The 57399-nt window shown below is 42.4% G+C and carries 59 protein-coding genes (2 of these 59 running past the window's edge); 31 read left to right on the top strand and 28 right to left on the bottom strand.

Annotation, left to right across the window (positions count from 1 at the left end; genetic code table 11):
- From urtA to FTU80_RS05510, 3 genes are all read right to left on the bottom strand, one after another.
- Window positions 1–321, bottom strand: partial view of an urea ABC transporter substrate-binding protein gene (urtA, locus tag FTU80_RS05500; protein WP_180078537.1) — the start only. The gene continues 966 nt to the left of window position 1, outside the view; the window shows 321 of its 1287 coding nt (coding positions 1–321); it begins with the start codon at window positions 319–321; its stop codon lies beyond the left edge, outside the window.
- Window positions 322–694: 373 nt separating this feature from the next.
- Window positions 695–2575 (bottom strand): DNA topoisomerase IV subunit B, encoded by a 1881-nt coding sequence (gene parE / locus FTU80_RS05505; protein ID WP_180084453.1) that lies wholly within the window; start codon window positions 2573–2575, stop codon window positions 695–697.
- A gap of 188 nt (window positions 2576–2763) precedes the next feature.
- Complete coding sequence (locus FTU80_RS05510; protein WP_180084496.1) at window positions 2764–3363, bottom strand: YqiA/YcfP family alpha/beta fold hydrolase; 600 nt, start codon at window positions 3361–3363, stop codon at window positions 2764–2766.
- A gap of 243 nt (window positions 3364–3606) precedes the next feature.
- On the opposite strand from FTU80_RS05510, the gene FTU80_RS05515 reads away from it, so the two are divergent.
- Window positions 3607–4938 (top strand): alpha/beta hydrolase, encoded by a 1332-nt coding sequence (locus FTU80_RS05515; RefSeq protein ID WP_078193243.1) that lies wholly within the window; start codon window positions 3607–3609, stop codon window positions 4936–4938.
- A 63-nt stretch (window positions 4939–5001) separates the two neighbouring features.
- Here FTU80_RS05515 and FTU80_RS05520 read toward each other — a convergent pair whose 3' ends face one another.
- Window positions 5002–5529: a disulfide bond formation protein B gene (locus FTU80_RS05520; RefSeq protein WP_180073350.1), complete on the bottom strand. Its 528-nt coding sequence runs from the start codon at window positions 5527–5529 to the stop codon at window positions 5002–5004.
- Window positions 5530–5550: 21 nt separating this feature from the next.
- Window positions 5551–7128: a glutamate--cysteine ligase gene (gene gshA, locus FTU80_RS05525; RefSeq protein ID WP_180084454.1), complete on the bottom strand. Its 1578-nt coding sequence runs from the start codon at window positions 7126–7128 to the stop codon at window positions 5551–5553.
- A 210-nt stretch (window positions 7129–7338) separates the two neighbouring features.
- On the opposite strand from gshA, the gene FTU80_RS05530 reads away from it, so the two are divergent.
- From FTU80_RS05530 to FTU80_RS05545, 4 genes are all read left to right on the top strand, one after another.
- Window positions 7339–7878 (top strand): DUF924 family protein, encoded by a 540-nt coding sequence (locus FTU80_RS05530; protein WP_078190604.1) that lies wholly within the window; start codon window positions 7339–7341, stop codon window positions 7876–7878.
- A gap of 59 nt (window positions 7879–7937) precedes the next feature.
- Window positions 7938–8495 carry a hypothetical protein gene (locus tag FTU80_RS05535; RefSeq protein ID WP_078193246.1) on the top strand — a complete coding sequence of 186 codons (558 nt, stop codon included), beginning with the start codon at window positions 7938–7940 and terminating at the stop codon, window positions 8493–8495.
- Between the two features lie 26 nt (window positions 8496–8521).
- Complete coding sequence (locus FTU80_RS05540) at window positions 8522–9832, top strand: DUF445 domain-containing protein (protein WP_180084455.1); 1311 nt, start codon at window positions 8522–8524, stop codon at window positions 9830–9832.
- Window positions 9833–9938: 106 nt separating this feature from the next.
- On the top strand, window positions 9939–10532 hold the full coding sequence (locus FTU80_RS05545) for a hypothetical protein (RefSeq protein WP_180073348.1): 594 nt from the start codon (window positions 9939–9941) through the stop codon (window positions 10530–10532).
- Window positions 10533–10591: 59 nt separating this feature from the next.
- On the opposite strand, the gene FTU80_RS05550 is transcribed toward FTU80_RS05545, so the two are convergent.
- Entirely contained in the window at window positions 10592–10879 is a 288-nt protein-coding gene (locus tag FTU80_RS05550; protein WP_372491143.1) for a DUF2798 domain-containing protein, read from the bottom strand.
- 177 nt (window positions 10880–11056) lie between these two features.
- Here FTU80_RS05550 and argS point away from each other — a divergent pair, with 177 nt between their 5' ends.
- Window positions 11057–12847 carry an arginine--tRNA ligase gene (gene argS / locus FTU80_RS05555; RefSeq protein WP_180024652.1) on the top strand — a complete coding sequence of 597 codons (1791 nt, stop codon included), beginning with the start codon at window positions 11057–11059 and terminating at the stop codon, window positions 12845–12847.
- A 245-nt stretch (window positions 12848–13092) separates the two neighbouring features.
- Complete coding sequence (locus FTU80_RS05560) at window positions 13093–13692, top strand: SPOR domain-containing protein (RefSeq protein ID WP_078193250.1); 600 nt, start codon at window positions 13093–13095, stop codon at window positions 13690–13692.
- A 145-nt stretch (window positions 13693–13837) separates the two neighbouring features.
- On the opposite strand, the gene asd is transcribed toward FTU80_RS05560, so the two are convergent.
- The 5 genes from asd to FTU80_RS05585 all read right to left on the bottom strand — a co-directional run bounded on the left by asd (window position 13838) and on the right by FTU80_RS05585 (window position 19246).
- Window positions 13838–14689: an archaetidylserine decarboxylase gene (asd, locus tag FTU80_RS05565; protein WP_078193251.1), complete on the bottom strand. Its 852-nt coding sequence runs from the start codon at window positions 14687–14689 to the stop codon at window positions 13838–13840.
- Window positions 14686–15534 carry a sulfurtransferase gene (locus tag FTU80_RS05570; RefSeq protein ID WP_180036042.1) on the bottom strand — a complete coding sequence of 283 codons (849 nt, stop codon included), beginning with the start codon at window positions 15532–15534 and terminating at the stop codon, window positions 14686–14688. Before FTU80_RS05570 ends, asd begins: the two co-directional genes overlap by 4 nt.
- A gap of 153 nt (window positions 15535–15687) precedes the next feature.
- Window positions 15688–16896: a nicotinate phosphoribosyltransferase gene (pncB, locus tag FTU80_RS05575; protein ID WP_180036025.1), complete on the bottom strand. Its 1209-nt coding sequence runs from the start codon at window positions 16894–16896 to the stop codon at window positions 15688–15690.
- 146 nt (window positions 16897–17042) lie between these two features.
- Window positions 17043–17543 (bottom strand): ankyrin repeat domain-containing protein, encoded by a 501-nt coding sequence (locus FTU80_RS05580; protein WP_180084456.1) that lies wholly within the window; start codon window positions 17541–17543, stop codon window positions 17043–17045.
- 185 nt (window positions 17544–17728) lie between these two features.
- Complete coding sequence (locus FTU80_RS05585) at window positions 17729–19246, bottom strand: catalase (protein WP_180084457.1); 1518 nt, start codon at window positions 19244–19246, stop codon at window positions 17729–17731.
- A gap of 229 nt (window positions 19247–19475) precedes the next feature.
- Between FTU80_RS05585 and dtd the strand changes: the two genes are divergently transcribed.
- Window positions 19476–19916 carry a D-aminoacyl-tRNA deacylase gene (gene dtd / locus FTU80_RS05590; RefSeq protein WP_180084458.1) on the top strand — a complete coding sequence of 147 codons (441 nt, stop codon included), beginning with the start codon at window positions 19476–19478 and terminating at the stop codon, window positions 19914–19916.
- A gap of 81 nt (window positions 19917–19997) precedes the next feature.
- On the opposite strand, the gene FTU80_RS05595 is transcribed toward dtd, so the two are convergent.
- From FTU80_RS05595 to serB, 3 genes are all read right to left on the bottom strand, one after another.
- Entirely contained in the window at window positions 19998–20477 is a 480-nt protein-coding gene (locus tag FTU80_RS05595; protein ID WP_078190615.1) for an SCP2 sterol-binding domain-containing protein, read from the bottom strand.
- 155 nt (window positions 20478–20632) lie between these two features.
- Entirely contained in the window at window positions 20633–20965 is a 333-nt protein-coding gene (gene aciT, locus FTU80_RS05600) for an AciT family ciprofloxacin tolerance protein (protein ID WP_078190616.1), read from the bottom strand.
- Between the two features lie 413 nt (window positions 20966–21378).
- Complete coding sequence (serB, locus tag FTU80_RS05605) at window positions 21379–22599, bottom strand: phosphoserine phosphatase SerB (RefSeq protein WP_180084459.1); 1221 nt, start codon at window positions 22597–22599, stop codon at window positions 21379–21381.
- Between the two features lie 77 nt (window positions 22600–22676).
- On the opposite strand from serB, the gene FTU80_RS05610 reads away from it, so the two are divergent.
- Entirely contained in the window at window positions 22677–23933 is a 1257-nt protein-coding gene (locus FTU80_RS05610; protein WP_180084497.1) for a hypothetical protein, read from the top strand.
- 48 nt (window positions 23934–23981) lie between these two features.
- Here the strand turns inward: FTU80_RS05610 and ppk1 are convergent, their stop codons facing one another.
- The 5 genes from ppk1 to mhpT form a co-directional block, all read right to left on the bottom strand.
- Window positions 23982–26045 (bottom strand): polyphosphate kinase 1, encoded by a 2064-nt coding sequence (gene ppk1 / locus FTU80_RS05615; protein ID WP_180084460.1) that lies wholly within the window; start codon window positions 26043–26045, stop codon window positions 23982–23984.
- Window positions 26046–26250: 205 nt separating this feature from the next.
- On the bottom strand, window positions 26251–27219 hold the full coding sequence (locus FTU80_RS05620) for a bile acid:sodium symporter family protein (protein WP_180084461.1): 969 nt from the start codon (window positions 27217–27219) through the stop codon (window positions 26251–26253).
- Window positions 27220–27292: 73 nt separating this feature from the next.
- Complete coding sequence (gene pncA / locus FTU80_RS05625) at window positions 27293–27943, bottom strand: bifunctional nicotinamidase/pyrazinamidase (RefSeq protein ID WP_078193259.1); 651 nt, start codon at window positions 27941–27943, stop codon at window positions 27293–27295.
- A gap of 70 nt (window positions 27944–28013) precedes the next feature.
- Entirely contained in the window at window positions 28014–28403 is a 390-nt protein-coding gene (locus FTU80_RS05630; RefSeq protein ID WP_180084462.1) for a hypothetical protein, read from the bottom strand.
- A gap of 152 nt (window positions 28404–28555) precedes the next feature.
- The gene (gene mhpT / locus FTU80_RS05635; protein ID WP_078193261.1) at window positions 28556–29767 is read right to left on the bottom strand and encodes a 3-(3-hydroxy-phenyl)propionate transporter MhpT; all 1212 of its coding nucleotides are present in this window, start codon (window positions 29765–29767) and stop codon (window positions 28556–28558) included.
- A gap of 723 nt (window positions 29768–30490) precedes the next feature.
- On the opposite strand from mhpT, the gene dapA reads away from it, so the two are divergent.
- The 3 genes from dapA to purC are packed head-to-tail and all read left to right on the top strand — an operon-like array spanning window position 30491 to window position 32767.
- A complete protein-coding gene (gene dapA, locus FTU80_RS05640) occupies window positions 30491–31390 on the top strand; it encodes a 4-hydroxy-tetrahydrodipicolinate synthase (RefSeq protein WP_180084463.1) in 900 nt (299 codons plus the stop codon).
- 15 nt (window positions 31391–31405) lie between these two features.
- Window positions 31406–32011 (top strand): lipoprotein-34 precursor (NlpB), encoded by a 606-nt coding sequence (locus FTU80_RS05645; protein WP_078193263.1) that lies wholly within the window; start codon window positions 31406–31408, stop codon window positions 32009–32011.
- A gap of 36 nt (window positions 32012–32047) precedes the next feature.
- Window positions 32048–32767: a phosphoribosylaminoimidazolesuccinocarboxamide synthase gene (purC, locus tag FTU80_RS05650; RefSeq protein WP_078190626.1), complete on the top strand. Its 720-nt coding sequence runs from the start codon at window positions 32048–32050 to the stop codon at window positions 32765–32767.
- A 336-nt stretch (window positions 32768–33103) separates the two neighbouring features.
- On the opposite strand, the gene FTU80_RS05655 is transcribed toward purC, so the two are convergent.
- The gene (locus tag FTU80_RS05655; RefSeq protein WP_111885104.1) at window positions 33104–34375 is read right to left on the bottom strand and encodes a replication-associated recombination protein A; all 1272 of its coding nucleotides are present in this window, start codon (window positions 34373–34375) and stop codon (window positions 33104–33106) included.
- 252 nt (window positions 34376–34627) lie between these two features.
- Here FTU80_RS05655 and FTU80_RS05660 point away from each other — a divergent pair, with 252 nt between their 5' ends.
- On the top strand, window positions 34628–36424 hold the full coding sequence (locus tag FTU80_RS05660; RefSeq protein ID WP_180084464.1) for an EAL domain-containing protein: 1797 nt from the start codon (window positions 34628–34630) through the stop codon (window positions 36422–36424).
- A 20-nt stretch (window positions 36425–36444) separates the two neighbouring features.
- The gene (locus FTU80_RS05665) at window positions 36445–36921 is read left to right on the top strand and encodes a DUF523 domain-containing protein (protein WP_078193265.1); all 477 of its coding nucleotides are present in this window, start codon (window positions 36445–36447) and stop codon (window positions 36919–36921) included.
- Window positions 36922–36948: 27 nt separating this feature from the next.
- On the opposite strand, the gene FTU80_RS05670 is transcribed toward FTU80_RS05665, so the two are convergent.
- Window positions 36949–37401, bottom strand: coding sequence for a YcgN family cysteine cluster protein (locus FTU80_RS05670; protein WP_180024689.1), 453 nt, complete (start codon window positions 37399–37401; stop codon window positions 36949–36951).
- Window positions 37402–37568: 167 nt separating this feature from the next.
- On the opposite strand from FTU80_RS05670, the gene FTU80_RS05675 reads away from it, so the two are divergent.
- Complete coding sequence (locus FTU80_RS05675) at window positions 37569–37727, top strand: DUF1328 domain-containing protein (protein WP_005006601.1); 159 nt, start codon at window positions 37569–37571, stop codon at window positions 37725–37727.
- 163 nt (window positions 37728–37890) lie between these two features.
- Here FTU80_RS05675 and murJ read toward each other — a convergent pair whose 3' ends face one another.
- Window positions 37891–39432: a murein biosynthesis integral membrane protein MurJ gene (gene murJ, locus FTU80_RS05680; RefSeq protein ID WP_180084465.1), complete on the bottom strand. Its 1542-nt coding sequence runs from the start codon at window positions 39430–39432 to the stop codon at window positions 37891–37893.
- A gap of 86 nt (window positions 39433–39518) precedes the next feature.
- Complete coding sequence (gene ampD / locus FTU80_RS05685) at window positions 39519–40091, bottom strand: 1,6-anhydro-N-acetylmuramyl-L-alanine amidase AmpD (protein ID WP_180084466.1); 573 nt, start codon at window positions 40089–40091, stop codon at window positions 39519–39521.
- 198 nt (window positions 40092–40289) lie between these two features.
- Between ampD and nadC the strand changes: the two genes are divergently transcribed.
- Window positions 40290–41135, top strand: a complete 846-nt coding sequence (nadC, locus tag FTU80_RS05690) for a carboxylating nicotinate-nucleotide diphosphorylase (protein ID WP_180008603.1) — start codon at window positions 40290–40292, stop codon at window positions 41133–41135.
- A gap of 72 nt (window positions 41136–41207) precedes the next feature.
- Here nadC and FTU80_RS05695 read toward each other — a convergent pair whose 3' ends face one another.
- Both FTU80_RS05695 and rph read right to left on the bottom strand, forming a co-directional pair.
- Entirely contained in the window at window positions 41208–41447 is a 240-nt protein-coding gene (locus FTU80_RS05695) for a hypothetical protein (RefSeq protein ID WP_180084467.1), read from the bottom strand.
- Window positions 41448–41597: 150 nt separating this feature from the next.
- The gene (rph, locus tag FTU80_RS05700; RefSeq protein WP_111885099.1) at window positions 41598–42314 is read right to left on the bottom strand and encodes a ribonuclease PH; all 717 of its coding nucleotides are present in this window, start codon (window positions 42312–42314) and stop codon (window positions 41598–41600) included.
- A 176-nt stretch (window positions 42315–42490) separates the two neighbouring features.
- Between rph and FTU80_RS05705 the strand changes: the two genes are divergently transcribed.
- The gene (locus FTU80_RS05705; RefSeq protein ID WP_180084468.1) at window positions 42491–43168 is read left to right on the top strand and encodes a TetR family transcriptional regulator; all 678 of its coding nucleotides are present in this window, start codon (window positions 42491–42493) and stop codon (window positions 43166–43168) included.
- A 60-nt stretch (window positions 43169–43228) separates the two neighbouring features.
- Here the strand turns inward: FTU80_RS05705 and FTU80_RS05710 are convergent, their stop codons facing one another.
- Entirely contained in the window at window positions 43229–43846 is a 618-nt protein-coding gene (locus FTU80_RS05710; RefSeq protein WP_078193271.1) for a thiol:disulfide interchange protein DsbA/DsbL, read from the bottom strand.
- A gap of 182 nt (window positions 43847–44028) precedes the next feature.
- Here FTU80_RS05710 and ubiG point away from each other — a divergent pair, with 182 nt between their 5' ends.
- The 14 genes from ubiG (at window position 44029) to FTU80_RS05780 (ending at window position 56164) form a co-directional block, all read left to right on the top strand.
- A complete protein-coding gene (ubiG, locus tag FTU80_RS05715) occupies window positions 44029–44739 on the top strand; it encodes a bifunctional 2-polyprenyl-6-hydroxyphenol methylase/3-demethylubiquinol 3-O-methyltransferase UbiG (protein ID WP_078190637.1) in 711 nt (236 codons plus the stop codon).
- Entirely contained in the window at window positions 44739–45437 is a 699-nt protein-coding gene (locus FTU80_RS05720; RefSeq protein WP_180084469.1) for an HAD family hydrolase, read from the top strand. The genes ubiG and FTU80_RS05720 overlap by 1 nt, the downstream gene beginning before the upstream one ends.
- 36 nt (window positions 45438–45473) lie before the next feature.
- On the top strand, window positions 45474–46223 hold the full coding sequence (locus FTU80_RS05725) for a YciK family oxidoreductase (protein WP_078190639.1): 750 nt from the start codon (window positions 45474–45476) through the stop codon (window positions 46221–46223).
- 170 nt (window positions 46224–46393) lie between these two features.
- A complete protein-coding gene (locus FTU80_RS05730) occupies window positions 46394–46813 on the top strand; it encodes a hypothetical protein (RefSeq protein WP_180084470.1) in 420 nt (139 codons plus the stop codon).
- A gap of 213 nt (window positions 46814–47026) precedes the next feature.
- Entirely contained in the window at window positions 47027–47182 is a 156-nt protein-coding gene (locus tag FTU80_RS05735) for a hypothetical protein (RefSeq protein WP_180063058.1), read from the top strand.
- A gap of 309 nt (window positions 47183–47491) precedes the next feature.
- Complete coding sequence (locus tag FTU80_RS05740; RefSeq protein ID WP_180008591.1) at window positions 47492–47902, top strand: RcnB family protein; 411 nt, start codon at window positions 47492–47494, stop codon at window positions 47900–47902.
- 241 nt (window positions 47903–48143) lie between these two features.
- Window positions 48144–48554 carry an RcnB family protein gene (locus FTU80_RS05745; RefSeq protein WP_180084471.1) on the top strand — a complete coding sequence of 137 codons (411 nt, stop codon included), beginning with the start codon at window positions 48144–48146 and terminating at the stop codon, window positions 48552–48554.
- 131 nt (window positions 48555–48685) lie between these two features.
- On the top strand, window positions 48686–50038 hold the full coding sequence (gene argA / locus FTU80_RS05750) for an amino-acid N-acetyltransferase (protein WP_180084472.1): 1353 nt from the start codon (window positions 48686–48688) through the stop codon (window positions 50036–50038).
- 338 nt (window positions 50039–50376) lie between these two features.
- The gene (locus FTU80_RS05755; RefSeq protein WP_180084473.1) at window positions 50377–51339 is read left to right on the top strand and encodes a sulfonate ABC transporter substrate-binding protein; all 963 of its coding nucleotides are present in this window, start codon (window positions 50377–50379) and stop codon (window positions 51337–51339) included.
- Between the two features lie 26 nt (window positions 51340–51365).
- Window positions 51366–52355 (top strand): aliphatic sulfonate ABC transporter substrate-binding protein, encoded by a 990-nt coding sequence (locus tag FTU80_RS05760; RefSeq protein ID WP_180084474.1) that lies wholly within the window; start codon window positions 51366–51368, stop codon window positions 52353–52355.
- Between the two features lie 33 nt (window positions 52356–52388).
- Window positions 52389–53564 (top strand): FMNH2-dependent alkanesulfonate monooxygenase, encoded by a 1176-nt coding sequence (ssuD, locus tag FTU80_RS05765; RefSeq protein ID WP_180084475.1) that lies wholly within the window; start codon window positions 52389–52391, stop codon window positions 53562–53564.
- Window positions 53564–54379 (top strand): aliphatic sulfonate ABC transporter permease SsuC, encoded by an 816-nt coding sequence (gene ssuC / locus FTU80_RS05770; RefSeq protein WP_180084476.1) that lies wholly within the window; start codon window positions 53564–53566, stop codon window positions 54377–54379. Before ssuD ends, ssuC begins: the two co-directional genes overlap by 1 nt.
- A gap of 10 nt (window positions 54380–54389) precedes the next feature.
- Window positions 54390–55196 carry an ABC transporter ATP-binding protein gene (locus FTU80_RS05775; RefSeq protein WP_180084477.1) on the top strand — a complete coding sequence of 269 codons (807 nt, stop codon included), beginning with the start codon at window positions 54390–54392 and terminating at the stop codon, window positions 55194–55196.
- A gap of 347 nt (window positions 55197–55543) precedes the next feature.
- A complete protein-coding gene (locus FTU80_RS05780; protein ID WP_078190649.1) occupies window positions 55544–56164 on the top strand; it encodes a TetR/AcrR family transcriptional regulator in 621 nt (206 codons plus the stop codon).
- Window positions 56165–56233: 69 nt separating this feature from the next.
- Here FTU80_RS05780 and FTU80_RS05785 read toward each other — a convergent pair whose 3' ends face one another.
- Window positions 56234–56800, bottom strand: coding sequence for a 5'-nucleosidase (locus FTU80_RS05785; protein ID WP_078190650.1), 567 nt, complete (start codon window positions 56798–56800; stop codon window positions 56234–56236).
- Window positions 56801–56917: 117 nt separating this feature from the next.
- Window positions 56918–57399, bottom strand: the end of a protein-coding gene (locus FTU80_RS05790) for an aromatic ring-hydroxylating dioxygenase subunit alpha (protein ID WP_078193281.1). The gene runs 595 nt beyond the window's last position; 482 of the gene's 1077 nt are visible here — the last part of the coding sequence; the start codon falls outside the window, past its right edge — the gene reads right to left on this strand; it ends in the stop codon at window positions 56918–56920.

The following is a 57399-nucleotide window of genomic DNA, read 5'->3' on the forward strand; positions in this document are numbered from 1 at the left end:
TTCCGCAAATAATGGCCAGTCCGATGCCGGATCAACCACCACAGGTTCTAGTTTTTTACCCAATACCCCGCCATTGGCATTAATTTCATTAATCGCCATCAAGGCCGTATCTTTAAGAGAAGTTTCTGAGATCGCCATCGTGCCTGACAGCGAATGTAAGATCCCAACTTTAATGGTGTCACCACTTGCTGCAGCGGCTTTTGGTTCAGATGCAGCACTTTCTGTTTTTTCTTCTGCAGGTTTTGAACAGCCCGTTAAAGCAATCGCCCCAGTCATCGTTGCCGCTAAAATACTTTTAGCAAATACATTGCGTTGAAACATTATTCACACTCCCAACCTAAGCTTGTAAGTCACATTTTTAAAATGCATTTGTTGTCTTTCATCACAACAGAGCAATTCAATAACTGTGCCAAGCCTTATTTTCTATTTTGATTGAGTGCTTTTATTTATTTTTAAATATTATTTTTCATATAGTTATAACAAAAAACTTTGCTTGTAATTTTTTATGGTTCGATCCAAACACCGTAAAATCACCGCAAAGATGCATACAAACTTGTATCCAACATTTGACCTATAATTGAACAATTTTGCGACGTTTTTCAAAAAACACGGTGTTTTAGCACACAAATCATGCAGCTTTTCCTACATTTGAAGCAAAAAAAAACCACTTGCGTGGTTTTTTCTTATTGCACTTTTAAACCGCCAAATCGGCCAAATTACCCTTCTGCTCTAACCAATGTTTACGGTCTGAAGAGCGTTTTTTCGCCAATAATTTGTCGAGTAAACCTGAAGTAAACTGTACGTCATCCAAGTCCAGTTGCACTAAACGACGTGTATCGGGATCCATGGTGGTTTCACGCAGCTGACTCGCGTTCATCTCGCCCAATCCTTTGAATCGAGTAATTTGTGGATTTTTGGTTTTGCATTTTTTCAAAATGCTATTTAATTCTTCCTCATCCAGCGCGTAATGAACGTCTTTATTATCATCAATACGGAACAGTGGTGGCATTGCCACAAACAAATGCCCTTCTTCCACCAAAGTTGGGAAGTGTTTAACGAACAAAGCACAAAGCAACGTCGCAATATGTAGACCGTCTGAATCGGCATCGGCCAAAATACAAATTTTGCCATAACGTAGTTCTGACAAGTCGTCACTGCCCGGATCAACGCCAATGGCAATCGCAATATCGTGTACTTCTTGCGATGCCAAAACTTCGTCTGAAGACACTTCCCAAGTATTTAAAATCTTACCGCGGATCGGCATGATCGCTTGGAAGTTCTTATCACGTGCTTGCTTGGCAGAACCACCTGCAGAATCCCCTTCCACAATAAACAGTTCTGATTCTTCGAGGGTATGCCCCACACAGTCAGCCAGTTTACCCGGCAAAGCTGGACCTGAAACGATTTTCTTACGTTCAACTTTTTTCGCAGCTTTTAAACGGCGACCAGCCTTGGCAATCACCATTTCAGCCAGTTGCATAGCAATATCGGAGTTTTGATTCAGCCACAGTGCAAAGGCATCTTTGGCAATATTTAACACCACACTAGAGGCTTCACGGCTTGAAAGTCGTTCTTTAGTTTGACCCGAAAATTGTGGCTCTTGGAATTTTAAAGACAGAATAAAGTTGACGCCATCCCACACATCTTCGGCAGACAGCTTCATATTACGCGGCAACAAGTTACGTAATTCACAGAACTCACGAATCGCATCTGTCACACCCGAACGTAAACCGTTGACATGTGTACCGCCTTGCGCAGTTGGAATCAAATTGACATAACTTTCTTGAATCTGTTCGCCGCCTTCAACGTTCCAGCAAATGGCAAATTCAGCACTAGCACGTTCAGCTTCACCAGTCGCCACAAATGCAGGAACAGGAACGATGTCACGGTCTTGTAGCTCATCCATCAAATAGTCGACCAGACCATTTTCAAATTGCCATTCGATCTTTTCGTTGTTGATTTGATCGATATAAATAATCTGCAAGCCTGCCGCCAAAACAGCCTTGGCTTTTAAGTTGTGTTTTAAGGCTTTCAGCGCAAATTTAGGCGAATCAAAATATTTGGCTTCAGGCCAAAAATGCACGGTAGTACCCGTTGCACGTTTAGCGCATTTACCCTCCAACACCTCAAGCGGTGCCACAGGAACGCCATGTTCAAAGGCCATTTTATATAGATTGCCTTGACGCTGAACTTCCACTTCAACACGATCTGACAGTGCGTTCACCACCGAAATACCCACACCGTGTAAACCACCTGAAAATTGGTAGTTATCGGTACTGAACTTACCACCGGCATGTAATTTGGTCAGAATAATTTCAATCCCGCTTTGGCCATACTCAGGATGAATATCAACAGGCATACCGCGTCCATTGTCTTCTACCGACAAAGAACCATCTTTATAAACCGTCACAGTAATTTTGTTGGCATGACCTGCAAGCGCTTCATCGACGGAGTTATCTATCACTTCCTGTGCCAAATGGTTTGGTCGTGTAGTGTCTGTATACATACCCGGACGACGACGTACCGGATCTAGGCCAGATAAAACTTCAAGTGATTGAGCCGTATATTGCGTCACGTTGCAAAATTCCCTGCTTTTTTGGTTAAAACATTTCTTCAAGCGCTACAGTATATGCTTTTTTATTAAAATGCATATCTCTTGCGATCAGCCGCCATTTTCTTAAACAATTTAAACGTCAAATGATGTCGTAACTGCCCATTTTTTGTATGTTGGATCTAGCTTTTCAGCATTTGTATTGGATCATTTTATTTAGGCATATTTTTGACAGCATCGGACAAAAACTGCAAGAGCATCGGTATTTTTTCTGCAAAATCATCCATGCCATGTGTTCCACCCACCTCAGTGATCAACATGGCCATGCCGGCTTGAGCCGCACTATAAAAACCAGCGGCATCTCGATAATCCAAGGTTTCATCGCCTTGTTGGAGCAAGACCAACAGTTGATCTGCGTTCTCAACCTTAGATACCGCCAAAGCCTGCATTTGATTGAGCTGTGCATCATCCAAGCACCACGTTTCAGTCACCTGATAGGGTAATGCCGTCTCGCCAAATAAATCACGAAATAATTGCCATGGATAGACCGCAGGATTGATGAGCACTGCAGGAATATGATGCCGTGCCATCAACTGCGTCGCATAAAAACCACCTAAACTGCTGCCCACCAAAACCACATCATCCAAACCTTCAATCAGCTCTGACATCTGCTGCATTACCTGTAGCGGTGGCATATTCAAATCTGGCAAATGCACGTGCACACCATTTAAGTCTGCGCAATAGCGCCACAATATCTGCCCTTTCACTGAATTTGAGTTACTTTGAAAACCATGCAAATACACAATATTCATCATTTTGATTCCAAATTGATCTTTAAATTGCTTTAAAAGTGGCATATAAGTGCTAACTACGTCACATTTTCTAAATTTGAATTTTTAGTAAAATTGTCAGACAAAAGGCATTCACCGACAGGTCTGTTATCGGTATTGTAAAAGCTGTTCGTGAGAATTTTATAAAATAAACAATGAAACTTCAGGCTATTCCAGTAATAAATACAATCGAGGGATAGCATTGAATGTAAGGATAGGAACATTATGCCTAGCTTAACACCATTGCATGAAACCTATTGTAAATGGGACCGCACGCCACCCAGTCAAGCAGATGTGCTGGAAGGTTTGGCACAACTCGTGACAATGCGTTTTAGTGATGTCGTGCATGATTTGATCAAAAACATTCAACGTGAAATTTTAATCAGTATTTTTGGAATGAGCGAACAAGGCTCGAAAGCCTTTCATAAGCAGCCGACCATTGCACGGATTTATGAATTTTCTTACAACACCTTTTTCAATTATGGCAATTATTTACTCGCACCGACGCTGCGTAGCATTATTGAAAAATTCCCACGCTTACACGACAAACCCCTCACCCCGTCTTTACATTTTTTAGTGGGCGCACTGAATGGGGTCTTGGGCGACTATTTACTGAAATATCACAACCCGATGGCCTTACCGATGGTGGTTTACGACCATTATGGTGCGGTACAAAAAGGCGAATTAAACGGTCGTATTACCCTGTTAATTCATGGGCTCTGCATGAATCATCTGTCATGGTCGACAGCCAAATATGGCGGCATTGGTGAAAAATTACTGTCACAACGTGACCACAACACCATGCTGTATTTAAATTACAACACGGGTCGTCGTATCTCGACCAATGGTCGCAGCCTTGCCAATACATTAGAAGATTTGGTCCGTCGCAACCCGGGTATTACCAGTATCGACTTAATTGGTCATAGTATGGGGGGCTTAGTGTCCCGTAGTGCCATTTTTTATGGCAAACAAAATATGTATCAATGGATTCATCAAGTCGAAAATCTAGTCTGCTTAGGCTCACCGCATCATGGTGCTGTGCTTGAACGTATCGGATTTCATCTGCAAGATCAATTGGGGCGTTTCCCCTTGGTCAAAATCGTGGGCCACGTGGTAAATATTCGCAGTAACGGCATTTTAGATTTGCGCTATGGCAGCGTGCGTGATGACGATTGGGAACATAATGATGTTCGTATTGGGCTCATGGATGACAACCGTAAACCTGCCCCGATTCCATCGCATATCAATACCTACCTCGTGGCAGGGACCATCGAATATGAACATCGTCGCAATAAAACTCGACATGTGATTGGAGATTACTTGGTCAGTGTAAAAAGTGCATTGGGGGAACACCCAAATGCACGGTATCAACTGAAAGTGCCAGATTCACATAAAGCGATTTTTTATGGCCTGAACCATTTTGAAATTCAGCATCATCCGCAAGTGGCTGAGCAAATCGTGCATTGGTTCTATCCAAACAATGACGATAAAGCTTGTGATCATATCTATGAATTTATGATGGACTTGGAAAGTGTGGAAGGCATTGCCCTAACCTAACGTACCCCCCATTCAGACTCATAAAAAAGCCCTCAACTGAGGGCTTTTTTATGTATTAATAAATTAAAATTTATCACGTAAACGTGGCACTGGTCTGCTTGGGTATTTACGCAATAACTGCCAAAGACTGAGCAAGGTTAATACCGCAAAAAACACCAATGACCAAACCGGTAACGATTGCCCCAAGAACGTCCAATCCACTTTGGCACATTCACCAGAACCCGTCAGTACTTGCTCAAAGACCGATTTTAAAGGCAGCGTTTCTACCCAATAATCCAGTCCCGGACCACAACTCGGTACTTTATCTGGCGGTAAGTTTTGCAGCCAAATATGACGCGCAGCCACCCCAGCAGACCATAGAATTGACAGTGTCCCCAACAATGCGTAAATTCGTTTACCCCAATTCGATGCTGGATTGTGAATCAACGCAATCAATGAAATGATGCCGAGTCCAATCAAACCAATACGTTGGAATACGCATAACGGACAAGGTTCTAAGCCTTGTACATGTTCTAAAAACAGCGCAAAAGACATACCGATCACACTGGCTAAAAACAACAAACCACTCACGAAGCGGAAACTCCATTTCATGGTAAATCCTCTTAAAATTTTTTATCTAAAGTTTTTCAAATATTCTTCAAAACTCAAGGTGCAGTCTTGCTCAAGTTGAGCCTGTTTTTCTAAAGACTGCTCAGCAGCTTGTGCAAAATATGCTGCAATTTCTGGGCTCAAGACATGCTGCTCATACACTTCAGCATGTTGTAAGGCCATAAAGCTACCAAAGCCCCAAGTTCCACCTTGTTCTAAAGTATCGCTAATCATACGTGCCGACAATGTTTCATCGACTTCATCGATGCGTGATTGCATCACAGCCATTGCCTGAGTGTAAATATCTGTATTGTAAGAATCATCTAGCAATTCAGCCAACGGTTGCATCGCAGCAACATGTGTACGACACCATGTTTCAATTGGAATCGCTTGCCCTTGCTGTAAAATCACTGCATTTGGGGCACGACCACGGTTCACTACTTCCGCCTGATTTTTCTCAATTTCATTTTGTTCGGCATCTAACAACGCTGGGCTGTTTTGCAATAAACAGTACAAAGCCACCACTTCGAGCAAGCCTGCCGTGTCTTCATTGATCCCAATCGGGCTATAAGGATTGACATCTACCGCGCGTAATTCAACATAACCTACGCCACGATTTTGCAGGGCTTCAGACGGTGTTTCACCATCCTGCGGCACTTGTTTCGGACGAACCAAACTGTAGTACTCATTTTCAATTTGCAACACATGGTCATTAATTTGAATCGGTTCACCCAGTTCATCATTTAAACCTAAATGACTAAATGCGGCATATGGGGTATGCACCGCTTTTTGCAAACCTTCCAAATACGCCTGAATGTCGTTGTAGTGAATCCCTAACTGTTTTTGTGCTGAATTTTGATAGCCAAAATTTCCCATACGCAGTGCCGTCGCATAAGGTAAAAATAGCGTGCCTTTTAAGAGCGGTAACAGCTGATGTTCTCGTCCAGTCATAAAACATTTACACACCGACGGGCTCGCCCCAACCAAAAACATCACCAATGGCGTTAAACGAATAAAATTACGGATCAGGCCAAAATAACGATGACTGCGATAATCCTGTAAGCTCAATGCTTTGAGAGCATCGTCAGTTTCGTGTTGTTGTAGTGCTTCAAAGAAATGATCTGGGAAGGATAAATTATAATGCACCCCTGAAATTGTCTGCATCCGGCGACCATAGCGCACCCCTAAACCACGACGGTACAAGGTTTTAAAACGCCCTATATTCGAGCTGCCATATTGCGCTAAACGAATACTGTCTTCGTCTTTATCCAACATGCACGGCATCGACAACGGCCAAAGTTTTTCACCATGTTCCAAATGCGTATGCGCAACAGCATGTATATCTTGCAGATAGTTCAACGCCTCTGTAATGGTTTCTTTTGGCGGCGTGATAAATTCCATTAAAGCTTCAGAATAGTCTGTCGTGATATGCGGATGAGTCAAAGCCGCACCCAAAGCTTGGGGATGGTCGGCCTGAGACAAGAAACCGTTGCTTTGCATACGTAAGCTTTCACGCTCAATACCGCGCAACATTCCTTTAATCAGCGAAGAATCTACCCAAGTCGGTAAAATGTCTTGAGAGGTCGATTCGGGTTGACTCATTGCTATCTCGCTTAAATGGAAGAAACTACTAAAATAAAATCATCAGTTTATATCAGTATAACGCGATTTGAAGTGGGCATATGACCCACTGTATAGTTTTGAGACAAACCGTGATTTTATTTTGGCAATTTTTTATCACAAACTTACTCTATATGACATTTGAAATTTGTGATTTTATAAACAAATATATGCTAATAATGCTTAAAACTTATGAATTATCAAGATATTCTCGAATTTTGGTTTAACCCAGAAAATCAGCCCAATTGGTTCGCTAAAAGCAATAATTTTGATGTTTTAATCGAAAAAAAGTTTAAAGACATCCATCAAGCGGCCAGTCAAGCAGAACTGTGGCAATGGCGTACGACTGCCGAAGGTCGATTGGCTGAAATTATTGTTTTAGATCAATTTTCTAGAAATTTATTCCGTGACTCTGGCTTGGCTTTTGCCCAAGATGCACTGGCTTTGGCGCTTGCACAAGAAGCCATCGCGCAGGGTTTAGATCTACAATTAAGCCCTGAACAGCGCTCATTTTTATATATGCCCTTTATGCATAGCGAATCGACAAAAATCCATCAAAGCGCGTTAAAATTATTTGAGCAACTGGGCAATCCGATCAACTTAGAATTTGAAAAAAAGCATAAAGTGATTATCGATCGATTTGGACGTTACCCGCATCGCAATGCGGTATTGGGCAGAACATCTACAGCAGAGGAATTGGAATTTTTAACCCAGCCCAATTCTAGCTTTTAATTGACGGCTTTTGGCCAGTATCTCCCCTTGCCATGAACCGACTAAACAGGAGTATGCGCATGAACAAACTCATTATCGCAGCAGCCATAACCGCAGCACTCGGTTTGACTGGCTGTGCCACAACCCCATCAAAACCTTTGACCTTTGAACAACTCGGTCAATATTCTGCGACACCATTAAATGCGCAAAGCTACCGTATTAGCTTTCAAGCTCGCCCCAATATGAGCTATGGTACTGCCGAAGAAATTACCTTGGTTAAAGCCGCTCAAACCACCCTACACAATGGCTTTCAATATTTTAAAGTCATGGATGACCCGAGTAATCGGAGTCAAAAACCGCCGCGCCAAGCGGTGATTTACCCAGACCCAATGCCTTATCCATATGGCTATTACCGTCGCCATCCTGGTTTTTGGCCAGGCCCGTTTTATGACGTTCCACAGGTGGTCACACTCGATCCAACTCAAGTTTCCTACAGTATTACTTGCTATAAAGATCGTGCCAAAGCCCCTCAGGATGCCTTTGATGCTCGCTTGATTTTGCAGTCACTCGGAGCTAAATATGGTTTAGACAGCCAAGGAAATCCTTTGCCTGTAGCCGCTGAGCCCACCTCTAAATAAGTCAACCCATAGAGACCCGATCATTGATGAGCCCAACTGAACAGCCCGCTGTTTCACCTAGTCTGCAACGCAGTAAACGCTTCGCCACCATTGCTTTGGTGGTGGCGGTGCTGGCGTGGATTGCATTGATGATCGCAGCTAAATTGCTGCCCGAATATGTTTGGCTCATTCATATTTTGATGCTTTCAGCAGAAGCTGGCGTGGTTGGTGGTTTGGCAGACTGGTATGCGATAACCGTTTTATTTCGCAATCCCTTTGGTCGGATTCCGATTCCTAAATTTTTACGTGACCACACAGAAATTATTCCTCGTAATAAAGCACGCATTGCCGAGTCGATGGGCCGCTTTGTTCAGGAAAATTTTCTTTCACCACAAGTGGTTGAAAAAAGCTTAGCGGAGACGGATCTCTCTCTTGCCGTCGGGAAATGGTTGGCCAATCCGCACAATAATGCGCAAGTGACCCAAGTCATTCAGCAAACGGTACCGAAAATTTTCGAATTTGTCGGTCAGGAACAAATTGGACGCTTTATCCAAAATAACAGCGTGCAATGGGTACGCAATACGCAAGTCAACCATCTTGCCAGTGAAATGCTGCGGGCAGTTTTAGAAAATGATTTCCATCAAGATGTCCTGCAACGTGGATTAGATTTAGCCCATGACTGGATGTTACAGCACCCTGAACAAACCCGTGATTTATCACGTCAGTTGTTTAAAGAACTCGGGGTTTGGAAGCTCGCCAAAGGTGCAAGCTGGATTGGTATTGATGTACAGCAGCGCACCATTGATTCACTGGTCAGTCGTGTCGAGTCCATGCTTGCTGACCATGAACATCCGTGGCGCCGTAAAATCGAAGACATGGCACAGCAGCTTATGCAGCAACTGGCGGACAATCAGAGTGTTGCCAGCCAACGCCTGAATAGCACCAAGGACGCTTTATTAGACAGCCCACAAATGCTTAACTTTTTAAGCGGCGCTGTTGTGATTTTATGTGATGCGATTAAATCTGATCTACAAAAGCCGGACTCTGGCATTGCACAAAACCTACGCGTCGCCATTCAACAAGTGGGCGAAAATATTGTCTCTAACGTCGCTGTACGCCAATTGTTGAATGAAAAAATGAGTGATATTGCCATCAATCTCTCTGATCAATACAGCGAAAAAGTCATTCGGTTTATCAGTGAACGTATACACGAATGGGACTCACGTGAAATGATCGATAAGATCGAAAACGAAGTCGGTGGCGACTTGCATATGATCCGAGTCAATGGTGTCGTGGTCGGCGGTTTTATTGGCCTCGCACTGGGGATTATTCGTGCCTGTGTAGAATGGCTGCTTTAGCCGCCTGCAGCAGTCTTCCTCAAAGGAGATTGGCCGCAGGTTTGAGCTTTATGCGTAGAACCGTTAAACTTTGCCGATCCGAAAATTTAATAGAACAATAAAATCTATGCACTTACCTGCCATCTATACACTACCATTCATTCTAATCATCAGTAGCTTAAGCGCTTGCCAGACCATTTCCAAAACCAGTAGCACAGTCAGCGACAAAGTGATGGGCATGCTCGGTAAAGAAAAAGCCCCTGAAATCGATAAAAAAGGCACAGTCGATATCAGCAAAAGTACCCAACAACAGTTAGAAACCCTACTGACCAATATGCCGAAAAATCAGTGGATCTATATTGAAAATGATCAACAAGGCACATCTACCCTCAAAAATAAATCGGCAGATAATTTCACTTTGAGCTTCAAATTAAATTGCAAAATCAGCACTCAGCGCCCAACTTTCAGTATAAGCAACGCGGATGGCCAAGAGATCCTAAAAGCACATGATACAAATGTGGGGCAAATTCAAATTCTGCTCGACAATAAAAACTTTGGAAATCCGTTTGAGACAGCCCATCAGCAAAAGTTCCAAAGCTTTAAAACCGCTGTCGCTCAGGCCAAAGTCATTAAAGTGTTTAATTCCTCAAAACTCTATACCTTCCAAAACAACAAAGCCGAGTTACTCTCTAAAGCAGTGAGTTGTCGCGATAGCCTATAAATATTTAAAGCGAAATGCAGTAAGTCACCGTTTGACTCAGCTGTGACTTACATGCAGGCTTATTTTGCAGGTGGCTGTGGCCCTGACATATCGACCAACAGGCCTGTAAATTTTCGAACAAACGGCAATAAAATCAGCACAATGGGAAAAGCAATTGCCCATGAAATCATCCAATTATGCAGCCATAGAGTAAGAAATCCCTCAAACCAGCCTAAATTTCTGAGCATATTAATAAACGAAATAATGCCGCTCATGAGACAAGACAAAATAAACGGCACGATAATCAGCGCCCAGCGTGCAGCTAACTTCGGCACATTGCCAAAAATTTTAGGGGTGGGTTGTGACATGTCCATATACTCAAGCAGTGATCCTGAATCGCTAAACCACTTATATCGTTTTACTTCGATATAAGCAATGCTTCACTTTTATCGAATATTTTTTATTCGCAACAAATGGGTTCACCTAAAGAGTCTGAAATTTGCTATATTTACCGTTTTTCTGCGACATTTATTTTTCGACTGATTATGAATACGGCAATACAAGCAGCGCTCGATCATGCAGTGCAATCCCTTCAAGCTGAAGGTGTACTCCCAACTGACTGGAACAATACTAGCAATTTGACCCGAACCAAAGACCGAAGCCACGGTGACTTTGCGTCAAACATTGCCATGATTGCCTCTAAAGCTGCAGGTATGAAGCCGCGTGATTTAGCCGAAAAAATTCTGGCAAATCTTCCAGAAGTCGCAGATATCAGCAAAGCAGAAATTGCAGGTCCTGGCTTTATTAACTTCTTTTTAAATGCTGACCAACGTTTTGCTGTCTTAGACCAAATTCAAGCTCAGAAAGATCAGTTCGGTCGCACACAGGCCAATGCTGAAAAACGTGTTCAAGTGGAATTCGTTTCAGCCAACCCAACGTCTAGCCTACACGTGGGTCATGGTCGTGGCGCAGCTTACGGTATGACCGTTGCCAATCTCCTTGAGGCAACAGGTGCCAAAGTTGACCGTGAATACTATGTCAACGATGCTGGCCGTCAAATGGATATCTTGGCGACATCGACTTACTTGCGTTATTTAGAATTGACCGGTCAACAACTGGTCTTCCCTAAAAATGCATATCAAGGCGACTACGTTAAAGAAATCGCACAAAGCATTATCGACAAAGATGGTGATGCTTATGTACGCCCTGTTGCCGACATCTACAAAGATGTTCCAGAAGATGTGCAATATGCTGCTGAACTCGATAGCGAAGGCAATAAAGTCGTTGTTTCAGGCGATAAAGAAAAACACATTGATGGCCTAATTCATAATTCACAAAACCATTTGGCTGCGGGTTACCGTGTGTTCCATCAAGCTGCGCTGAAAGCCATTCTTGATGACATTAAAGATGACCTCGGTGAATTTGGCGTGACTTTCAATCAATGGTTCAGCGAAGCAACCTTGACTGAAAAAATTGATGAAGCATTACAAATGCTCGATCAACGTGGTTTCTTATACGAAAAAGATGGCAACATCTGGTTCAAATCAACTGATTTTGGTGATGAAAAAGACCGTGTTGTGAAACGTCGTAATGGTCAAACTACATACTTCGCATCTGACATTGCTTATCATTTAAATAAACTACAACGCGGCTATACCGATATCGTGGATATTTGGGGTTCAGACCACCACGGTTATATTGCACGTGTGAAAGCAGCGATTGATGCGCTTGGCTATGATTCTAAAAAATTGACGGTGCTTTTGGTTCAATTTGTGAGCCTATGGCGTGGCGGCGAGATGGTTCAAATGTCATCTCGTTCAGGTCAATTCGTGACTTTACGCGACTTACGTAAAGAAGTAGGCAACGATGCTGCTCGTTTCTACTATGTCATGCGTAAATCAGAACAACACATTGACTTCGACTTAGACCTTGCTGTGTCTCAAAGCAAAGACAATGCGGTGTACTACATCCAATACGCACACGCACGTATCTGCCGTATGCTCGAAAAAGCCGCTGCGACAGACGTTCAATTCTCTGCTGAAGCTGCACGTCAATTTGCAGCTAAACTTGAGTTAGAAGCTGAAACTGAAGTTCTTGCTAAACTTGCGGCTTACCCTGAAATTGTGGTGCGTGCAGCAAACAGCTATGAACCTCACCAAGTAGGTAACTACTTGAAAGAATTAGCGGCGTTGTTCCATGGTTGGTACAACGAAAATAAAGTCTTGGGTGATGATGCAGAACTGACTCAAGCGCGCTTATTACTGTCTGTAAATGTACAGCAAGTTTTACGCAATGGTCTTGAATTATTGGGTGTGAGTGCGCCTGAATCAATGTAAGCCATTCTTAGTATACGTTAGAATCCGTCCATGTATGAACCATATACATTGACGCATATACAGGCTCTTTATGAGCCTGTATTTTCATGGATATTCAGTCATCTTTAAATGAAAACTTGAAGATGTTGAAATTGTGAAAATTAAACATAAACAGCATGACAGTCATGTAATATATAATAATCAGAACTTGGTTTTGGGTCAGTTCCCACTAGGTTCGTAACAATTACAATTAAAGAGGTTTCCTCGTGTTTGGAAAAACGCAACGCGGTGTATCAGAGCGGCCAAATCAGCCTAAAAAACCATTGATTCCTGCATGGTTAGGTACACTTGTGATCATTTTAATCGTGTTGAGTTTCTTGGTGGCCTTGATGTTATGGAAACCATGGGAGCCGGTAAAACCGAAAGGTCAAATTACCTCTGAACACTACCAAGAAGAAACCAATAAAGATTACCGTTTTTATGATCTGTTGCCTCAGCAACAAGTCACCCCGATTCCAGATCAAGCTGTGCCTGAAACAGATACCAAAGAAACCGTGGTGATCGTTGAAGCACCTGAAACGGATACCACTACACCGACTGAGCCGGGTATTGAAGCCACAGAAACAACACCTGCCCCTGCAAGCTATATTTTGCAAGTGCGTAGCTATGATGACCCTGACCAAGCCGATGCCCGTCGTGCAGAAATTATTTTAAATGGCTTATCTGCCGATGTGATCCAAAGTAATGAAAATGGCAAAGTTTGGTATCGCGTCGTGTCTGGCCCCTATGATTCACAAGAAGCTGCTGTGATTGCACAGCAAACTTTACGTCATAGCAGTATCGACTCGATTGTCGTAAAACGCTAAATTTTGCAATTAAAAAAAGCGCCTGATGGCGCTTTTTTTTATTCATTCCTTTAATAAAGGGAGGTTAGAAGGGATTCTTTTTTGAATACATCAGCTTAGCTCAAAAACCTCTCCCTAACCCTCTCCTAAAAGGACAGGGAATTCATTAAATGGTATGCCCTAAAGCTTCGCCCATCACCACAGTCGAGTTGGCTTTAAAGGTCGCATCCCATTGCATTTTGTTTTCTTCAAACAACACTACCGCTGTTGAACCTAAATAGAAACGGCCCAATTCTGCACCTTTTTCTAAGAATAAATCGTGTTGATTGAGTTCCAAACGCCCTGTCGGTTTAACTTTACCTGTAGCCACGGTTTCAATACCTGCCACGATCATTGCACCTACCAGTACGACCGCCATACGACCAACTTCTGTATCAAATAAGCAGACCATGCGTTCATTACGAGCGAATAAACCCGGAATATTTTCAGCAGTGGTTTGGTTTACAGAGAATAATTCACCCGGTACATACAAAGTTTCTGTCAATGTCCCTGCAAATGGCATATGTACACGGTGGTAATCTTTTGGTGACAAATAAACCGTAGCAAACTGCCCATTTTTAAACGGCTCTGCCAATTGTGGATCGGCAATCAGGTTTTCAACGGTGAACTTCTGCCCTTTGGCCTGAAATACGTCACCATTTTCAATTTTACCCAGTTGAGAAATTGCACCATCTGCGGGTGAAACAACACTGTTGGCATTTGCATCAACTACACGTACGCCTTCTTTTAAAGAACGAGTGAAAAATTCATTGAATGATTTAAATTTCAGGGCATTACTTTGCTCAGCAATCGACATGTCGATGCCATACTGTGCTTTAAATGCGGTAATCACAGCATTTTTCACCACAGGGTTTTCGCTTGCAGCCAATTTACCGACGATACGTGATAATTTGTGCTGTGGAACAACACGCTGAGCTTGAATAAAAATTTGTTTTTTTAACTGAGATGTAAGGCTCAAGACGGCAACTCTCCGGTGATCACAGGACTATCGAGTCGGTTGCCCCACTCGCTCCACGCACCATCATAAGCTCGAATATTCCAACCGAGTAAACGTCCCAGTATATAAGCTAGGCCCGACCGATGATGGGACTGACAATATACCACCACAGGTTCGTTTAAATTGAATCCCAATTGTTCTAAGCGTTGTTGTGTGCGTTCTAAAGGATGCAATTTTAAATGATTTTCTCGGTTAAGGGCAGTACTCCATTCGAAATGTCGTGCTCCCGGAATGTGACCGCCGCGTCGCGCAGCCAAACGTAGGCCTGTATATTCATCTTCGGTACGGCAGTCCCATACTTGGATCTGCTCCTGCTGCACACGAGCCAATAGCTCATCATAATCTGTTTGATACTGAGCACGCGCCTCTGCACTTACTTCAACCAATGGGCTCACGGGTTCAAATTTCTCAATTTCAGACGAGGTCGGTAAGCCTGCCCCAAGCCAAGCATGGATGCCACCATTGAGGAGACTGGTATTTTCAAAACCGAGGCAATGTAAGTTCCAAATCAGTCGACCAGCCCATGCCCCACCTTCATCGTCATAAACTACTACATGATGTTCTGGACTGATATTCAGATAGCTGATGAGCTGTTCTAAACCGGCTTGGTCAGGTAAAAGCCCCATCGCTTGTTCTTCTTGGCGCACTAACAGTTTCGGCTGCACATGCAGTGCATGTGGAATATGCAATTGGTCATAAACCGAACGACGACTCAAATCGACGATCCGTAGTTTTTCATTACCAAGATGTGGAACCAATTCTTCCGCTTCAATCAGCAGACCAAAATTCAATGTAGATGCTGTCATCGTTGTTCGTGTTGTATTTTGTGCGATTAAATTCGATCTTAGCATAAGTCATTTTCACTATTATTCTGAATTTTTGCATTCCTTTAGCAATATTTTAGATATAAAAAAGCCGAATCATTGATTCGGCTTTTTTAGTTTTATCTAATGCTGTGTTTAAGCGCTAACTTCAGAGATGTCAAACACCTGACGTAGATACGCTAAGAAAGTATCATTATCCGTCATGGTTTTACCCGGACTGTCGGAAATTTTTGCCACAGATTGACCATTACATTCAACCAACTTCAGCACGATATTCAGTGCAGTTTGTCCCATATCATTGGTCAAGTTGGTGCCAATACCAAAACTCACTTGGAAACGGTCTTTAAAGTAATTGTGTAAATCCCAAGCTTTTTCAATGTTCAAGCCATCACTAAAAGTCAGCATTTTGGTTTTACTGTCAATTTTAAGCTTTTTGTAATGTGCATAGGCTTTATCGCCCCATTCATACGGGTCGCCACTGTCATGACGTAAACCGTCGAATAATTTGGCAAAGTACAAATCGAAGTCACGTAGGAACGCATCCATACCGACAACGTCCGTTAAGGCTATTCCTAAGTCACCGCGGTATTCCTGCACCCATGTTTCTAGCGCAGACTTCTGGAAGTTACGTAGACGAACATCAAGCGCTTGGAATGCTTGTAGGAACTCATGCGCCATCGTACCAATTGGAGTAATGTTCAAGTCTTTGGCAATCAGAACATTACTTGTACCGCGGAAAATATACGGTGAAGCCTGATTTAATTCTTCAATTACATGCTTTTGCCATGCATAACTATAACGACGACGCGTGCCAAAATCAGAGACCAAGAATGGTGGATCATTTGGATTTTGCCGTGCTTCATACTGCTTCAGCAAGGCAACCTTATGTTGCAAACGGCGCTCACCTTCGGCTAAAACTTCGGGTGTACGAATACGTTGGAAATATAATTCATTGACGATGGCTAAAACAAAGATTTCAAACATCATCGCTTGAACCATTGGGCCTTCTACCCAAATGTCGAGTCGACCTTCATCATCAATACCCGCTTTAATAAAACGGCGTTTAAGCTGAAATAATTCAAGATAATCAACAAAATCACTTTTAATAAAACGTAAACTGCGTAAATACTGCAATTCATCTTCTTTAAACTTCAACTGACAAAGCATGTCGAGCTGCATGTTTAAATCATCCAAAATTTCAACCAGTGGATAGGCTGTATCGTCCAAGTTACGGCAGCGAAAGTGATACACACTATGGGTTTGCGGAAATTTGTGTAACACCACCTGAAGCATGGTGAATTTATACAGATCTGTGTCTAATAAGGATTGGATGATTGGAGACATAAAGACTTTCAGTTTTTATCAACTCTTTGCATTAAAGCATACTTTATTGATAAAAAGCCGATTGATTTAGTGGAATAACTTATAAATCACCGCGATTCATCGACTTTTTTCAATTTTTTTGCTGAAGCTGAGCGCGATCAAGCTCACTATTTTTTGAGTAACTGTCGATATTTTTCTTCTTGACCAAATTCACGCGCAAACTGTTCTGCAGTCTTTTGCCCCATTTTTTTGGCATTTGCATCGCAATCCACTTGGCGTAATTGCTTTGCAATCGCCCATTCTAATTTAAACATGGCACCCATCAATGCGGTGTTGCCTTTATTGTCACGTGCGCAGCGGTCTGCACCGTGTTCTAGCAAACGAGTCACAATATTTTGATGACCATAATAGGTCGCCATCATCAGTGGTGTAAAACCCGAAGCATTGCGCACATCGACCGGAAAACCGTGCTTAAGAAATTCATTGATGACTTCTTCATTGCCAGTTTTGGCTGCAGCAAAGAAAATTGCGATCAATTCCTGTTGTGAGGTCATCTGATCGCTTGCAGTTGCTTTAGCGGGGGAGATATCTTCCGCGATTGCCACGTTTGCGAATGCGGAACCAAACGCAAGAAGACTGGCTAAAGTCAAATGCTGCATAACTTTCATGATGAACTCCAACAGAAATCGAATGTAGAATTGAATTGGAAACAATTCATTTCATTAAAAAAATGAATATTTAAGGAGTGCCTATGAAACTCCCCCTTAGGGTGCAGGAAAGGTATGGAGCTTCATAGGACTTTTTTGAGGTAACGTTCTAGACCCTAGTTACCAATCCTTCAGACTGATCGAAATTAGTCTTTCAGTTGTGCTGCTTTAGCTTTTACTGTTGCAAGGTTGCCGTTTACTGCTTTAGTCATACGCATACCGTAGTCTGCATCTGCTTTGTAGAAGTAAGACAACATGATGTGCTTGGTTTCAGAATCTTTTACGTTGCCAAGATCCGCAGCCAAGTTCATGATTAAGTTTTCTTTTTCTTTAGCAGAGTATGAACGGTAAAGCTCACCCGCTTGCTTGAAGTTTTGCTCTTTGGTACCGATCTGTTGAACTGTGCCTGTCAGCGGAGTTTGAACAGCGCGTGCTTTCTCAGTGGCAGCTTTAGGCACTTTACGGCTTGGCTCGTAGTTCACGTCAGAATCACGCTCGCTAACATTCATGTAGCCATCTTGGTTGTTGTTGTTAACAGCAACAAGCGGACGGTTGACTGGAATTTGCTGGTGGTTCGCGCCTAAACGGTACATTTGAGTATCTGAGTAAGAGAAGATACGACCTTGTAATAGACGGTCTTCTGAAGGCTCGATACCTGGGACTAAGTTACCTGGAGCCAATGCCACTTGTTCAGTTTCATTGAAGAAGTTTTTCGGCATACGGTTCAGCGTTAACGTACCGACTTTAGTTTCTGGAACTAGGTTCGTCGGCCAGATTTTTGTTGGATCAAGCGGGTCAAAATCAAAGCTGTTTAAATCTTTAGGATCTAACACTTGGATATAAAGATCCCATTTCGGGAATTTACCAGCGTTGATGTTGTTATAAAGATCGTTAGTCAAGTGATTAAAATCTTTACCTTGTTGCTCAGCAGCTTCTTTAACGTTCAGACCTTTCACGCCTTGTTTAGAGCGGAAGTTGAATTTAACGTATTTGTATTCGCCTTTGTCGTTATAAAGCTTGTACGCATGTACACCAAAGCCGTCTTGTTCGCGGTAGCTGGTAGGCACGCCTTGGTTACCATACACATAAGTCAACATGTTGGTTGCCCATGGCTGGCTAGACAAGAAATCAAATACGCGGTTTGCGTCTTGAACGTTGTTGATTGGGCTAGGCTTCATGGCATGGATGAAGTCTGGGAATTTGATCGCATCACGGATGAAGAATACTGGAGTTTGGTTACCCACTAAGTCCCAGTTGCCTTCTTGCGTATAGAACTTGATCGCGAAACCGTGCGGGTCACGTAAAGTTTCTGGAGAACCTTTACCATGAATTACAGTCGAGAAACGTAAGAAAACTGGAGTCTTAGTACCTGCTTTGAACAATGAAGCAATGGTGAGATCAGATAAATCTTTAGTTGCAACGAATTCACCATACGCACCTGTGCCACGGGCATGTACCACACGCTCAGGAATACGCTCACGACCAAAACGTTGTAATTTTTGAACCAATTGTACGTCTTGAAGTAGAACTGAACCATTTGGACCCGCAGTAATCGAGTTTTGGTTATCGCCTACTGGTGCACCATTGTCTTTGGTTAATGGCGCTGCTTGAGTCGCCGCTGTTGCTGTTGCTAACATCGCAACCAATAAAGAACGCTTAAACATCGTCTTAATCTCTCTGTTAAATACCTTTCCTGCTCCGCAAAGATACTGATATTTAATATATAGATAAAACAGATTATTTTTATAAATTGAATCGTATTATTAGATTTATAAAAAATATACGGTTCATTTTCAAATGTTTGAGCCCAAAAATTTCTACACATCGACTCGAAAGAACGCTGTCTTTGCTACAATCCCTGCCCTATGTTCAATTTTCTACTCGGAAGAAGTTATGCGGGCCTTGTTACAACGTGTTTTAGAAGCCAAAGTGGTGGTCGAAGGTGAGATCACGGGTGAAATTAATCACGGTATTTTGGTGTTTTTAGGACTTGGCAAAGCTGACGATTTAGAAAAAGGCAAAAAGCTGATCGATAAGATCTTGAAATACCGTTTTTTTGATGATGAACAAGGCAAGATGGGCTGGAATGTCAGTCAAGCCGGCGGCGGTATCCTCTTGGTGTCTCAATTTACCCTGATGGCGCAAACGCAAAAAGGCCTGCGCCCCGATTTTGGCCCTGCCATGCCACCAAACGATGCCAAAGCACTGTATGAACAGCTGGTCGATTATGCCAAGAGCCAATATGACCATGTACAAACAGGTATCTTTGCTGCCGACATGAAAGTGCATTTGGTTAATGACGGTCCAGTGACCTTTAATTTAGAAGTTGAATAACCACTGAAGCATTAAAAAAGCCCTCTTTTGAGGGCTTTTTTTTTAATCCTCCCACTAAAGGAGGAGAACAAGGCGTAAATCTTACTTACCTGTTTTTTCTTTAATAAACGCACGTGCGATTTTGATTTTTTCTTTAACCGGTTTTGGAAGTTTAGGTGGAATTAACTTCGCCACTTGGTTAAACCAAACCAAAAGCCCAAAATCACCTTCCATTTTAATACTGCCATTTTGCATACCCGTCATGAATGCAGTTGGGTCACCTTTCATTAGGGTTTTCACGCCCTGTTCACTGTCCGCAAATTGCAAAATAAAGTCTGCTTTTTCAGCATCGCCTGAAACAGTATCAATCTGTCCATTATTTACAATAATTTGACGTGCAACACCTAAATCCGTGCCGATTTGAATACGGAATTGACGTTCATGAACCAATTCAATGAATTTAGGGCTAGTACGTGCAAGCTGTTTCATACGAAGCGCTAAACCTGCCACGAGTAAATCAAGTGGATCCGTACTGACATCAACTAAAGGTAGTTTTACGACAGGAATTGATGATAGTTTCATGACTTAAAGCCTATTGTAATTGTTGGAAAATTGACTGGTTTCATCCTACCATAACTTGGCTTTTGAGAAGTAAGGCTTTGTATCTCAAATCGGACTAATGCGTTCATAAAAAATGCGCCCTTAGGCGCATTTTCATTGAAATTTTGTTCTGGCACTTATCGGCTCGAACATTGCTGTTCTTCATCATATACAGGCGTGTGCTCTATACATTGGCGCTTTGCCATCGCACGCTCTGCACGGCGGTCTTCACGTAACAATACTAAAGTGAATACTACCATTGCGGCCATTAATGCCGTTAAATAACTATAAGTCACTGATAATTCAAACATGGTTTGTGTACCAAATCGAATCACTTCAATGAGTCCCCACACCAGCATCCCCGCCAGCATAAAACTTAACCAGCGACGATAAGGCGAGAAGAAAACAGCAATCACAGCCGCCGATACCAAGCTCAGGCCAACGATTGTTGCTAAATTCGCTGTTAACATAAAAACCTCCGTCATTTGACAACTGACATCTCTTGTCTTACAGGATGCTGAGCCGTCTCACTACTGTATCTTCAGTAAATAGATTTGGTCGATCTCAATCTCTTGCAAGCATTATGCTGAGTTTTTTGCATAAAAAAAGTCTCGTTTTTTGTTAATGCGACACACCTTGTCGCAACATTATTTTGTCATTACATTTTTTCTTTTTAAAGAATTTCTGGAACAATGATGGCATCTCATTTCGAGTGTCATTACAAAAAAAACAGCTGGTTTTAGGCTAAAAAAATTAATTTTTCGAATGCTGTTAATCGTTGTTTTTATCGACAATTTTTTTCTACCGCTCATCGGACGAGCTGAATTCTTGGCATAAAAAACGCAGCCTTTTGGCTACGTTTTTTAGTATGAATTAAATGCTTTTAAGCACGATTCAAATCTTTATCATGCACCCCAAGCAGGTAAAGTACACCATCTAGACCCACGCTTGAAATAGCTTGATTAGCATTTTGACGCACTAAAGGTTTCGCACGGAAAGCAACGCCTAAACCAGCTAATGACAACATAGGTAAGTCATTCGCACCATCACCGACAGCAATGGCTTGTTCTAATGAAATCCCCATTTCTTCAGCAATTTGAGTCAATAAGGAGGCTTTGCGAGCACCATCCACAATATGACCTTTGACTTCACCCGTTACCACGCCATCTTGGACGTCCAGTACATTGGCATGCACTTCATCGATACCCAGTTTTGCTTGTAAATATTCGGCAAAATACTGAAAACCACCTGACAAAATAGCTGTGCGATATCCCAGTGATTTCAGCGTTGAAATCAGACGTTCCGCACCTTCTGTAATGGTCAGACGTTCTGCAATTTTAGGCAATACCGAAGCATCCATACCTTTGAGCAGTGCCACACGTGCACGGAAACTTTGTTGGAAATCGAGTTCACCTTGCATAGCACGTTCAGTGATTTCAGCCACTTGAGCGCCGACACCCGCTTCAATCGCCAATTCGTCAATCACTTCTTGCTCAATCAGCGTCGAGTCCATATCAAAGCAGACCAAACGACGATTACGACGGTAAGCATTGTCCTCTTGAACGGCAACATCTACCCCAAGTTCGGTAGATAGACGTAAACATGCTGCACGCATTGCAGTGGCATCCAACATTTGGCCTTTTAAACCAAATTGAACGCAGGCACGGCGCGGACCTTCGCTTGATCCATCTAACTCTGGACGGCCAGATAAACGCGTCACAGTTTCAATATTGAAGCCTTGGCTCGACACAATATTTGTAACTGCCTGTAAATGAGACGCCTGTAATTCTGGCGCAAGTGCCGTAACGATATAGCGTGTGCGGCCTCCCTCATTTACCCATTGTTGATATTCTGTTGTAGAGATTGGTTTAAAGCGCACAGTTAAGCCAATATCATGTGCTAAAATCAACATTTCCTTCATGGCTAATGCTGTCGCAGTCTGGTCTTCCGACGAAACAACAATACCTAAAGTCAGCTGATTGTGGATGACTGCTTGTCCGACATCTAAAATCTGTAAGGAATGTGCGGACAAAACCTGCATTAATCGTGTAAATTGATTAGGTTGGTCAGGTCCTAAAAGTGATATAAGAATGATTTCTCGCATGAATTGACTCGGGTCTGAGCTACAACTAATGTAAGAATCATAATCTAAATTGAATAGAATTGCCTTGGAAGTTTACGTTGAATGCGCCTAGACAAGGGCTATTTGCTAGCCTATTAGTAGTTTGTTTTGCTTTGCATACCTTTTTATTGGTATTGGCAACAACCCACCAACTGAACGAAAACCGTGCCAGTCAGGGACAACTGATGACCAGTCAATTGGTTACAGACAGCCTATCTGAGCTTGAGCCGGCCAATACCGTATCATTAGCCTTACTTGCTGACCGCTATGCAACAAACCCGAGTGTGGCTTCCATCCGCATCTTAAATGCCAATAATCAAGTTTTGGCCACAGGCGGTTTGACCAAAACCCGTGACGGTGAAATCTTTGTTCGAGATGCGCTGCAAAATGAAAAGAAAGTCGGAACGGTTGAAATCACCTTAATTAAACCAAGTATTGGTGAAATCTTACGTACGCAATGGGCTGCGATTCTATTTTCATTATTCTTACATGGCTTGTTATGGTTGGCGTATCGCGCTATTGCACGTCCAAGTCGTACTGAATATTTAGCGCGAATCAACAATGAATCACGTCTAAAACACGAAATTCAAACGCTAGCGCAGGCTTTAGAACAAGAAAAACATAATGCCGCTGTGGCGATTGCTCAAGCGCATCAAAATGCGCAAGCCAAAGCAAAACAGCATAAAGACATGAAACCAGTGGTTCTCGATAGCAACAGCTTGGCATTAAATATTCAATTTTATGATCCGAAACAGCTGCTCGATAGCGTCAACAAAACCGTGTCTGTGCCGTATTTTAATCTCTGCCAAATTTTCTTAAATAAAACTACAGAACTCTGTGTTCAACATTATAAATTGAACAGTTCTGACATCAGTACGGTACATAAGTTTGATGAACATGGCGCAACCATCAGCATGACCGCTGACACTCCAGATGCGCTGCGTTGCCTCACCATGATCAGCTCAGTATTCCAATTGCTTTCAGATGTTTTATATAAACGCTACCGTGAAGAAAAACGTTTCGTTTTACAAACCCGTAGCGCGATTTCAAGCTCTGTCGAAGCCATGCAATTGTCTTCTGTACAAGCGGCTGAACGTTTAGTCCAACAATTGGTTGCTAAAGAAAGTGCCATTCATGTGCCGACAACTTTGCTCAAAGAGATTTCAGATCATTTCCAATTGGTCAGTTTGCCAAATCCGACCAATGTGCTCACTCGTCATGCATTTATGCTCAATGGTATGGACAGTGATACCGCTGAATTGGCTCAAAACTTCAGAACTGAAATTTTAAAATCCAAACAGTCAAAAGCCTCGTAAAGGTTTGAGCGAAATCAAAAATCCCGACTTAAGTCGGGATTTTTTGTCTTAAACAGTCGAAATTTTCTGTGCAATCAAATATTTTTGCGCGTTATGCGGTTCGGTACCTGCTTCAACCGCGACTTTCTCCCATTGCCCATTCGACTGCATTTCCCATGCATTTTGATTATCTTCCAAATAGTTAAGTAAACAATCTTTCATAATGCGTTTTTTCAAACGGCTTTCCAAAATGGGAAAACAGGTTTCGACCCGTGAAAATAAGTTACGTCCCATCCAATCGGCACTGGCACAGTACAATCGTTTTTCGCCTGCATGCTCAAAATAATACACTCGAGTATGCTCTAAGAAGCGTCCAACGATAGATCTCACATGAATATTCTCAGACATACCTTTGACCTGAGGAATCAAACAACAAATCGAACGGATAATTAAATCTACACATACCCCTGCTTGCGATGCACGATACAAAGCAGCAATCAGTTGCGGTTCCGTGAGTGCATTGACCTTCACAATAATTCTTGCGTATTTTCCCGCTTGTGCAGCAACAATTTCCTGTTCAATCAGTTTCAGTAATTCAGTATGCAGGGTAAATGGTGCATGCAGTAAGGCTTTCAACTTTGCCATCTTGCCCATACCGGTCAATTCCTGAAACATGCGATGCACATCTTCGCAAATATCGGGATGCGTCGTCATCAGGCCATAATCGGTATACATCCGCGCATTGCCTGCGTGGTAATTACCTGTTCCCAAATGGGCGTAGCGTAACAGCTGATTATTTTCACGGCGCACAATCAAAATCATCTTGGCATGGGTTTTATAGCCTACAATGCCATACACCACGACAGCCCCAGCTTCTTGCAATATATTGGCCACGGTAATATTGGATTCTTCATCAAACCGCGCCCGAAGTTCGATGACGGCGGTTACTTCCTTGCCGTTGCGTGCCGCCTCCGCTAAAACTTGTACTATGTCCGAATCTGGCCCACTACGATAGAGCGTTTGCTTAATGGCTAATACCTGAGGGTCTTTTGCAGCTTCACGTAATAAGTTGATGACCGGTTGAAAGGAGTCAAACGGATGATGTAACAACACATCTTGTGTTTTTAATACATCAAAAATCGCGGTTTGTTTACGAAAAACTTTAGGAATAATCGGTGTATAGACCGGATATTTCAGTTCAGGTCGATTAAAACTGGTACTGAGACGCGATAAATTGATCGGGCCGTCAATGCGATAGAGCTCCTGCTCACTCAAATCAAATTCATCTAACAAATAATCAATAATGCTTTGCGGACAATCAGCTTCAATTTCTAAGCGAACTGCCCGACCAAAACGCCGTGAAGACAATTCATCTTTTAATGCCACCGCCAAGTCATCCACATCTTCAGCCAGAACTAAATCTGCATTGCGTGTCACTCGAAAGGCATAACAGCCCGTCGCTTTCATCCCCGGAAATAGGTCATTGATGTGTTGCTGAATAATGGCGGTCAGGAAAATTTGTGTCTCTGCACTGCCTTCAACCTCGGCGGGCATTTTGATTAAACGCGGCAATGAGCGTGGCGCAGGCACAATTGCCATTTCAATGGCACGACCAAAGGCATCTTTGCCTTCTAGACTCACAATAAAGTTGAGGCTTTTATTGACCAAGCGTGGAAACGGATGCGATGGATCTAAGCTAATCGGTGTTAAGACTGGTTGAACTTCTTTACTAAAATAATGGCTAATCCACGCCCGATGTTTTTCTAAAATATCTTTAAATTGAATAAAGCGAATACCTTCACTTTGTAATGCAGGCAATACAGCATGATTGAGGGTCTGGTATTGCTGTGCAACCGTGTCATGAATCACTTGGGAAAGTTCATCTAAGACCACTTCAGTCGGAATGGCATCAGGCGTCCGTGCAATTGCATTCAAATCTCGTTGTTTCATTAGCCCCGCAATGCGAATTTCAAAGAATTCATCTAAATTGCGTGAAAAAATGATGAGAAAATTCAAGCGTTCAAGTAACGGTAAACTTGAATCGAGTGCCTGAGCCAAGACCCGCCGATTAAAATCTAAAAGCGACAATTCACGATTATAATAGGTCTCTGATGAATGCTGAAAATGTTGCATACCCTCTCAATGCTGTTTGAAACAGTCTATATCTAAAGTGGTTGCCGGCATGTTAGGCAGCGGAGATGACACTTATGTTACAAATAGCATTAATCAATTAAAAAGGCATGCAATTCCCTAAAACACTGTTCATCAAATCGTAAAATTTATTTTCGACATAAAAAAAGAGGGAGATTACCCTCTATTTTACTGAATTGTTTTTTGTTTATTGCGCAGGCTTGTCTTGTTCCGATGCTTTGGGCTCACTCGTCCGCGCTGCCCAATAGGTTGCCAGTGCAGGACCCGAAATATTGTGCCACAAACTAAAAATCGCACTCGGCACAGCGGTCAGAGGTGAAGCGGCAAAATGGGTCGCCGCCAATGCCACACCTAAACCTGAGTTTTGCATCCCGACTTCAATTGATACTGCTTTACAGTCTGCATAGGGTAATTTAAATAGGCGGCTGGCCCAAAAGCCCAATAGATAGCCCAAGCCATTATGTAAGGCAACTACCCCAAGAATCAGTAAACCTGATTGCAAAATCTGTGTTCGGCTACCCGCAATGATTGCCGCCACAATCGCCACAATTGCCACAACAGAAACCAGTGGCATGACCTGTATATAGGCATCCACTCGGTGCTTAAAGACAGTTCGAATCATTAACCCCACAATGATCGGAAATAAAACCACTTGTAAAATTGAAACCAACATCGATGCCGCATTAATTTCAATCCATTGGCTTGCCAGCAAATAGAAAATCGCAGGGGTTAAAACCGGTGCGAGTAATGTCGAAACAGAGGTACAAGCAACAGATAATGCGGTATTGCCTTTTGCCATATAGGTGATGACATTAGAGGCCGTTCCACCCGGACAGCAACCGACAAGAATGACCCCGATCGCGATTTCTGTCGGCAGTTGTAATAATTTACACAAGAAAAAAGCCAATCCCGGCATCACAATAAACTGTGCCAAAACCCCGATCATCACAGCTTTAGGACTTTGCAATACACTTTTAAAATCTTGGAGTGTCATGGTCATACCCATACCCAACATAATGATGCCTAGCATCCATGGGATATATGCTTTTAACCAAACAAATACATCGGGAAAAAACATGGCGAGCGCTGCAAACAGCACCACCCAAATCGCAAATGTTTTCTGCACAAATTGAGTGAATTTTAAGAAAGCCGACATAGGCATCTTCCATTTAAAAACAGGGACAAAAAAAGGCACACCCTTGTGCCTTTTCTCAACTGAGCCCACTGGGTCATGCCAAAGATAATGCCTGTGCATGCTGCTGCACAATATCTTTCAGGTAAATACGCTTCACCCCATTCGCCAACATGTCTTGCCATGCATGCTGTAAGGAACCCTGTAAATCGATCCCTTTGGTCAAATCAGCAATCACAAAAGTTTCAAAACCAAGCTTACGCGCATCCATTGCCGTCCATGCAACACAAAAATCCGTGGCGATCCCCACCACAAAGACTGTATCAATACCGCGTTCGCGCAAATAGCCCGCCAAACCTGTTGAGGTTTTCTGATCCGCTTCCATAAAAGCAGAGTAGCTGTCGATATGCTGATGAAAACCTTTACGGATAATCAGCTGCGCCGTTGGTAAATTTAAATCAGGATGCAATTCGGCATCCTGTGTGCCTTGTACACAATGCGTCGGCCACAATACTTGCGTTCCATAATTCAGCTCTATGCTGTCATAAGGTACATGCTCAGGATGATTTTCAGCAAAAGAGATATGGTCGGCTGGATGCCAATCTTGAGTCAGCACAATATTCGTAAAGTATTGCCCCAGTTGATTAATCCCTGGAATAATTTGATCGGCATTGGCAACAGCCAACTGACCACCCGGGGTAAAACCATTTTGTACATCGACCACAATCAGCGCTGTATTTTTTTGCATATCTCTCCATCCGTTGTCATGCATTATCGGCGACTCTACTGATTCGCTCATATTTTAAAAGCCTTAGTATTCAGTCCTGTGCGTAAAAATAAAATGACTGTCCTTCCTGACAATACCGATACTTGGGCAAATGCTCAACCAAACGTTGTGCAAAGCGTGGGTAAATACGGGCTTTTCGCCGAGTCGAAGCATGAAAATAAAAATATCGCGGTTGATGTTGAAAGATATATTTTAATAAATGGCTGCGTGTCTGTTGCATGACCTCAAATGCATTAATATTTTCAGCAACATCTTCTAGGGTAGGTTCATCGGCAAAGGCTAACCACGCATTTTGTCTCGGATGTTGGCGATGTCTTTGAAATACAGGTTTGAGTTCCAAGATAAATTCGTGCTGATGTAGATACAAACTAAATTCACGTTGATCAACTTTAAAAATTGCGACCAGTTTTCTTGCTGACATAGCCCCTCTACGTTGATTTTTTGTTTTTTCTTTCTGCTGTATTTTTACATCAAATACTTTCATTTATATTGGTTTAGAGCATTAGTGCGACTTCTATTGTCGCCATAAAAAAAGCCCGCATGATGCGGGCTTTTTTTGATATGGCATGTTCCTTATGATGGAATACGACGTACCAATAACAACATAAATATTGCAGAGATTGCGATACATGGAATTGCCGCGGTAATCACCCCTGCCGCACCAAAACCTGCTGCCAATAACTGACCCGCAATTGCAGGGCCTAACATTGCACCGACACGACCAACGGCTGAAGCTACACCAACACCCGTACCACGTAACTGTGTCGGATACACGATACCACCGAAGGCATACAATACACCTTGGCAACCAATCACGAATGCACCGACTAAAGCTGACGCCATGTACATTTGAGTCAATGAACCTGCACCATTCAGCGCAAATAGACCTGCCAAAATACCGCCGTACATCAAAATGATCACATAAGCTTTCTTCCAACGGTCAGTCAACATACCTAAAATGATCGTACCAATGGTTGCACTCACCATGAAGTAGAACTGCGCAGTTGCACCATCTTTACGAGTGAAACCGAGTTCGGTGAACAACGACGGTAACCAGCTCAACATGATGTACACCACCATCAAGGTGAAGAAGTAGCTCACCCAAATTGAGAAAGTACGTAAACGGTTTTCTGTGTTAAAGAGGTTTTTGAAAGCACCTTGTTGCACTTCACCATTGGCAGTCGCTTGAACCGCTTGATCTTTGGCTTTCAAGAATTCACGCGATTCGGGCAGGAACCAAATCATCAATGGAATAACAACAATCGGTAATAAACCGCCTAAATAGAAAATATTTTTCCAGTTTGCACCGAAGTCCGTCATTGCAACTAATGACAAGATTGCCGCACCCACAGGCATACCACAGTACATCAAACCGACTGCACGACCACGATTTTGTGGCGTTACCGCTTCAGATGCCAAGGTAATTAAAATTGGCATTGCTGCACCTAAACCTGCACCTGCAAGAAAACGTACAGCGAGTAAGCTATGGAAGCTATTTACCCATACCGTACATAAGGTAAAGATGGCGAACATCCCCGTAGACCAAATTAATACTTTTTTACGGCCCATTCGGTCTGCAATCCGACCACCCAACAAAGCACCAGGTAATAATCCTAAAATACCGGCACTAAAAAACACCCCTAGCTGCGAGCTATCCAGCCCGAAATATTCACGAATCCCTGCTGCTGCAATACCTGCAGCCTGAATATCCAGACCTTCGATTACGGCAATAAGGAAGCAGATTGCTACCGTGACAATAGCATGCTTATTATCTGACTTTTCCATTGGAGAATCCTTGTTGTCATCAGCGTTCAAATTAAGTCGCATCATCGCTGAGCCTTATAAAGGATATAACTACCAATAAGTTGAAGCCTTTCGTCCAAAATTGGATTACGTGCATGGTGTAATAGTTTTTGTGCTTTAAGTCACAAAGTCGTAAAAACAATTAAAAATTTAAAATAAAAAAATATGAATCGTGCAATGAACAGTCAAATCAAGCGATCTTTTTAAACACTCATAAAAACATGTCTATTTCTATTAGATATAAAAAAGATTATTACCCAAGTTTTTAACAATCATTTATAATAAAACCCGAGCGAATTGATATAGTTTTTAAATCTTTAGTCATTGTTATTTAATCTTAAATTCTGATTAAAAAGCACGGAATACACATAGATCAACCTTTTGCTGATGATTTAATCAATCCCATCAACCATGCCAACCCTCTCGATTGAATAACACATTTTCAAGATTCAGCCCTTGCTGAACAATTTTCAGGCTGCAAAAAAACCGCTATTTTACACTTGATTGTTTTAAGTTTGATTTGTATAAAGAATTTTATGGCTTTGACCAAAGCATATTGTTCTTATGCGTTTGATCAGTCATAATTTGCGTAAGCATTATTCAATTTGGGTATAGCCCAATGAACATGCTACAAATCAAAATTCGAAACCATCCAGAAATCAATATTTCATCTTGTCGGATGGACAAATAGGATAGCTTTTCAAAATGACTCAGCAAGCTCAGACCATTCAAGGTTCAATTGTCGCAATCGTCACCCCAATGTTTGAAGATGGCAGCGTAGATTGGAAGAGCCTCGAGAAGCTGGTTGAGTGGCATATAAAGCAAGGTACTAACAGTATTGTTGCTGTAGGGACTACAGGTGAAGCTTCTACCTTGAGCATGGCCGAACACACTCAGGTGATCAAAGAAATCATCCGTGTGGCGAACAAACGCATTCCAATTATTGCCGGCACAGGTGCAAACTCAACCCACGAAGCAATTGAACTCACCAAAGAAGCCAAAGAATTAGGTGCAGATGCGGCATTATTAGTTACACCATACTATAACAAACCTACCCAAGAAGGCCTGTATCAACACTACAAATCGATTGCTGAAGCGGTTGATTTACCTCAAATTTTGTACAATGTACCTGGCCGTACTGGTGTAGATATGCACAATGACACCGTGATCCGTCTTGCTGATATTCCACAAATCGTGGGCATTAAAGACGCCACTGGCGATGTTCCTCGTGGTCAAGAACTCATTGAAGGCCTTAAAGGCAAAGATATGGTGGTGTACTCAGGTGATGATGCAACGGCTTATCAGTTAATGGGTTTAGGTGCTAAAGGCAACATTTCGGTTACTGCGAACGTGGCGCCAAAAGAAATGAGCGAAGTGTGTGCAAGCGCTTTGGCGGGTGACGCAGTCCAAGCCGAGCAACAAAACAATACTGTTGCAAATTTACATCAAATTTTATTTTGCGAATCGAACCCAATTCCTGTGAAATGGGCACTTCATGAGATGAACCTGATTGAAACAGGCATTCGCTTACCATTAACACCCCTTGCAGAACAATATCGTACTCCGCTTCGTGAAGCACTCATCACTGCGGGCGTTATCAAATAAAGAAGAGCAAACATCATGCAATTACGTTTAGGACTTAGCCTGGCACTTTCAGTATTTACATTAGCCGGTTGTAGTTCACTTGCTTTTAATAATGGCACACTGGACTATAAACAAACCACAGATGTTGAACCGCTGAAATACCCTGAAGGGTCGATGGTTCGTCCTGCAACGCCTTTGTATCCTGCTCCATCTGTTGACCCACTAGCAATTGAGCATGCACCAAAGCTTGAAAATAAGCGCGGCAATCGCTATGCCCTTCCGCGTCCAGCCGCGGAAAAAAATAATGTCGTTGCAGATTCCTCAACAGACAGTACAAATATTAGCCGCCCTCAACTATTGGTGGATGGAAATCAAAATCCACTGATCAAAGTTGAAGGAAATTCTGCTACAATTTGGCAATACACACTTGCTACCCTCAGCAGCCTTAACCATACCATTGTTGGTCAGAGCAAAAACCGTTACGAAGTAACCGTCAAGGTCGATCAGCAGACCTATGTCTTAAGACTTTCTTCTGTAGGTTCAAGCAATAACATCGCTGTGTTCAATGCCGATAACAGTTTTGCAGACAAAGAAAAAGCTGCAGATCTGTTAGCTCAGATTTACCAAAATTGGCCAGCCTAGTCGTACTAGGCATTTTTTCTCGAAAAAGGTTCCCTCATGTTAAAACAAACCTTGCTCTATACTGGTAAAGCGAAATCTGTTTATGAAACAGATAGTTCTGACCACCTCATCCTAGTTTTCCGTGACGATGCTTCTGCATTCAACGGTGAAAAAATTGAACAACTGGATCGCAAAGGTAAGGTGAACAACCGTTTTAACGCCTTTATCATGGAAAAATTGGCTGCGGCTGGTATCGAAACTCATTTCGAAAAACTTCTTTCTCCAACTGAAGTTTTAGTGAAAAAATTAACCATGGTTCCTGTAGAGTGCGTAATTCGTAACTATGCAGCAGGTTCACTTTGCCGTCGTTTAGGCGTTGAAGAAGGTAAAGAACTTACTCCGCCAACTTTCGAATTGTTCTTCAAAGACGATGCGTTAGGCGACCCAATGGTGAATGAATCACAAGCGATTGCATTAGGTTGGGCGACTGCAGAACAACTCGCTCAAATGAAAGAATTGACTTATAAAGTAAACGAAGTACTTAAAGGTCTATTCGATGCAGGCAACATGCTGCTTGTTGACTTTAAACTTGAATTTGGTGTGTTCCACGACCGTATCGTACTGGGTGACGAATTCTCTCCAGACGGCTGCCGTCTATGGGACAAAGACACTAAGAAAAAACTCGACAAAGACCGTTTCCGTCAAGGTTTAGGCGGTGTAGTTGAAGCTTATGAAGAAGTTGCTGCACGTTTAGGTATCGACCTTTCTGATATCTAAGTCGTTCATCGATTTAAAAAACCGAGCTTTTTAGCTCGGTTTTTTAATGAAATATTACTCGATTAATCCATGATCGAAAAAACAAATGTTAACCATAAAAATCCTCTGTTTCACATTTAGCCACGTTCACACTAAGATAGCTACATATCAGGCAGCACCAGGATCTATACTTCTCCAATGTGTATGCCGACCAGATTTTCCATCTACCCTCTAGGATGTATCTCCCCCAAAGACATCCTATTTTTTCAGCCCAGCTCGCCTTGAGTTGGGCTTTTTTTTGCATGAAATAGACATAAAAAAGGGCGCCGAAGCGCCTTGCCATTATGATCATTCAAATCATTGTTGCTGTTGTTGCATCCAACGTCGTTGCTGCAAACGCTCACCTTCAACTTCACGTTTATTACGTGCAGACTCATACAGCTTAGTGCCTTTCAGTTCAGGCGGCATATAATCCTGCATGACAAAATGCTCAGGATAATTATGTGGATATAAATAGTCCACGCCATAGCCTTGCTCTTTCATCAATTTGGTTGGTGCATTTCTCAAATGTAGTGGCACAGGTAGATTCGAGGTTTTTTCTGCCAAATCTAAGGCTTTGTTGATGGCCAAATAAGTACTGTTACTTTTAGCACTGGTTGCCAAATACACCGCACATTGCCCCAAAATGATTCGACATTCAGGCATACCAATTGCCTGCACAGATCGGAAACATTCTCCAGCCAGCAATAATGCATTTGGGTTGGAATTACCAATATCTTCTGAAGCAGCAATCAACATACGACGTGCAATAAAGACGGGGTCTTCACCACCTTTGAGCATACGTGCCATCCAATACAAAGCGGCATCTGGATCACTGCCTCGAATCGACTTAATAAAAGCCGAAACTAGATCATAATGCTGTTCGCCCGATTTGTCATAGCGTGCAATATTTTGCTGGGCAACTTTGACTACCACCGCATTGTTAATGATATTTTCTAAATCTGGCTCAAACGTACTGGCGATTAAATCTAAAAGATTTAATGCTTTACGAGCGTCACCTGCGGCAAATTGAAATAAAGCTTCATATTCTTCGATTTGAATATAACGCTCTTTTAAAAACGAATCTTGCTGAATGGCTTGATCCAGTAAGCGCTGAATTGCGTCATTATCCAGAGCATTTAAGGTATACACCTGACAACGCGACAATAAGGCATTATTAACTTCAAATGAAGGGTTTTCTGTGGTTGCACCAATCAGAGTAATTTTGCCCTTTTCAACCGCATTCAGTAAGGCATCTTGTTGTGACTTATTAAAACGATGAATTTCATCAATAAACACCACAGGTGTCAATAAATCTCCACCATCGGCGATGATTTCACGTAACTCTTTCACCCCAGTATTGAGCGCAGATAAACTAATAAATGGTCGGTCAACGGCCTGCGCTAACAACAATGCAATTGTGGTTTTACCTACACCCGGAGGTCCCCAAAAAATAATCGATGGCAAATGCCCTTGGTCAATCATCTGGCGTAACGGTGCATCTTCACCCAAAAGGTGATCTTGTCCAATAATTTGCGATAAATCATGAGGACGCATGCGTTCAGGAAGAGGAATTTGGCTGTCTGACATCTTATTATTTCGTTTCCGGCAATTGGGGACGTTTTTTCTATTCTAACACTGCCTTGGCAGAATCTTTGCTTTATTCGGTATTCAATTTAGGAGGGTGGTTTAATGTCGTTATTTAAGTATCTTGCATGTAAAAAAGCTTAGGCGAATGTTAACTATAATGTAACAAGACATCCTAGCCCTTATTGATCAAATTAAAGTATCATCGGCAAGATATCCCATTTTAGACTTGCCTGACCCAATTGGACAGATTGTATGAAGCAATCAACAAAGCAAAAGCGAATCGTTCAAGTTCAACAAGGCATTGATCTACCTATAAATTTATTTCAAAAAATGCCCCAAGCCAAGAATATACAATTACAACATAATCAATGCGCTGAATTACGAGAAAAACTGAATAGTCGTAATCAAATGTTAGATGCTAGTGTCGACTGTATAAAATTATTAAGTCTAGACGGTCAAGTTCTGCATATGAACCGCGCGGGATGTTTAGCTCTGGGCGTACCTCTAACTGAAACTGAGTTTGGTATGTCTTGGCATAAATTACTGCCTGAAGAAGTCCGTGACGCGTGTTTGAATGCTTTTGCCGAAGCCAAAGAAGGTAAAATATCTCGCTTTGTCGGCATGAGCCAAGTAGCAGATGAACCCTTGGCTTATTGGGATAATATGCTCAGCCCAGTATTCAACGAATATGGCCAAGTCAAAGAAATCCTCTGTGTATCACGTGATATTACGGTACAGCGACTGGCAGAAAATAAACTTCAACGCATCATTGAACGAGATGATTTAACAGGTTTATTAAACCGCCGTGCGTTTAGTCGAGTATTTAAAAGCCAATTAAAAGTGGCGCGAGAACATCAGCAACAACTGGGTTTGTTATTAATCGATCTAGATTATTTTAAGCATATTAACGACACCTTAGGTCATAGTGCAGGAGACCATTTACTGCATACCCTTGGGCAGCGTTTTCAGCAATGTTTTGATACAAATATTGTAGTTTCACGTTTAGGTGGCGATGAATTTGCCATTTCTATTCCAAATTTAAAATCGCAACAACAATTACAGAATTTTGCCAGCATCGCCTGTCAGCAAATGGACATGCCCATTTTTTATAATGGGCAAAGTATCAATATTGGTATGAGTATTGGCTGTGCGATCTACCCACGCGATGCACAAAATACCTCCAATTTACTTAAATGTGCTGATATTGCGCTAAATGATTTAAAAAGCAGTGGTCGTGGTGGTGTACGAATGTTCAACCATACTATGTTAAAAACCCTTGAAAATACTACTCGCCAATTAACGCTTGCACGCAGCTTGATTAAGTCCAATCAAATTATTCCGTTTTATCAACCCAAAGTTCGTCTTTCTGACAGTCAAGTTATCGGCTTTGAAGCCTTGTTACGTTGGTATGATAAAGACCAACAATTACAATTACCTTCTCAAATTTTTGCTGCATTTCAAGATTATGAATTGGCTTCACGCATTAGTGAAACAATGCAAATTAAAATCTTTCAAGATATTCAAAAATGGATTGAACTTGGACTGCAACCGCTACCGATTTCAATAAATGCTGCACCTGTCGAATTTTTACGTGATGACTATGCGGAAAAATTACTGAATCGCTTAAAGCAGTTTGGTATCTCACCAGATATTATTGAGGTCGAAATTACCGAGCAAAGCCTGTCAGAACGTGGCTCAAATTATGTGATTCGCGCTCTCCATTTATTAAAAGAGCATGGCATACACATTTCTCTAGATGATTTTGGTACAGGTCATTCATCATTAACACGTTTGAGTAATTACCCTGTCGACTGTATTAAAATAGACCGTAATTTTGTGGAACGCATGCATACCGACTGTTCAGCACTTGCCATTGTCAAAGCGATTACACAAATTGGTGCGAGTGTTTCCCTGAATATATTAGTCGAAGGTATAGAGAAACCGGAACAGGTCGATACCTTAAAAGAATGTAATTGTCATACTGGACAAGGTTTTTACTTTTATCGTCCGCTCAGTTATGACCATGCGATGGAACTTTTGAGTCACTAAAACTTGTGGAGCAAGACACGATGACACTGAAGTATTTAGTCAGTGCCTGTCTGGCAGGCCAACCCGTTCGTTATGATGCCAAATCAAATACACAACAAGCGATCTGCCAACTGATGCAGACTCACCAAGTCATTACGGCCTGCCCAGAAATGATGGGCGGCCTGAGCTGTCCACGTTTTCCTGCAGAAATTCAAAATGGTCAAGCCACTGATGTGCTCAATGGTACAGCTCAAGTTAAAGATGTTTTGGGGACAGACGTTAGTGCTGAATTTATTGCAGGTGCTCAACGAATGTTAGAATTGGCCCAATTACACAAAGTTGATGTTGTTGTCTTGAAAGATCGCAGCCCGTCTTGCGGCAGCCATTATATTTATGACGGCAGCTTTACCCGTACGAAAATTGAAGGCTATGGGGTAACCACAGCACTCCTCAAACAGCACGGTTTTCAGGTTCTGTCAGAACAAGACTTTCTGGCTATGATACAAGATCAACTCTAGATCCAAAATTGAGCGTATCTGTGTCCTTTAGCGTACCCAACGTACAATATAATCTTCAATATCATCAGGGTTGACGTCTTCTTCACTGATGCAACGCCCTGCGGCAGACTTTCGTGCTTTCAAAATACTGTCACGATTTCCCGTCACTAGATGATGCCAACGTGGTAAATCTTTACCTTCAGAAATTCTACGATAAGCACAGCTCGGTGGTAGCCAATGAAATTGGTGAATCTGATGTGGCGTCAGCTGTATACAGTCTGGAACATGTGATTGACGATTTGGATAATCGGAGCAAGATGCCTTTTCACAATCTAAAAGTTTGCATGCCACTTTGGTGTAGGCAACCTCATGAGTATCTTCATCTTCAAGCTTAATTAAACAGCAAAGCCCGCAACCATCACAGAGTGACTCCCACTCCAAATGGTTGAGTTCAGTCAAAGGATGCTTTTTCCAAAAATGTGGGCGTAGAGTATCGGTCATCTTCTCGCTCGCAACAAAGGTGGCAGGCATATTAACTGAACCTGCACATTAATTCCTTGTTTAAGTTACCGAATATTGAACATTAAATAAACAAAAGACTACAGAGTAGGTTTTTTTAGCCTCTTATAATGAGCATACAGAATAAAAAATCACATGGAGATAAAACTATGTTCCGCTGGGCTATTATTTTCGCTGTAATTGCATTGATTGCGAGTCTGCTAGGTTTTGGTGGTGTGGCAGGCTTATCCAAAGACTTTGCTGTTATTCTTTTGGTTATTGCAGTTATTCTCGCAATTGTTGGTTTCCTCTCTCGAGGAAAAGTTTAGGCGACGGATTGTATGTCGTTTTAAACTACAAATTACCCCCCTTAGACTCATGGATAAGAAACGTACGTTTTTATCATCTTGAGTGTCAATGAAAAAAATAAGAGCCTATGAGCTCTTATTTTTTTACATCCACGTAAACTTACTACGTTATATGGTTTTAGCTTTATGGTTTTAAATGACGTGGTCTAAAGCCTGTTGCAATTAAGGCGATACCATAAGCAGCAACACCAATCACACATAAGATGATCACTTCCGCGACACGCATCCACGCAGATACATCACCGTTGTACCATGTTAAGCCGTACCACAGAGCAGCAATCATCACAGCATTGGCTATCGCAAACTGAATCACCAACTTTTTCCAATGCGCCCCAAAACGGAAAATATTGCGCTTATGTAAATAGAAATACAGCATCCCTGCATTCACTAAAGCGGAACCCGATGATGCCAATGCCAAAGCCATATGCTCAGCATGCCAATCAATCAGTTTAAAGAATCCAATAAACACCACATTAAGAATGGCATTGGCTGCGACCGCCATTAAACCTACACGTACTGGAGTTTTGGTATCTTGTTGCGCATAAAACCCTGGTGCAAACACTTTAATGAGCATGAATGAAATCACACCGGCACTCATACATTGCAATGCCAATGCGGTCATCTGTGTATCTTCAAAGCTAAATTGACCACGTTCAAATAAGGCCTGAATAATAGGTGTAGAGAGCATGAAAAGCGCAATACTTGCAGGCACACCCACCAAGATAATGACCTTAGCTGCCCAATCAATCATACGACGGAATTTTTCTTGATCTTGTTCAGCATGACGCGCAGACAACGAAGGTAAAATTACGGTACCTATCGCGACACCAATTAAGCCCAATGGCAATTCGGTCATACGTTCAGCACTATATAGCCATGATACTGAACCATCTTGCATGAAAGACGCCCAAATGGTGTTCAACAGTAGGTTGATCTGCGTCACTGAGACACCAAACAGTGCTGGCAGCATCAACTTCATGATCCGATCAACACCTTCGTGTTTGAAGTCAACTTTCGGTGGAATCAGTAATTTTTTACGCCACAGCTCTGGAATCTGAATCGCCAATTGCAAGAATCCTGCCGCGACAACAGACCAACCCAAAGCCATAATTGACTCAGCCATATAAGGGGTTAACCACAGCGCACCGGCAATCATCGCGACATTGAGTAACACTGGAGCGAACGCAGGTGTACTGAATGAGCCATAACTATTCAAAATACTGCTGGCAAATGCCGTTAAAGACATAAACAGTAAGTAAGGAATCGTTAGGCGGAACATATCGGTAGCTAACGCAAACTTGTCTGCATCACCATGGAAACCCGGTGCATAGATATAAATAATGGCAGGTGCCGCCACCATCGCGATGAACGTCAAACTAGTCATCACCAGACCTAAACAGCCAAAAACACGGCTAATCAGAATCTGGACTTCGGCATGGGTTCGACTGGTTTTATATTCAGTCAATACAGGAATAAAGGCTTGTGAAAATGCCCCTTCTGCGAATAAGCGCCTAAAAAAGTTAGGAATACGAAAGGCAACCACGAAGGTATCGAAGTCTTTACCTGCACCAAATACATTTAACAGGACAATATCCCGTACCAGTCCCAATACACGGGACAACATAGTCATTGCACTGACAATGACTGTCGAACGCCAAAGCGCCATCGGTATTTCTCACTTTTGAAAGTGCGCCTATTGTAATGAAACTCGTCAAGGAATTTCATTGGTTTATTAAACGCAGTATGTATTGTTTATTTGTTTTTAAAATGATGTAGCTGTTGACGAAAAGCGTTCCACTCAAAAAATGGACCCGGATCAGTTTTACGTCCCGGTGCAATATCTGAATGCCCTGCAATATGTTGTTGAATTTTAGGATAAGCCTGTTGTAAACACGCCACGATCTCGGTCAGCACGGCATATTGTGCAGCTTCAAAAGGTAAATCATCACTTCCTTCGAGTTCAATGCCTATCGAATAATCATTACATTCTTTTTGTGCTAAATAGGTTGAGCGACCTGCATGCCAAGCTCGATCATTAAAATTGACAAACTGTAGAACTTCGCCTGTGCGCAGGATCAATAAATGTGTCGATACTTGCATCCCTTCAATAGTTTGAAAATAGGGATGTTTCGACCAATCCAACTGATTTTGGAAAAATTGTTCGATATAACCACCGCCGAACTGAGAAGGTGGCAAACTAATATTATGAATGACGACAAGCTGAATTTCGGTATCTGCGGGACGCTGATTAAAGTTCGGTGATGGAACTTGACGCGCACCTAGCAATTGCCCATCCTGCACCTGAAATGTTGTTGCTTGTGACATAAAAAAATCCTGTGTCTAAGCCGGCCTGCAATGCTGCAGATCAAAACGCCGAGCCCTACTTGAAAGTTTTAATGCTAAAACTTTCACATTGAAATCTCAATTCAAGTCTGTGAAAGGAGTTAAAAATCGCTCATTTTTAAGGAACAATGCTAATATAACGCGCACATTTTCCTGGGTTAAAAAGATACGGAACTTCTTATGAGCATATCGCAATCTTTGCTTGAACAATCAATCCAAATCAATATTCAACACGCACTACAAGAAGATATTGGCGAAGGCGATATTACAGCCCTGTTAACTCCAGAAGATGAACAAGCGACCGCAACAATTATTAGTCGTGAAGATATGGTGCTAGCAGGGCAACCGTGGGTCAATGCGCTCATTCAAACTTTTGATGCAAGTGTACAAGTCACATGGTTAAAAAATGATGGGGAACGTGTCTCAGCAGGTGAGGCTTTCTTAAAATTAGCAGGTTCTGCACGTAGCCTATTAACCGTTGAACGCCCTGCACTGAATTTTGTGCAAACATTATCGGCTGTAGCCACTAAAACAGCTGAATATGTTCAACAACTGGAAGGTTTGAATACTCGTTTACTCGATACCCGTAAAACCTTACCAGGCCTACGTATTGCTCAGAAATATGCAGTTGCTGTCGGAGGTGGTCAAAACCATCGCTTAGGTTTATTTGATGCCTTTTTGATTAAAGAAAACCACATCATGGCTGCTGGTGGCATTAGCCAAGCTATTGCTAAAGCGCATACCATTGCTCCGGGTAAACCCGTTGAAGTTGAAGTAGAAACTTGGGACGAACTCAACCAAGCGTTGGAAGCAGGTGCGGATATTGTGATGTTGGATAACTTTAGTCAGCAACAAATGATTGATGCCGTCAAACATGTGAATGGTCGCTGCAAACTTGAAGCCTCAGGCAATATCACTATTGCAAATTTACGTGAAGTGGCAACGACAGGGGTCGATTATATTTCGATGGGTGTGCTTACCAAAGATGTCACAGCGATTGATTTATCAATGCGCTTTAATGCCTAAGCTTTAGACATACTCTAAACGTAAATAAAGGGTGCTGTCGCACCCTTTTTTCTGCTTAACCTCTAGCATGACTTAATCATCATCTTGCTGTTGTTTTGCACCTCGTTGATCTTCATGTTCAGAGTCCTTTTCATGCTCCGCATCGTCTTCATGCTGCTCGCGCTCATCTTGATCATCGTCCTGATCTTTTGAGTTTTCACTTTGTTCAGATAAACGACCACCTTCACGCTCTTGACCCTGATTCCCCAAAAAATCACAACCACTGATCAAAAATACGCTGAATAAAGAAAAATACATCATCCAATTTTTCATTTTTAGTCCTTCAAAGCATTCTGATCCTATTAATTTGGGTCAAAGACACGCTACTTAATAGCCGATTCTTGTTGGATTTTCTATATTCAGCGCATAAAAAAACGCATCCGAAGATGCGCTCTTTATTCAGTTTAAACTGAATCAAACAACTTACCAGCCTAAAGCTTCTTGTTGTTTTTTGATCAATTCTTGAATGCCTTTTTCAGCCAATTCAAGCATTTCATTACACTGTGCACGCGTAAATGGTTTGTCTTCAGCTGTGCCTTGAAGTTCAATGAACTCACCTGCTTGTGTCATGACCACATTTAAGTCAGTTTGGCAGTTCGAATCTTCTTCATAGCAAAGATCAAGTAATGCTTCATCTTGATACATACCTACAGAAACTGCTGCAACTAAGCCTTTAAGCGGATCTTGTTTGATTTTTTTATTTTCAAGCAAGACATTCATCGCATCGACCAAGGCAACTGCTGCACCTGTGATCGATGCTGTGCGTGTACCGCCATCTGCTTGAATCACATCACAGTCGATGCTAATTGTATTTTCACCCAATTTTTTCAAATCAACCATGGCACGTAAGCTACGACCAATCAGACGTTGGATTTCTTGTGTACGGCCACTTTGTTTACCACGTGCTGCTTCACGGTCACTACGGGTATGTGTAGAACGTGGAAGCATGCCGTATTCCGCAGTTACCCAACCTTGACCTTTCCCTTTAAGGAAACGTGGCACTGAGTTGTCGACACTTGCAGTACAAAGAACTTTTGTATGACCAAATTCAACCAATACAGAACCTTCCGCATAACGTGTGTAGTTACGGGTAATTTTTACTTCACGTAATTGATCTAATGCTCGTTGGTCGATACGCATGATGAGTCCTTAATCTGACAAAATTGATTGCGGTACATTATAACAGAAGGTACAGCCAGATTCGGGACGCATTCGTGTGCATTTACAAAATCCATTCAACCAAGTTTTGATAGGCCCGTCGTACGTCATCAGGAAATTTGTTAGACTGAAGCCACGCAATATTCAGGACGAATTGCATGTCGATACGGGAAGAACGTAAGCAACAAAGTCGTAAAGCTATCCTTGATGCAGCTCTTGCATTAAGTACCACAGGCCGTTCTTTTAGCAGTCTGAGCTTACGCGAAATTTCCCGTCATGTCGGCTTGGTTCCTGCTGCGTTTTATCGCCATTTTCAAGACATTGACGAACTCGGTTTGGAACTGGTCGACCAAATGGCCCTGCACCTTCGCAATGTTCTCAATCAACTGAGTCAGCAATGCTTTCAAGCACCAGATGCACGAACACGACAGAGTCTGGATTATTTATTTCATGCCGTTGAGCAATTTCCTGAGGCATGGATGTTTCTCATTGCAGAGCGTTGGGGCGGTTCAGCATCCTTAAGACAAGCCATTACACGTGAGTTTAATTTTCTCAGTACCGATTTGGCCCATGCACTGGCTCAAGTTGAAGCGACTCAACATATTCAATCCGAACAAGACCTCAAAGTATTGGGACAAATTTTGTTTGAATTGGCCTTAAGTTGGGCAATGCAGTGGATTGACTTACATCGACATATTGACCTTCCACAACGTACGGATGCGCTAAAACTATTTCGCCGCCAAGCTCAGACTCAAGTTCAGCTCTTATTTCGTGGCATCTTACATTGGGATCGATCTTTGGCTCAAATCTCTGATCCACAAAATTTATCGCCATAAAACGCAAAATGTACCGTCATAAAAAAAGCCGCATCGAGTGCGGCTTTTTTATGACATCTGTTATTTCGCTTTGCGTTCTTTATCAACAAGGAATTTCACGATTTCAACGGTACGTGCATCTTCACCTTGTACGATGTATTTACCATTGACGGTAATCGCAGGCACGCCGCTCAATTGATATTGAGCCGCTAAGTTTTTCGCTTGAGCAATTTTTGAAGACACAGCAAATGATTTAAATGTGCTGTTAAATTTCGCTTCAGGAACACCATAACGGGTGTAGAACTTAGCAAATGCGCCTTGTTCTAAGATATTTTTTTGACCCACATGAATGTCATGGAACAATTGTAAATGTGCTTTTTGACGAACACCCAGTGCTTCCGATGCATAGTAAGCACGCGCGCCTTGTTCCCAAAGTGGATTCATTGCTGCAGGTGTACGGACAAAACGTACATCTTTAGGCAATTGCTTTAACCACGTTTGCATATGCGGTTCTAATGTAAAACAATGTGGGCAGCCATACCAAAAGAACTCACGGACTTCGATTTTACCCGGACGTTCGACTTTAATCGGTTTTGGAATAACCGTGTAATCAGTCCCCGCGACAAATTGTGCTGCCATCGCACTGCCGGAAAAAGCCAAAATAGCTGTTGTAATCGTGCCTAAAAGGAATTTTTTCATTGAACTTATCGTCCTCAAAATCATTATGATTAGTTTATGGCAACACTATAAATCAAATCTGTCGATTTCGTTTTCATTCTGTGAACTTTTTTAAGGCTTTTATCGCTTTTTTTTCAGGACGCGCTACACTAACTCCCATAAACTTTTTTCTAAAATATAAAGACTTGATTGAGGTGCAACCGATGTCGCAATTGAATGTTGATCCACAAGAAATTGCCAAATTTGAAGCTTTCGCAGCCATATGGTGGGATCAGCATTCTGAGTTCCGCCCTTTGCACATGATTAATCCCCTGCGTTTGAACTGGATTGATGAGCATTCAAATGGTATCACTGGCAAGAAAGTATTAGATGTAGGCTGTGGCGGCGGTATTTTAGCTGAAAGCATGGCACGTCGTGGCGCGCAAGTATTGGGTATCGACATGGGCGAAGCGCCATTAAATGTTGCACGCCTACATGCCGAACAAGAAAATGTGCAAAATATTGAATATCGCCAAGTGCCTGTAGAGCAATTGGCAGAAGAACAAGCAGGTCAATATGACGTCGTTACCTGTATGGAAATGCTCGAACATGTACCTGATCCAGCATCAATTATTTTAGCGTGTCAAAAACTGGTAAAACCGGGTGGTCATGTATTCTTCTCGACCATTAACCGTAATCCTAAAGCCTATTTGTTTGCGATTATTGGTGCGGAATATGTTTTACGCATGTTGGCGAAAGGCACACATGATTATTCCAAGTTTATTAAACCTTCAGAATTAGCTCATGATATTCGTCAAGCCGAGTTAAAACTCAAAGATATGACTGGTTTACATTATAACCCGATCACCAAACGTTATTGGCTCGCACCCAATGTGGATGTGAACTATATGGTTCATACGGTGAAAGAAGCCTAATGAAAGCTGTACTCTTTGATCTTGACGGTACACTGATTGATACCGCGGCTGATTTTATTCGTATTATTCAAGACATGTGCCGTGACAAAGGCATTGCGGTGGTCAGTGCAGAAGACATTCGTGTACAAGTATCTGAAGGCGCGCGTGCGATGGTCAAACTGGTCTATCCAGAGTTAGACGTTGAAGATCCTGTCTTTCTGACACATCGTCAACGCTTTCTAGATCTGTATGGTGCTGATATAGCCGTCGATACAGACCTATTTGAAGGCATGTATCCGCTACTCGATGAACTTGAACAGTATCAAATTCCGTGGGGTATTGTCACCAATAAGCCGCGTTCACTCAGTGAAGCGTTGCTCAAAGCGTTGAATTTGACTGAGCGCTGCTCGGTATTGGTTTGCCCAGACGATGTCAGTAAAACCAAGCCAGACCCAGAGCCGATGTATTTAGCAGCCAAGCACATTCATCTAGATGCTCAAGACTGTATCTATGTCGGTGATCATCCACGTGATATCGATGCCGGTCGTAATGCGCAGATGTACACAATTCTTGCGGCTTATGGCTATTTACCTTTACAACACAAAGATGACTTAACAGCTTGGCATGCAGATTGTATAGTGAAGACTGTTGCTGAATTGCATGAAGTCATTCATGATTTGGTCATCAAACCGAAAACGCTCAACACAGCGACTTTATAACGATAGAACACAACACAATAAAACGAGGAGGTACGGATGAAATATTCAGAATATCAACCTCGCCCCGATCTGCTCAAAGATCGCATTATCCTGATTACAGGTGCGGGCGATGGTATTGGGCGTGCGGCTGCCCTCAGCTATGCCTTACATGGCGCAACCGTGGTTTTACATGGACGCACACTGAATAAACTAGAAGTGATTTACGATGAAATTGAAGGATTGGGTGCCCCCCAACCGGCGATTTTACCGCTACAACTGTCTAGTGCCTCTCCTCGTGACTATGAGCTATTGGTCGACACCTTAGAAAAGCAATTTGGTCGCCTAGACGGCATTTTGCATAATGCAGGGATTTTGGGTGAGCGAACTGAACTAGAACATTATCCTGTGGATGTTTGGGATGATGTCATGGCGGTGAACCTTCGTGCGCCCTTTGTACTGACTCAAGAGCTGATGCCCCTACTGCAAAAATCTGAGCATGCCTCAGTAGTCTTTGCCAGTTCAGGTGTGGGGCGTGAAGCCCGTGAACGTTGGGGCGCGTACTCAGTCTCAAAAATTGCCATTGAAGCCGTGAGCACATTGTTCGCCAAAGAAAATGAGCATCCCAATATTCGTTTTAACTGCATTAATCCCGGTGCGACACGTACTGCCATGCGTGCAAAGGCGTATCCAGACGAAGATCCAAAAACTTTGCCTACGCCTGAAAGCATCATGCCTGCGTATTTATATTTGATGGGTGATGACAGCTTGCATTTAACCGGTGCCAGCATTGATGCTCAAGATGAATAGGCCCCAAAGCCGATTTAAAAAAGGAAGCGCGAGCTTCCTTTTTTTATGTATCGAATGCTTACAAGGCTTCAGCAATCGACTGATTTCGCGGTGTCCACGCGAAAGTCGACTTGAGTTTTTAGCAAATTTGCCGATACTTGGGGCATTCTTTAAAAACATTGGATTGATACATGTCTGACTTTAGCAATATTACAGTGACTCCAACTGAGGATGGCATGGTTAACCTACTGGTCGATGGTCAACCCATTTCAGCAAAATATGGCATGAAATTCGACCCGAGTATCGTGGACGATTTAAAAGGCTTAGATGCCGGTCAAAATGCAAAATTATTTGAACAATTTATTTTTTCGCATACTGACTTAAACTTTGAACATGCCTATTTCTATGTCACTTGCATTCAAAAGCAAGAAGCAGGCTATCAAGTGATCACTAACTTTGTTTATCGCATCATTGCGCAAGATCAAGCGCCGTTTGAGCATGTGATTACCAAACAAGGTGCAGCAATGACACCTGAAGATATTAATGAATTTATCCAAGCTCATATTCAAAAATCATTAACGGACTATACCGACCTGAAATACGCATACTAAGTACGTTCCAAGTGAAAAATTTATGTTTAAAAAGGGCCATATGATGCCCTTTTTTTTTCCTTGAAATTTAACAAGCTTTGATCAACAGACAGTTTCACCACCCCTCATTAATCGTATTTTTAAATCAATTTTATAATAATATTCGGTTTTTCATATTAAAAATAAAAGCATAGACTGCTGAGCATGACATAGACCGACGGCAAGGAGACCCAAATGGCTGATCAAAAACGTAAAATTGAAACCATTCGTTCAATTGAAAACTTACAACTGACTGAAAATTTGATCTCTGCAATGGACGATGCCGAGCAAGCTGAATCTGTCGCTCAAGCGATTTATTCACTCCAATGCCTCAATGAGCAGTGGTACTAAAACCCGAATTTACCCACCGTTTTCAGTCCAGTATCTCTACCCTATTTGCCCATCAAGACTTGATGGGCATTTTTGATCTTGCTTAAAATAGACCTCAAATTTGATCAAAGCTGAATTGCAAGGATAAAAGCACGCTTTATCGGGCCATCGTTTTCAAGATGGAAAGATTGTTCTCGGCGCCAAATTTATCGCATAATATCCGCAATCTCTTCGTTTTATTTAAAGAAATATTCATCTTTCTTCACAGTTTCTCTGCATTTAATGCGTACAGTAGTGATATTGAAGATAAATTACTCATGAGGGTTGAACATGAAAAAGATTTTGCCAATTTTGGCTCTTTCTTTCAGTGCTTTAATAGCAAGCAGCATCACGTCTGCAGCGCCTCACTTCAAGAACGATGAACGTGGCTTTGATGGCCCACGCGGCAATGCATATGGTCAAATGAAAAAAGATCGTGATTTCCGTGGTTATCAGGACGATGACGATCTTGAAGATCGACGCCGTATGCGTGAACAACGTGGAGTCAAACGTTTGCAACAACATAAATGGCAAACGGGCTATGTGATGCCACAGCATTATCGTGGTAATGGTTATAAAGTCGATTATAAAGACCATAACTTACCTAAACCATCGCGTAATCAGCAATGGTATAAAATCAATAATGACTACATATTGGTCAACTCAGATAGTAACAGTATTCTGAAAATTTTAGGTATGTAAGCCATTTTGAATTAAATTTCGCCATATTTTTTAAAGCCCAGATTAACTCTGGGTTTTTTTATGAGGTTTTTCAACATTTAACCGAAAAGCCTGATGCTGCCTAGCTTTCAGGTCATTTGCACACCTTCAAATTTCCTCCATACATTTCACAATTCAACTATATTACCCCCACGCTTTCTCTGAACTTTCTCGCTAATTTTGAATCATCGAAAAACAGATTAGAAATGTATAGAGGTGTCCCATGAACAAAATCGTATCGACTTTAGTTCTTTCAGTATCGGCTTTAATGGCAACGACAGCAGCAATCGCTGCACCAGACCATCGTCAAGATGACCGCCGTTACCATCCGTCATACCAACATCAAGATAACCGTTGGAACAATGACCACCGTCCGAGCAATTGGAATAACAACAACCGTTATGACAATAATCGCTACGACCGTAATGACTTTCGTCGTGTAAACCCAAGCCGTGATTGGCGTGTCGGTCAAAGCTTTCCACGTTATTTCGACTCAAGCCGCTACAAAGTGAGTGATCGTGAAGCACGCCGCTTACCGAACACCGGTCGTTATCAACAATGGTACAAAATCAATGGTGATTACGTGCTAGTCAATGATCGTACCGATCGCATCATTCGAATTAAGAATGGCTAATCATTCAACGATCTCTTGAGTCCCTTTCCCAACACCTGAACACTGTTCAGGTGTTTTTTTATATTTGCTTTCCGCTGTCATCTGTTTTTGTTTAGAATCATCCATAACAGAGCGAATAAACAGGCATAGGCATGCAAACGAATATCACTGAACCATCTTCCAGCACAACCTTACAGTATGTGCATTGGTTCCGTCATTCTGCACCCTATATTAATGCGCATCGCAACAAAACCTTTGTCATCATGTTTGATGGTGAAGCGCTGCAACATGAAAATTTTCAACACATTATTCATGATATTGCCTTATTACACTCACTTGGTATTCATCTAATTTTGGTGCATGGTGCTCGTCCGCAAATCAATCATAATTTACAAAGCAGCGGCATCAAGACACCATTTCATCATCACCGTCGCATCACCACTCGCGAATCCTTACCTGCGGTGATGAATGCCGTCGGTTCCATTCGTCTGCAAATTGAAGCCCTCCTGTCTATGGGTTTAGCCAACTCACCGATGTACGGCGCGCGTATTGATGTGGTCTCAGGCAATTTGGTCACGGCAAAACCGTATGGCATTCGTGACGGTATCGATTTTCAACTGTCTGGTGAAGTTCGTTCCGTCGATATCGATGCGATTCAACGTCATTTAGAGAGCCAAAATATTGTGGTGCTTGGGCCAACAGGTTATTCCACGACAGGTGAAGTGTTTAATTTATTGGCTGAAGAAGTTGCGACCAAAACCGCCATCAGCTTAAAAGCGGATAAGTTGATTTTCTTGGGCAAACAACATGGTTTGCACAATGAACATGGGCAGCTACAACGCGAAATTACGCCTCATCAACTTGATCAGCATATTTTGCAATATCAAGATTCTAACCCCGACATAGCCCTGCATTTAAGCGTTGCCAAAGATGCTTCCCTTCAAGGCGTACACCGTGTTCATCTCATTTCCTATGCTTATGATGGCGCATTGATCGAAGAATTGTTCACGCGTGACGGTTCTGGCACCATGATCACTGATGCGCATTATGAAGAAGTGCGTACTGCCGATATTCAAGATGTTGGCGGCTTAATCAATCTCTTACGTCCTCTCGAACAAGAAGGTATCTTGGTTTATCGCTCACGCGAACGTCTGGAAAATGAAATTGGACAATTTGCAGTGATTGAACGTGACGGTACGATTTTGGCCTGCGCTGCGTTATACCCGATTCCTGTCACAGGGAATGAAAAACGCTCTGCTGAAATCGCGTGCGTAGCTGTGCATCCAGGGTATCGAAAATCAAATCGCGGTAGCCAAATTTTGCATTATTTAGAAGAAAAAGCGCGAGATTTAGGTATCGAACAATTGTTTATTTTGACCACACGAACAGCGCATTGGTTCCTTGAACAAGGTTTTGAACAAGTCAGTGTCGATGACTTACCGAATGCCCGTCAGGCCTTATATAACTATCAAAGAAACTCATTGGTTTGTAAAAAGTCACTTTAAAGTGGCTTTTTTTATGCGCTGAATAGCATTATTTTGCATAAGGTTATGCCGAATCCCTTGGCATAACCCTTCAATCACTTTGCAAGCCACAGAATAACTATATCTGCCATTTAAATAACCATAATAAATAAAATAATTTCAACAACTTAAAATAATACCTCTGCACATTATATGTTTTTCTAAAATCATAATTTTTCATAAGTTTTGCTGATTTTTATTTATCTTTTTTCCTGATTTTAAATTTAAGTTTTCTTATTTTTTTCGAAAAAGAAAACTCTTTAGCTTATGTGTTCATAAATCAACAGTTCTGCAACTTTAGGCCTTTATAGGAGCAACACATGCGTACTCACAAAGCAAAACTTTGGACAAAAACACTTGTACTGTCTACAGCGGTTGTGGGTGGCATGATGATGTCGGGCTGTGGCAAAAAAGAGGCTGAAGAAAATGTCACCTTAAATATCGGCTTCCAAAAATATGGCTTATTGCCAATTTTAAAAGAACGCGGAACCTTAGAAACAGCCTTAAAAAGCCAAGGTGTAAATATCAAATGGGTCGAATTTCCTGCTGGTCCACAGTTGCTTGAAGGCCTGAATGTAGGCAGCGTGTCATTTGGTGAAGTCGGTGAAGCACCACCTATCTTTGCACAAGCCGCTCAAACCGACTTGGTTTACATTGCCAACCAACCTGCTGTTCCAAAAGCTGAAGCATTAATTGTGCAAAAAGATTCGGCTATTCACAGTATTCAGGATTTAAAAGGTAAACGCGTGGCCTTAAACAAAGGCTCAAACGTGCATTACCTCTTACTCAAGCTGTTGGAAGCCAATCAACTTAAGTTTAGCGACATCAATGTCGTGTATTTACCACCTGCCGATGCACGAGCTGCCTTTGAAAAAGGTGCAGTCGATGCGTGGGTAATTTGGGATCCGTTCCTTTCTGCCGCTGAGCATCAACTTAATGCTCGCACCATTGCCAATGGCGAAAACTTGGTGAAGAACTACCAGTTCTATTTGGCCGATCGTAAATTTGCTCAGGAAAATCCAAAAGTCCTGCAAGCTGTGGTGAATGAGTTGAATTTGACCACGCAATGGGTCTCAAAAAATCAAGATGAAGCGGCCAAGTTACTCGAAGGCAAAACAGGCTTAGGTCTAGATGTGCTTAAAACATCAATTTCACGCTTAGGCAATCAAGTGACGCCGATTACTACACAAGTGGCGCAAGAGCAGCAGCAAGTCGCTAATGCGTTTTATAACGAAAAATTAATTCCAAATAAATTAAATATTGAGTCGGCCATTATCAAATAAGCCGACTACAGCATAAGGGCGATGCCATGCGTATTCTAAGAACATTTTCCATACTGACTTTAGCCACTTTGGGCCTTGGACTCAGTGCCTGCCAAAAACAAGAAACAGCACAGCAGGATCGTGAAAAACCAACTGAAACAGCCGTAAAAACCTTGGTTATTGGTTTTCAAAAATCAGCCCTAAATTTGCTGGTTGCCCGTGAACAAAAGCTCTTTGAACAACAATTTCCCGGCGCTCAAATTGAGTGGAAGGAGTTCCCTGCTGGCCCACAAATGTTAGAAGCCCTTGCGGTCGGTGCGGTGGATTATGGCTATGTCGGCAACACCCCGCCTATTTTTGCCCAAGCTGCCAATAAAGACCTGAATTATATTGGCTATGAAGTGGTGCCTGAACAATCGCTCGCTGTCGTGATTCCAGCGGATAGCTCAATCAAAACCATTCAAGAATTACGTGGCAAACGCGTTGCTGTACAAAAAGGCTCGAGTGCGCATGAGTTATTAGCCAAAACTTTAGAAAAAGCCGGTTTGACTTGGAGCGATATCCAACCAATTTGGATTCCACCAGCAGATGCACGGGCCGCATTTGATAAAAAATCAATTGATGCATGGGCCATTTGGGACCCGTTTTTATCTGCAGCGGAGTTGGATGCTCAAGCTAAAGTGCTGATTCAATCCGGTGATTTTCCAAAAACCTATTCATTTTATGTGGCAAATCCAAAAGTCGTTCAAGCACACCCTGATGCCCCAGCTAAATTTTTAAAGGCCCTAGACGCTTCCGATCAGTGGATTGTGAAGAACCAAAATGTGGCTTTAGAGATTTATCAAAACAGCACTGGGCTGCAAAAGAATATTGCTGCGCAAGCCTTTTCTCGCCGATCAAAACCCTCTCCTGTGCGCTCACTGACACCTGAGGTCATACAAGCACAGCAAAATATTGCGGACTTATTTAAACAAGTCCAACTGATTCCAAACAACATTCAAGTCCAAAAGCAAGTTTGGACACCTTCATCACATTGATACCCGAGCCATCAAAAATACAAGGAACTGAACATGAAAATTTTCTGGTTTATCCCTACCCACGGTGACAGTCGCTACTTAGGAACAAGTAAAGGTGCACGCCAAGTCGATCATGCCTACATGAAGCAAATTGCAGTAGCGGTGGATAATCTTGGCTATGAAGGCGTTCTGATTCCGACAGGTCGTTCATGTGAAGATCCATGGCTTACAGCTGCAAGCTTGATTGATGCCACTAAAAATCTAAAATTTCTAGTCGCGCTACGCCCAGGAGTGACAACGCCTGCACTGACTGCACGTATGGCTGCAACATTTGACCGTTTATCTGGCGGTCGTATCTTACTGAATTTAGTTACAGGCGGTGATGAGCAAGAACTCAAGGGTGATGGTGTCTATGAAGATCACGCAACGCGTTACCAAACTGCCGCGGAATACACCACAATTTGGCGTGAAATTTTAACCCGTTCACATACTGGTGAAAGCTATACCTTCCATGGCGAACGTTTGAGTGTAGACGACGCCAAATTACTCTATCCACCGGTACAAAAACCTTATCCACCACTATGGTTTGGCGGTTCGTCAGAAGCTGCTGTTGAACTCGCGACAGATCAAGTTGACACCTATTTAACTTGGGGTGAGCCACCTGCTGCGGTAAAAGAAAAAATTGCAGTGGTGCGTGAAAAAGCCAAAGCCAAAGGACGTGAACTGAATTATGGCATTCGTTTACATGTCATTGTGCGCGAAACCAATGAAGAGGCATGGAAAGCAGCTGAAGAACTGATCCAATATGTCGACGATGCCACCATTGCAGCCGCGCAAGCCAAGTTCAAAACCATGGACTCTGTTGGTCAACGCCGTATGGCTGAACTGCACAACGGCGACCGTAGCAAATTAGAAGTATCGCCAAACTTATGGGCGGGTGTTGGCCTGGTTCGTGGTGGTGCAGGTACGGCACTCGTTGGTGATCCTGAAACGGTAGCCGCACGTATCCAAGAATATGCTGATCTAGGAATTAGCACCTTTATTTTCTCTGGTTACCCACACCTTGAAGAGTCGATCCGTTTCGCAGAATTGGTGTTCCCACTATTGCCATTGGAAACGCGTCAGAAATTGGTTCAACCTAACTTAACAGGCCCATTTGGTGAGATCGTCGCGAACAACTACACCCCAGATGAAAATAAAAAAGCTAAAAAGATTCAGGAGCCGGCCTAATGTCCAAAACTGTTTCTGTTGAAACCTTCAAAGCACCGAAGGTTTCACGTGGAACACAACTCGGGCAGCGTTTGCTGCCTTGGTTGTTTCCTATTGCATTAATTATTGTATGGCAAATTGCCTCTGTTACAGGGCTGTTAGAAAGTCGTATTTTGCCTGCGCCAAGTGCGGTGGTGGTGGCCTTTTGGAACTTACTGATCAGTGGTGAACTGTGGAAGCATGTCCAAATCAGTGCGGGTCGTGCTTTAGTTGGGCTTTTAGTTGGGGGTGGATTAGGTCTTTTTTTAGGGCTGCTAAATGGTTCATCCAAAACAGCATCGACGTTACTCGATACCACGCTGCAAATGATCCGTAATATTCCTGCTCTTGCTCTGATTCCATTGGTGATTTTATGGTTTGGGATCGATGAATCGGCCAAGCTTTTTTTAGTCGCTATTGGCGTATTCTTTCCCATTTATATCAATACCTATCATGGTATTCGCTCTGTAGATCCTCAACTGATTGAAATGGGCAAAAGCTACGGTTTGAGTGGCTGGCAACTGTATAAAGAAATCATTCTACCGGGGGCGATGCCGTCTATTTTAGTTGGTCTGCGTTTTTCACTCGGTCTCGTTTGGGTTCTGTTGATTGTGGCAGAAACCATTTCTGCACAAGCCGGCATCGGTTATATGACCATGAATGCACGCGAATTCCTGCAAACCGACATCGTCTTGGTCGGGATTTTATTGTATGCCCTACTCGGTAAATTGGCCGATGTACTGGCTGTTACCTTAGAAAAATATTTACTCCGTTGGCACTCGGGTTACCAAAAATAAGGAGCATATGATGACCGATTTAAGTATAAGCCGTCATGTAGACGACTCAACCCAACCTCAGCGTTCTTCTGTCGAGGATATCAACCCCCATGCGGTGTTGGGCGCAGAGATCCTGATCGAACAACTACACAAATTTTATGGCGATGTTAAAGTCCTTGAAGACCTTGACCTGCATATTCAACCCGGTGAATTCTTGGCGATTGTCGGTCGTAGTGGCTGTGGTAAAAGTACCCTGCTTCGCCTCATCGCCGACTTAGAAAAACCGAGTTATGGCGAAATTAAATTTAAGTCTGCTCGTCATATTCGTGAAGGCATCACCAGTGATGATATTCGTGTGATGTTCCAAGACCCTCGCCTCCTGCCTTGGCGCAGCATTAAAAAAAATGTGCAACTCGGTTTAAGTAAAGACCAACATGCCAATGCCACAGCACTCCTCGAAAAAGTCGGTTTAAAAGACAAAGCGGGGCTTTGGCCAACACAGCTATCAGGGGGGCAACGTCAACGTACGGCACTGGCACGTGCTTTGTCACATAAACCACGCATTTTGCTGCTAGATGAACCACTGGGTGCGCTCGATGCCTTAACACGTTTAGATATGCAGAATTTGATTGAAAAACTCTGGACTGAACAAGGGTTTACCGCGATTTTGGTCACGCATGATGTAAGTGAAGCCGTGCAGTTGGCAGACCGTATAATCTTGCTCGATAAAGGCCATATTGCCAAAGAATTTAGTGTCGATTTGCCCCGCCCACGAAAAAAAGGCATTGAATTTACTGAACTTGAACAACAAGTCTTACAAGCGGTCTTGGCCACTTAAGCTGTACTTGTGCAGGAAATCATCACTTAAACCGTGTGACTTCCTGTACTATTCAAGAACAATATCGCAACAAAACCATGTTTAGCATTGAGGGTAGATTTATCGCCTGTTGACAAATACATCACAAAAATTACGACAAATCATATAAACCCATAACTAAAAATAATGATTTATTTAAATTTCACCCTAAAATGATTATTTGAAATATTATGGCATTCGTCGTATTTATTTGACCGTTGAACAGAATAAACTGCCAAAATTCATAAAATTAAAAACGATGATTGTGCACAAATCTGTTGATTTGCCGTACAATTCAATATTCCCTTTTCATTTTCTTAAAAGAGCTAATGGAACAAAAAAAGAGTACCCAGAAACGCCACCAGTTGCTTAATGCAGCACTGGATGTCTTTTCCCTGTATGGCTTCAATGGCGCCAGCTTGGATGAGATCGCACAGATTGCAGAAATGCATAAATCGAATATTTTCTATTACTATGAAAATAAAGAAGCGCTTTATGTTGAAGTTCTGACAACGGTTCTACAAAAGTGGCTTGCTCCGCTACAAATGTTGGAAGCAGACCTTGAGCCTGAAGAAGCAATCACCAATTATCTATTGCAGAAAATTGAAGTATCACGTACGCAACCGAAAGCCTCACGTTTGTTCGCACTTGAAGTCATTCAGGGCGCACCACACATTCTTGAAATTTTAAAAGGCCCACTAAAAAAATTAGTGAAACGCAAAGCCAAAGTCATTAGCAACTGGCAAGAGCAAGGCAAAATTTCAAAAGATATTGATCCAGAACTTTTAATTCTGAACATTTGGGCAATTACGCAAAACTATGCTGACTTTGCAACCCAAATGGAAATGGTCACTGGAAAAACTTTACGTAATCGCAGTATGCAACAACGGATTATTCAACATACCGTTCATATGATGCTTTACGGTGTAATTCCACGCCCAGAAAAGTAAATTGAATTGGGTCGAATTGGCATACGACCATAGCATTCTATGGTCGCCGACCGAAATTAGCTGAATGCCTTATTTTACTGTTTGATATAATTCCAATAATTTCTTTGCGCCGAATAATAAATTTTCTTCCCAATCCAGATGTGCTGTGTCATTCGCACCATCGGTAATATATTTTACCGACACAAAGCGAACACCCAGTTTTTTACATACTTTAGCGATTGCGTAGCCTTCCATATCGACAAGATTACACGGTACTTTCGGCAGCCCAGTTTCAAAGCTGTCGCCTGTACCACAAATTCCTTTAGGCAAATGGCTAAACATGCTCTCTGGCTGAATTTCAGCAGGATGATCGGTATCCATCGGCGTCACCCCCACATCAAAACCCAAAGGCGATACATCCATATCCCGTTGTACAAATTGAGCTACTTCAACCAAAGCATGTGCATCAAAATGTGAACTTCCCGCAGTGCCCAAATTCAGCAAAGTATGACATCCGGTTTTTTGAATCACATCAAAGGCTTTAAATGCGGCATTGACTTTACCAATACCACTGTAATGCACTTCAATGCCTGCAGCTTCAAATAAGCCTTTAGATTCACTCGGCAGTGCCATAATTAAAGCGATTTGCTGACGCATAGCGGTCTCCTCAAATTGATGCCTTCATATAGCATACATTTGCACGTGCGCAGAAAAAATCATCTTCAAAAATCACATTGCTCAGAAAATAAATTCCTCACGCAGATTTGAATGTTATCAAATTTGAAATTGCATCGGACGTTTGCCAATAAATGACGGTGCCAATTGTTGGTCATGACGTAAGGCATCTAAAATCTTCTCTAAGGCAATATGCGCCATATCCCCTCGTACACTATGCGAATGGGTCATTGGCATATGCTCGATCCCAGCTCTTCGCGCTGACAAAATTTTAATGTCTTGTTTGTTGACCACCCAAGTATAGGCATTCACAGCCGGCATCAATGCCTTAGACAACAATTTTGGAATCGGAAATTTATAACTGACACAGGTATAAACCCGTGACTCATACGGCCCCACAGGGCTAATCAGACTATTAAACACCATACCCGACGGCTCTCCCCAATGGTATTCCACCAAGGTAATATTCGGTGCGATAAAACTGTCGCGGTGAACCTGTTCAGCACCATGCGGATTGGTCAGCCATGGCATCATGCCAACATCTGCATCATGGTCATGGTAGTCAACGACTACTTTGCGCG

The sequence above is a fragment of the Acinetobacter sp. YH12145 genome, assembly GCF_013418335.1.
Classification (GTDB): domain Bacteria; phylum Pseudomonadota; class Gammaproteobacteria; order Pseudomonadales; family Moraxellaceae; genus Acinetobacter; species Acinetobacter amyesii.

Bases quoted from the DNA above. Each gene is read 5' to 3' on its own strand.
- FTU80_RS05510 (WP_180084496.1), bottom strand. From the start codon at position 3,363: ATGAATATTGTGTATTTGCATGGTTTTCAAAGTAACTCAAATTCAGTG.
- FTU80_RS05515 (WP_078193243.1), top strand. From the start codon at position 3,607: ATGCCTAGCTTAACACCATTGCATGAAACCTATTGTAAATGGGACCGC.
- FTU80_RS05520 (WP_180073350.1), bottom strand. From the start codon at position 5,529: ATGAAATGGAGTTTCCGCTTCGTGAGTGGTTTGTTGTTTTTAGCCAGT.
- gshA (WP_180084454.1), bottom strand. From the start codon at position 7,128: ATGAGTCAACCCGAATCGACCTCTCAAGACATTTTACCGACTTGGGTA.
- FTU80_RS05530 (WP_078190604.1), top strand. From the start codon at position 7,339: ATGAATTATCAAGATATTCTCGAATTTTGGTTTAACCCAGAAAATCAG.
- FTU80_RS05535 (WP_078193246.1), top strand. From the start codon at position 7,938: ATGAACAAACTCATTATCGCAGCAGCCATAACCGCAGCACTCGGTTTG.
- FTU80_RS05540 (WP_180084455.1), top strand. From the start codon at position 8,522: ATGAGCCCAACTGAACAGCCCGCTGTTTCACCTAGTCTGCAACGCAGT.
- FTU80_RS05545 (WP_180073348.1), top strand. From the start codon at position 9,939: ATGCACTTACCTGCCATCTATACACTACCATTCATTCTAATCATCAGT.
- FTU80_RS05550 (WP_372491143.1), bottom strand. From the start codon at position 10,879: ATGTCACAACCCACCCCTAAAATTTTTGGCAATGTGCCGAAGTTAGCT.
- argS (WP_180024652.1), top strand. From the start codon at position 11,057: ATGAATACGGCAATACAAGCAGCGCTCGATCATGCAGTGCAATCCCTT.
- FTU80_RS05570 (WP_180036042.1), bottom strand. From the start codon at position 15,534: ATGACAGCATCTACATTGAATTTTGGTCTGCTGATTGAAGCGGAAGAA.
- pncB (WP_180036025.1), bottom strand. From the start codon at position 16,896: ATGTCTCCAATCATCCAATCCTTATTAGACACAGATCTGTATAAATTC.
- FTU80_RS05580 (WP_180084456.1), bottom strand. From the start codon at position 17,543: ATGAAAGTTATGCAGCATTTGACTTTAGCCAGTCTTCTTGCGTTTGGT.
- FTU80_RS05585 (WP_180084457.1), bottom strand. From the start codon at position 19,246: ATGTTTAAGCGTTCTTTATTGGTTGCGATGTTAGCAACAGCAACAGCG.
- dtd (WP_180084458.1), top strand. From the start codon at position 19,476: ATGCGGGCCTTGTTACAACGTGTTTTAGAAGCCAAAGTGGTGGTCGAA.
- FTU80_RS05595 (WP_078190615.1), bottom strand. From the start codon at position 20,477: ATGAAACTATCATCAATTCCTGTCGTAAAACTACCTTTAGTTGATGTC.
- aciT (WP_078190616.1), bottom strand. From the start codon at position 20,965: ATGTTAACAGCGAATTTAGCAACAATCGTTGGCCTGAGCTTGGTATCG.
- serB (WP_180084459.1), bottom strand. From the start codon at position 22,599: ATGCGAGAAATCATTCTTATATCACTTTTAGGACCTGACCAACCTAAT.
- ppk1 (WP_180084460.1), bottom strand. From the start codon at position 26,045: ATGCAACATTTTCAGCATTCATCAGAGACCTATTATAATCGTGAATTG.
- FTU80_RS05620 (WP_180084461.1), bottom strand. From the start codon at position 27,219: ATGTCGGCTTTCTTAAAATTCACTCAATTTGTGCAGAAAACATTTGCG.
- pncA (WP_078193259.1), bottom strand. From the start codon at position 27,943: ATGCAAAAAAATACAGCGCTGATTGTGGTCGATGTACAAAATGGTTTT.
- FTU80_RS05630 (WP_180084462.1), bottom strand. From the start codon at position 28,403: ATGTCAGCAAGAAAACTGGTCGCAATTTTTAAAGTTGATCAACGTGAA.
- mhpT (WP_078193261.1), bottom strand. From the start codon at position 29,767: ATGGAAAAGTCAGATAATAAGCATGCTATTGTCACGGTAGCAATCTGC.
- dapA (WP_180084463.1), top strand. From the start codon at position 30,491: ATGACTCAGCAAGCTCAGACCATTCAAGGTTCAATTGTCGCAATCGTC.
- FTU80_RS05645 (WP_078193263.1), top strand. From the start codon at position 31,406: ATGCAATTACGTTTAGGACTTAGCCTGGCACTTTCAGTATTTACATTA.
- purC (WP_078190626.1), top strand. From the start codon at position 32,048: ATGTTAAAACAAACCTTGCTCTATACTGGTAAAGCGAAATCTGTTTAT.
- FTU80_RS05655 (WP_111885104.1), bottom strand. From the start codon at position 34,375: ATGTCAGACAGCCAAATTCCTCTTCCTGAACGCATGCGTCCTCATGAT.
- FTU80_RS05660 (WP_180084464.1), top strand. From the start codon at position 34,628: ATGAAGCAATCAACAAAGCAAAAGCGAATCGTTCAAGTTCAACAAGGC.
- FTU80_RS05665 (WP_078193265.1), top strand. From the start codon at position 36,445: ATGACACTGAAGTATTTAGTCAGTGCCTGTCTGGCAGGCCAACCCGTT.
- FTU80_RS05670 (WP_180024689.1), bottom strand. From the start codon at position 37,401: ATGACCGATACTCTACGCCCACATTTTTGGAAAAAGCATCCTTTGACT.
- FTU80_RS05675 (WP_005006601.1), top strand. From the start codon at position 37,569: ATGTTCCGCTGGGCTATTATTTTCGCTGTAATTGCATTGATTGCGAGT.
- murJ (WP_180084465.1), bottom strand. From the start codon at position 39,432: ATGGCGCTTTGGCGTTCGACAGTCATTGTCAGTGCAATGACTATGTTG.
- ampD (WP_180084466.1), bottom strand. From the start codon at position 40,091: ATGTCACAAGCAACAACATTTCAGGTGCAGGATGGGCAATTGCTAGGT.
- nadC (WP_180008603.1), top strand. From the start codon at position 40,290: ATGAGCATATCGCAATCTTTGCTTGAACAATCAATCCAAATCAATATT.
- FTU80_RS05695 (WP_180084467.1), bottom strand. From the start codon at position 41,447: ATGAAAAATTGGATGATGTATTTTTCTTTATTCAGCGTATTTTTGATC.
- rph (WP_111885099.1), bottom strand. From the start codon at position 42,314: ATGCGTATCGACCAACGAGCATTAGATCAATTACGTGAAGTAAAAATT.
- FTU80_RS05705 (WP_180084468.1), top strand. From the start codon at position 42,491: ATGTCGATACGGGAAGAACGTAAGCAACAAAGTCGTAAAGCTATCCTT.
- FTU80_RS05710 (WP_078193271.1), bottom strand. From the start codon at position 43,846: ATGAAAAAATTCCTTTTAGGCACGATTACAACAGCTATTTTGGCTTTT.
- ubiG (WP_078190637.1), top strand. From the start codon at position 44,029: ATGTCGCAATTGAATGTTGATCCACAAGAAATTGCCAAATTTGAAGCT.
- FTU80_RS05720 (WP_180084469.1), top strand. From the start codon at position 44,739: ATGAAAGCTGTACTCTTTGATCTTGACGGTACACTGATTGATACCGCG.
- FTU80_RS05725 (WP_078190639.1), top strand. From the start codon at position 45,474: ATGAAATATTCAGAATATCAACCTCGCCCCGATCTGCTCAAAGATCGC.
- FTU80_RS05730 (WP_180084470.1), top strand. From the start codon at position 46,394: ATGTCTGACTTTAGCAATATTACAGTGACTCCAACTGAGGATGGCATG.
- FTU80_RS05735 (WP_180063058.1), top strand. From the start codon at position 47,027: ATGGCTGATCAAAAACGTAAAATTGAAACCATTCGTTCAATTGAAAAC.
- FTU80_RS05740 (WP_180008591.1), top strand. From the start codon at position 47,492: ATGAAAAAGATTTTGCCAATTTTGGCTCTTTCTTTCAGTGCTTTAATA.
- FTU80_RS05745 (WP_180084471.1), top strand. From the start codon at position 48,144: ATGAACAAAATCGTATCGACTTTAGTTCTTTCAGTATCGGCTTTAATG.
- argA (WP_180084472.1), top strand. From the start codon at position 48,686: ATGCAAACGAATATCACTGAACCATCTTCCAGCACAACCTTACAGTAT.
- FTU80_RS05755 (WP_180084473.1), top strand. From the start codon at position 50,377: ATGCGTACTCACAAAGCAAAACTTTGGACAAAAACACTTGTACTGTCT.
- FTU80_RS05760 (WP_180084474.1), top strand. From the start codon at position 51,366: ATGCGTATTCTAAGAACATTTTCCATACTGACTTTAGCCACTTTGGGC.
- ssuD (WP_180084475.1), top strand. From the start codon at position 52,389: ATGAAAATTTTCTGGTTTATCCCTACCCACGGTGACAGTCGCTACTTA.
- ssuC (WP_180084476.1), top strand. From the start codon at position 53,564: ATGTCCAAAACTGTTTCTGTTGAAACCTTCAAAGCACCGAAGGTTTCA.
- FTU80_RS05775 (WP_180084477.1), top strand. From the start codon at position 54,390: ATGACCGATTTAAGTATAAGCCGTCATGTAGACGACTCAACCCAACCT.
- FTU80_RS05780 (WP_078190649.1), top strand. From the start codon at position 55,544: ATGGAACAAAAAAAGAGTACCCAGAAACGCCACCAGTTGCTTAATGCA.
- FTU80_RS05785 (WP_078190650.1), bottom strand. From the start codon at position 56,800: ATGCGTCAGCAAATCGCTTTAATTATGGCACTGCCGAGTGAATCTAAA.